Annotated in this window: 46 protein-coding genes, 2 pseudogenes and 1 CRISPR repeat array (1 of these 49 only partly in view); of the genes and pseudogenes, 29 read left to right on the top strand and 19 right to left on the bottom strand. The window is 72.3% G+C overall.

Annotated features, from left to right (window positions below):
- On the top strand, positions 1-270 hold the 3' portion of the coding sequence (locus tag ACZ55U_RS17950) for a DUF6009 family protein (RefSeq protein WP_380698979.1). 135 nt of this gene lie to the left of the window's left edge; 270 of the gene's 405 nt are visible here — the last part of the coding sequence; its start codon lies beyond the left edge, outside the window; it ends in the stop codon at positions 268-270.
- A gap of 153 nt (positions 271-423) precedes the next feature.
- Here the strand turns inward: ACZ55U_RS17950 and ACZ55U_RS17945 are convergent, their stop codons facing one another.
- On the bottom strand, positions 424-975 hold the full coding sequence (locus tag ACZ55U_RS17945) for an HAD domain-containing protein (protein ID WP_465527091.1): 552 nt from the start codon (positions 973-975) through the stop codon (positions 424-426).
- Positions 976-2,524: 1,549 nt separating this feature from the next.
- A complete protein-coding gene (locus ACZ55U_RS17940; RefSeq protein WP_465527090.1) occupies positions 2,525-2,671 on the bottom strand; it encodes a hypothetical protein in 147 nt (48 codons plus the stop codon).
- A 471-nt stretch (positions 2,672-3,142) separates the two neighbouring features.
- On the opposite strand from ACZ55U_RS17940, the gene ACZ55U_RS17935 reads away from it, so the two are divergent.
- Positions 3,143-3,430, top strand: coding sequence for a hypothetical protein (locus ACZ55U_RS17935; RefSeq protein WP_465527089.1), 288 nt, complete (start codon positions 3,143-3,145; stop codon positions 3,428-3,430).
- A 226-nt stretch (positions 3,431-3,656) separates the two neighbouring features.
- Complete coding sequence (locus ACZ55U_RS17930) at positions 3,657-3,779, top strand: Imm32 family immunity protein (RefSeq protein ID WP_465527088.1); 123 nt, start codon at positions 3,657-3,659, stop codon at positions 3,777-3,779.
- 677 nt (positions 3,780-4,456) lie between these two features.
- Here the strand turns inward: ACZ55U_RS17930 and ACZ55U_RS17925 are convergent.
- Both ACZ55U_RS17925 and ACZ55U_RS17920 read right to left on the bottom strand, forming a co-directional pair.
- Positions 4,457-4,591 (bottom strand): hypothetical protein, encoded by a 135-nt coding sequence (locus ACZ55U_RS17925; RefSeq protein ID WP_465527087.1) that lies wholly within the window; start codon positions 4,589-4,591, stop codon positions 4,457-4,459.
- 480 nt (positions 4,592-5,071) lie between these two features.
- The gene (locus tag ACZ55U_RS17920) at positions 5,072-6,292 is read right to left on the bottom strand and encodes an IS256 family transposase (RefSeq protein WP_465527086.1); all 1,221 of its coding nucleotides are present in this window, start codon (positions 6,290-6,292) and stop codon (positions 5,072-5,074) included.
- A gap of 269 nt (positions 6,293-6,561) precedes the next feature.
- On the opposite strand from ACZ55U_RS17920, the gene ACZ55U_RS17915 reads away from it, so the two are divergent.
- A complete protein-coding gene (locus ACZ55U_RS17915; RefSeq protein ID WP_465527085.1) occupies positions 6,562-7,149 on the top strand; it encodes a DUF6939 family protein in 588 nt (195 codons plus the stop codon).
- Between the two features lie 547 nt (positions 7,150-7,696).
- On the top strand, positions 7,697-8,278 hold the full coding sequence (locus ACZ55U_RS17910; protein WP_465527084.1) for a 3'-5' exonuclease: 582 nt from the start codon (positions 7,697-7,699) through the stop codon (positions 8,276-8,278).
- Between the two features lie 377 nt (positions 8,279-8,655).
- On the opposite strand, the gene ACZ55U_RS17905 is transcribed toward ACZ55U_RS17910, so the two are convergent.
- Entirely contained in the window at positions 8,656-8,781 is a 126-nt protein-coding gene (locus ACZ55U_RS17905; RefSeq protein ID WP_465527083.1) for a hypothetical protein, read from the bottom strand.
- A gap of 1,601 nt (positions 8,782-10,382) precedes the next feature.
- Here ACZ55U_RS17905 and cas3 point away from each other — a divergent pair.
- The 9 genes from cas3 (at position 10,383) to ACZ55U_RS17860 (ending at position 21,593) form a co-directional block, all read left to right on the top strand.
- Positions 10,383-13,208 (top strand): CRISPR-associated helicase Cas3', encoded by a 2,826-nt coding sequence (gene cas3, locus ACZ55U_RS17900; protein ID WP_465527082.1) that lies wholly within the window; start codon positions 10,383-10,385, stop codon positions 13,206-13,208.
- A gap of 215 nt (positions 13,209-13,423) precedes the next feature.
- On the top strand, positions 13,424-15,019 hold the full coding sequence (casA, locus tag ACZ55U_RS17895; RefSeq protein WP_465527081.1) for a type I-E CRISPR-associated protein Cse1/CasA: 1,596 nt from the start codon (positions 13,424-13,426) through the stop codon (positions 15,017-15,019).
- The gene (casB, locus tag ACZ55U_RS17890; RefSeq protein ID WP_465527080.1) at positions 15,016-15,951 is read left to right on the top strand and encodes a type I-E CRISPR-associated protein Cse2/CasB; all 936 of its coding nucleotides are present in this window, start codon (positions 15,016-15,018) and stop codon (positions 15,949-15,951) included. Before casA ends, casB begins: the two co-directional genes overlap by 4 nt.
- A gap of 149 nt (positions 15,952-16,100) precedes the next feature.
- Positions 16,101-17,273 (top strand): type I-E CRISPR-associated protein Cas7/Cse4/CasC, encoded by a 1,173-nt coding sequence (gene cas7e / locus ACZ55U_RS17885; protein ID WP_465527079.1) that lies wholly within the window; start codon positions 16,101-16,103, stop codon positions 17,271-17,273.
- Complete coding sequence (gene cas5e, locus ACZ55U_RS17880; protein WP_465527078.1) at positions 17,270-18,097, top strand: type I-E CRISPR-associated protein Cas5/CasD; 828 nt, start codon at positions 17,270-17,272, stop codon at positions 18,095-18,097. Before cas7e ends, cas5e begins: the two co-directional genes overlap by 4 nt.
- Positions 18,094-18,750 carry a type I-E CRISPR-associated protein Cas6/Cse3/CasE gene (gene cas6e, locus ACZ55U_RS17875; RefSeq protein WP_465527077.1) on the top strand — a complete coding sequence of 219 codons (657 nt, stop codon included), beginning with the start codon at positions 18,094-18,096 and terminating at the stop codon, positions 18,748-18,750. The genes cas5e and cas6e overlap by 4 nt, the downstream gene beginning before the upstream one ends.
- Before the next feature lie 71 nt (positions 18,751-18,821).
- Positions 18,822-19,745, top strand: coding sequence for a type I-E CRISPR-associated endonuclease Cas1e (gene cas1e / locus ACZ55U_RS17870; protein WP_465527129.1), 924 nt, complete (start codon positions 18,822-18,824; stop codon positions 19,743-19,745).
- Positions 19,746-19,788: 43 nt separating this feature from the next.
- On the top strand, positions 19,789-20,109 hold the full coding sequence (gene cas2e, locus ACZ55U_RS17865; RefSeq protein ID WP_465527076.1) for a type I-E CRISPR-associated endoribonuclease Cas2e: 321 nt from the start codon (positions 19,789-19,791) through the stop codon (positions 20,107-20,109).
- A gap of 21 nt (positions 20,110-20,130) precedes the next feature.
- A CRISPR array of direct repeats spans positions 20,131-20,524; the repeat unit is 29 nt; unit sequence GTCCGCCCCGCGCCAGCGGGGGTCAGCCG.
- 457 nt (positions 20,525-20,981) lie between these two features.
- Entirely contained in the window at positions 20,982-21,593 is a 612-nt protein-coding gene (locus ACZ55U_RS17860) for an SMI1/KNR4 family protein (protein ID WP_465527075.1), read from the top strand.
- A gap of 66 nt (positions 21,594-21,659) precedes the next feature.
- On the opposite strand, the gene ACZ55U_RS17855 is transcribed toward ACZ55U_RS17860, so the two are convergent.
- Entirely contained in the window at positions 21,660-21,926 is a 267-nt protein-coding gene (locus ACZ55U_RS17855; RefSeq protein WP_465527132.1) for a hypothetical protein, read from the bottom strand.
- Between ACZ55U_RS17855 and ACZ55U_RS17850 the strand changes: the two are divergent.
- Positions 21,876-22,358: pseudogene (locus tag ACZ55U_RS17850) on the top strand (sigma factor); the annotation flags it as partial. The gene ACZ55U_RS17855 and the pseudogene ACZ55U_RS17850 overlap by 51 nt on opposite strands.
- 227 nt (positions 22,359-22,585) lie before the next feature.
- On the opposite strand, the gene ACZ55U_RS17845 reads toward ACZ55U_RS17850, so the two are convergent.
- From ACZ55U_RS17845 to ACZ55U_RS17835, 3 genes are all read right to left on the bottom strand, one after another.
- Positions 22,586-23,062: a hypothetical protein gene (locus ACZ55U_RS17845; RefSeq protein WP_465527131.1), complete on the bottom strand. Its 477-nt coding sequence runs from the start codon at positions 23,060-23,062 to the stop codon at positions 22,586-22,588.
- 258 nt (positions 23,063-23,320) lie between these two features.
- Positions 23,321-23,584 (bottom strand): GlsB/YeaQ/YmgE family stress response membrane protein, encoded by a 264-nt coding sequence (locus ACZ55U_RS17840; protein ID WP_465527074.1) that lies wholly within the window; start codon positions 23,582-23,584, stop codon positions 23,321-23,323.
- Positions 23,585-23,812: 228 nt separating this feature from the next.
- Positions 23,813-25,138, bottom strand: a complete 1,326-nt coding sequence (locus tag ACZ55U_RS17835; protein ID WP_465527073.1) for a helix-turn-helix transcriptional regulator — start codon at positions 25,136-25,138, stop codon at positions 23,813-23,815.
- A gap of 154 nt (positions 25,139-25,292) precedes the next feature.
- Between ACZ55U_RS17835 and ACZ55U_RS17830 the strand changes: the two genes are divergently transcribed.
- The 4 genes from ACZ55U_RS17830 to ACZ55U_RS17815 all read left to right on the top strand — a co-directional run bounded on the left by ACZ55U_RS17830 (position 25,293) and on the right by ACZ55U_RS17815 (position 28,772).
- Positions 25,293-26,285: a Gfo/Idh/MocA family protein gene (locus tag ACZ55U_RS17830; protein WP_465527072.1), complete on the top strand. Its 993-nt coding sequence runs from the start codon at positions 25,293-25,295 to the stop codon at positions 26,283-26,285.
- A complete protein-coding gene (locus ACZ55U_RS17825) occupies positions 26,282-27,532 on the top strand; it encodes a DegT/DnrJ/EryC1/StrS family aminotransferase (RefSeq protein WP_465527071.1) in 1,251 nt (416 codons plus the stop codon). Before ACZ55U_RS17830 ends, ACZ55U_RS17825 begins: the two co-directional genes overlap by 4 nt.
- Entirely contained in the window at positions 27,529-27,963 is a 435-nt protein-coding gene (locus ACZ55U_RS17820) for an NUDIX hydrolase (RefSeq protein WP_465527070.1), read from the top strand. The genes ACZ55U_RS17825 and ACZ55U_RS17820 overlap by 4 nt, the downstream gene beginning before the upstream one ends.
- Before the next feature lie 305 nt (positions 27,964-28,268).
- Positions 28,269-28,772, top strand: coding sequence for a P-loop nucleotide/nucleoside kinase family protein (locus tag ACZ55U_RS17815; RefSeq protein WP_465527069.1), 504 nt, complete (start codon positions 28,269-28,271; stop codon positions 28,770-28,772).
- A gap of 46 nt (positions 28,773-28,818) precedes the next feature.
- Here the strand turns inward: ACZ55U_RS17815 and ACZ55U_RS17810 are convergent, their stop codons facing one another.
- A complete protein-coding gene (locus tag ACZ55U_RS17810; RefSeq protein WP_465527068.1) occupies positions 28,819-29,448 on the bottom strand; it encodes a TetR/AcrR family transcriptional regulator in 630 nt (209 codons plus the stop codon).
- Positions 29,445-29,876: a hypothetical protein gene (locus tag ACZ55U_RS17805; RefSeq protein ID WP_465527067.1), complete on the bottom strand. Its 432-nt coding sequence runs from the start codon at positions 29,874-29,876 to the stop codon at positions 29,445-29,447. The genes ACZ55U_RS17810 and ACZ55U_RS17805 overlap by 4 nt, the downstream gene beginning before the upstream one ends.
- 248 nt (positions 29,877-30,124) lie before the next feature.
- Here ACZ55U_RS17805 and ACZ55U_RS17800 point away from each other — a divergent pair, with 248 nt between their 5' ends.
- The 3 genes from ACZ55U_RS17800 to ACZ55U_RS17790 all read left to right on the top strand — a co-directional run bounded on the left by ACZ55U_RS17800 (position 30,125) and on the right by ACZ55U_RS17790 (position 31,942).
- The gene (locus tag ACZ55U_RS17800) at positions 30,125-30,733 is read left to right on the top strand and encodes a GNAT family N-acetyltransferase (protein ID WP_465527066.1); all 609 of its coding nucleotides are present in this window, start codon (positions 30,125-30,127) and stop codon (positions 30,731-30,733) included.
- 319 nt (positions 30,734-31,052) lie between these two features.
- Positions 31,053-31,430, top strand: a complete 378-nt coding sequence (locus ACZ55U_RS17795; protein WP_465527065.1) for a hypothetical protein — start codon at positions 31,053-31,055, stop codon at positions 31,428-31,430.
- A gap of 56 nt (positions 31,431-31,486) precedes the next feature.
- Complete coding sequence (locus ACZ55U_RS17790; RefSeq protein ID WP_465527064.1) at positions 31,487-31,942, top strand: hypothetical protein; 456 nt, start codon at positions 31,487-31,489, stop codon at positions 31,940-31,942.
- Between the two features lie 115 nt (positions 31,943-32,057).
- Here the strand turns inward: ACZ55U_RS17790 and ACZ55U_RS17785 are convergent, their stop codons facing one another.
- On the bottom strand, positions 32,058-32,744 hold the full coding sequence (locus ACZ55U_RS17785; RefSeq protein ID WP_465527063.1) for a cytidylate kinase family protein: 687 nt from the start codon (positions 32,742-32,744) through the stop codon (positions 32,058-32,060).
- 274 nt (positions 32,745-33,018) lie between these two features.
- Here ACZ55U_RS17785 and ACZ55U_RS17780 point away from each other — a divergent pair, with 274 nt between their 5' ends.
- Complete coding sequence (locus tag ACZ55U_RS17780; protein ID WP_465527062.1) at positions 33,019-33,318, top strand: hypothetical protein; 300 nt, start codon at positions 33,019-33,021, stop codon at positions 33,316-33,318.
- 106 nt (positions 33,319-33,424) lie between these two features.
- Here ACZ55U_RS17780 and ACZ55U_RS17775 read toward each other — a convergent pair whose 3' ends face one another.
- On the bottom strand, positions 33,425-34,954 hold the full coding sequence (locus ACZ55U_RS17775) for an FAD-dependent monooxygenase (protein WP_465527061.1): 1,530 nt from the start codon (positions 34,952-34,954) through the stop codon (positions 33,425-33,427).
- 58 nt (positions 34,955-35,012) lie between these two features.
- On the opposite strand from ACZ55U_RS17775, the gene ACZ55U_RS17770 reads away from it, so the two are divergent.
- From ACZ55U_RS17770 to ACZ55U_RS17755, 4 genes and pseudogenes are all read left to right on the top strand, one after another.
- Complete coding sequence (locus ACZ55U_RS17770; protein ID WP_465527060.1) at positions 35,013-35,654, top strand: TetR/AcrR family transcriptional regulator C-terminal domain-containing protein; 642 nt, start codon at positions 35,013-35,015, stop codon at positions 35,652-35,654.
- Between the two features lie 10 nt (positions 35,655-35,664).
- Positions 35,665-35,865, top strand: a pseudogene (locus ACZ55U_RS17765) (Scr1 family TA system antitoxin-like transcriptional regulator); the annotation flags it as partial.
- 2 nt (positions 35,866-35,867) lie between these two features.
- The gene (locus tag ACZ55U_RS17760; RefSeq protein WP_465527059.1) at positions 35,868-36,110 is read left to right on the top strand and encodes a DUF397 domain-containing protein; all 243 of its coding nucleotides are present in this window, start codon (positions 35,868-35,870) and stop codon (positions 36,108-36,110) included.
- A gap of 303 nt (positions 36,111-36,413) precedes the next feature.
- Positions 36,414-42,113, top strand: coding sequence for a beta-ketoacyl synthase N-terminal-like domain-containing protein (locus ACZ55U_RS17755; RefSeq protein WP_465527058.1), 5,700 nt, complete (start codon positions 36,414-36,416; stop codon positions 42,111-42,113).
- Between the two features lie 19 nt (positions 42,114-42,132).
- Here the strand turns inward: ACZ55U_RS17755 and ACZ55U_RS17750 are convergent, their stop codons facing one another.
- The 5 genes from ACZ55U_RS17750 to ACZ55U_RS17730 are packed head-to-tail and all read right to left on the bottom strand — an operon-like array spanning position 42,133 to position 54,582.
- Positions 42,133-43,521, bottom strand: coding sequence for a hypothetical protein (locus ACZ55U_RS17750; RefSeq protein WP_465527057.1), 1,389 nt, complete (start codon positions 43,519-43,521; stop codon positions 42,133-42,135).
- Between the two features lie 45 nt (positions 43,522-43,566).
- Complete coding sequence (locus ACZ55U_RS17745) at positions 43,567-47,454, bottom strand: serine/threonine-protein kinase (RefSeq protein ID WP_465527056.1); 3,888 nt, start codon at positions 47,452-47,454, stop codon at positions 43,567-43,569.
- Positions 47,451-49,823 (bottom strand): hypothetical protein, encoded by a 2,373-nt coding sequence (locus ACZ55U_RS17740; RefSeq protein ID WP_465527055.1) that lies wholly within the window; start codon positions 49,821-49,823, stop codon positions 47,451-47,453. The genes ACZ55U_RS17745 and ACZ55U_RS17740 overlap by 4 nt, the downstream gene beginning before the upstream one ends.
- 13 nt (positions 49,824-49,836) lie before the next feature.
- Positions 49,837-53,883, bottom strand: coding sequence for a DUF6603 domain-containing protein (locus tag ACZ55U_RS17735; RefSeq protein WP_465527054.1), 4,047 nt, complete (start codon positions 53,881-53,883; stop codon positions 49,837-49,839).
- A 36-nt stretch (positions 53,884-53,919) separates the two neighbouring features.
- Positions 53,920-54,582 carry a hypothetical protein gene (locus ACZ55U_RS17730; RefSeq protein ID WP_465527053.1) on the bottom strand — a complete coding sequence of 221 codons (663 nt, stop codon included), beginning with the start codon at positions 54,580-54,582 and terminating at the stop codon, positions 53,920-53,922.
- Between the two features lie 540 nt (positions 54,583-55,122).
- On the opposite strand from ACZ55U_RS17730, the gene ACZ55U_RS17725 reads away from it, so the two are divergent.
- Positions 55,123-55,785, top strand: coding sequence for a ferredoxin (locus tag ACZ55U_RS17725; protein ID WP_465527052.1), 663 nt, complete (start codon positions 55,123-55,125; stop codon positions 55,783-55,785).
- A gap of 101 nt (positions 55,786-55,886) precedes the next feature.
- On the opposite strand, the gene ACZ55U_RS17720 is transcribed toward ACZ55U_RS17725, so the two are convergent.
- Positions 55,887-56,798, bottom strand: a complete 912-nt coding sequence (locus tag ACZ55U_RS17720) for a S41 family peptidase (RefSeq protein WP_465527051.1) — start codon at positions 56,796-56,798, stop codon at positions 55,887-55,889.
- Positions 56,799-56,854: 56 nt separating this feature from the next.
- Here ACZ55U_RS17720 and ACZ55U_RS17715 point away from each other — a divergent pair, with 56 nt between their 5' ends.
- Positions 56,855-57,361 carry an ArsR/SmtB family transcription factor gene (locus tag ACZ55U_RS17715; protein ID WP_465527050.1) on the top strand — a complete coding sequence of 169 codons (507 nt, stop codon included), beginning with the start codon at positions 56,855-56,857 and terminating at the stop codon, positions 57,359-57,361.
- Positions 57,362-57,543: the final 182 nt, after the last annotated feature.

Genomic DNA, 57,543 nt, shown 5'->3' with positions numbered 1-57,543 from the left:
CGCGACGGCCGGATGGTCGGCTACGCGATCCTCGGCCCCGACGCCAAGTCGTCCCGGGCCTCCGGCACCTTCCGGCGCCGAGTCTTCTGGCTCCTGCCGCACGACCGCGACCAGGACCCGCAGGGCCTGTACTCCACCGGCGCCCCCTCCGAGGCGGTCGATCCGCGCACCGTCGCCCCGGGCGTGAAGGGCTACAAGACCGAACGCTCCGAGGGCGGCCCGGCCTCGCCGGCGATGCTGGAACTGGGGATAACCCTCCCGAAGGCCTGACGGCCCCGGGCAGGGGCGCGGGCTCTGACGTGGGGGCGGTCCGATTCTCGGGCCGCCCCCACGTTGCTGTGTCCGGGGCCGTTCGGCGTCGCAGCCCTGGCGTGCCTGCCGCGTGAACGGCTCGCCCCCGGCCGCCCGCCGGTGGGACGGCCGTCAGAGCGCCAGGTGCCGCGCCCAGTCCGCCAGGAGCGCGAAGTCGTCCGGCGTCAGTCCGGTCCTCGGATCGACGTGGTGGAGGAGCGCCGGGCCGGGGTGGTGGGCCCTGACCCAGATGCGGTCCGCGTCCGTGAGCTGGTCGTCGACCCAGGCGAACGGGCGGCCCTGCGCCCAGGCCACGATCTCCGGGGTCTTCCAGAACACGCCGTCGTCGGGCTGGGGTCGCGGATCGGACCAGGTGATGAACGGCAGTGTGGGCAGTCCCAGGAGGGGCGAGAGGAAGGTGTTGGCCTCCCCCTCCCAGGTGGTCGCCCACACCAGGTCGAACGGCAGGGCGGCGAGGGCCGGCCCGTGAGCCGGATTGAGCCAGACCCGCAGGGGCTTCGCCGGCTTGCCGGGCAGCCCCCACTCGCTGAGCCGCCGACGCTCGGCCGCCTCCCAGCGCGGGGTCATCAGCCGGTGCGTACCGTAGCCCTCGGGGCGGCGGTACGGCTTCGCGGCGAACGGATTCAGCGGCCCGTCGACGTCCACCAACAGCGCTGGTCGCATCAGGCAACCCCCTCCCCCGAGATCGTGCCCGTACGGTACTGGGCGAGGGAGGGGCCGCCCAGTGAATTTCCGGTGGGGTTGCTAATCCACCGTGGTTGCCGGGGCGCGCTCCCCCGGGCTTCTGTTCCAAGGTCACTCCCCTGGCTGGTTTTCCAGAGCCTCTCCCCCGCTGACTGCCGGAGTCGTTCCGCAGAGGTGGCCGGACGATTTTCCGCGGAAAATTTCGTACCTCCGGGAGACGGCATGCCCGCTGCCGAGCCGTCGACCTGACGCGCGGCCTCCGCCCGGCGGCGATCGGTCAGCGCCTGTCAGGCTGCACCTGTGCGTCATGAGTGGCGTGGGCGGTGGCGATGTCGGTCCGGTGGCGTTCGGCCCAGCCGACCACCCCGCCCGGCGAGGTAGCGTGGAGTGCGCGGGCCACGGGGGTGAGGCTGTACTCCCCCTTGGGCGGCACCGTCGGGTAGCCGGGCCGGACGAGCTAGCCGTCGCGTTCCAGATTGCGCCGGTTGAGGGTGCGCATGCGCGCTGACCACGGCTGGGCCCCGCGCACACGCTGGGCTTCGGCGGGGCGGTGCTGGTCCTGCTCCTCGCGTTCGTCGCCCGCCAGGCGGAGGCTCCCCACCCACTGCTGCCGTTGCGGGTGATCCGCTCCCACATCGGCTCCGGGGCACTGGGCATCCAGACCCTTCTGGTGGCCGGGATGTTCAGCTTCCAGTTCCTGTGCGTTCCCTGCCTACAGAAGGTCATCGACTTCGACGAGATCCACACCAGGCTCGGCAGCACCATTCCGGTCTCCGTCGCGACCGGTGCACTGTCCCTCGGCCTCTCCCCCATGGCCATCGCGCCTATCGGCCCCGTGCCGTACCTCCTCCTCGGACTTGCGCTGATCGCGGCCGGTCCCGCCGCGCACCGCCGCGTTCCGGCCGACGGGCACAATGCAGTGGACGTTCTGCATGCGCTGCTGTCGCTCGGCATCGGCTTCGGCCGCACAGCACGCCGCTCACTGAGCAGGTGGCGACGCCGTCCCTCGGCTTGGGGTTGGGAGCGGCTGTACTGCGGGTGCGTTGGACCCTGGCGAAGGGCTTCCGATTTTCTGCGGAAAATTCCGTGCGGGATGGAGTCTCCGTCATCCGTCACTCGTCACCTGGTGGCCCCAGTTGTCCGATGGGTGCTATCGGAGGTAGGGGCCGGCTTCAGCAGGCCCGGAATTTTCCGCGGAAAATTCCGGGCCGCTCAGTGCAGGAGCCGGTGGCCGACGGCCCGCCGAGGCCGCACAGGCCTCTGCAAACCTTCCACGTGTTCCAGCGGACCTGTGCCGGACGCTGCCGAATCTTCAACAGCTTGATGTTGTCGAGGAGGCTGCCCAGGTGCCTCGATGTTCGCGCCACGCGGTCCTGAGGGCTTCGAGTTCGGTGCGGGGGAAGCGCTCACCCCACTTGCTGCGGTACGCGCTCTCGCTGTACTCCCGCACCACTTCGTCGAAGCAATCGATCACTGCTTGGGCAACGATGTCGATGCTCTGCTGGGTGAACCAGATCTTGCTCCCCGTCTAGTCGTGGGCAGTGGCGTGTGCTAGCAGCTTCAGCAGACGAATCCATACGTTGGTGCCTTCACGGCAGAAGATCCATCGGAAGGCGGTGGGCTCGGCCTCGAACTGCGCTCGGCACTCGGCCTCGCCGATGACCAGTCGGGTCACGGCGGTCAGGAGATCTTCGGGGGCGGCGGTGATGTAGGACGCCGTGAGCTCGGCCCCCCGCCTGCTGGTCGCTGACGAAACAGTCGGCCCAACCACGGCCGGACAAGATCCAGGTGAGCCGCAGGTGAGTCATCCACGATTCCTCCCCCAGCCAGGGCTTCGCCTGCTGATCACTCAGGGCCCGTCCCTGCACGCATCCGAGTGTGGGGTGGGGATGGCGAGGGGGTTGACCAGCAGATTCTCTGGACGCTGGCTGCCCTCGACGGATGGGCGCACCCGGGTCAGTCGAGGGGCATCGGTGGAACGCGACGACAAGCCGGGCTCCGTCTCCAGTGCGCCCTGAATTTTCCGCGGAAAATTCTGCGTGCCAGCAACGGGTGAGACGAGGACCACGGGCAGGGAGCGAAAGCGGTCACTTCGCGATCTCTTGATCACCCTGACTTCACTGGTACGGGAGCCAGGAGGAAAGAGGTGATTGGGGTCGAGGACTGGGCTGAGAGCCGTCGGCTGCATCGGGCGGAGGAATTGTCTGCCTGGACGGTGGCCCGGCAGCTGGAGATCTCCCGGGGCACGGTGGCCTGGGCCTCGGCCTCGGACCGGCCTCCGGTCTTCCTGCAGGTGTTGAAGGGCTCGGCGGTGGACGTTGTGGAGTCGGCGGTTCGTGAGTTGCTGCGGCAGATGCCGAGCATGCCGGCCACGGTGATCGCCGAGCGGATCGGCTGGAAGCGCGCTATCGATCCAGCGGGATCGGGTGCGTGACCTGCGTCCGGCCTATCTGCCTCTGGCTGCCTCTGGCGAGCACGGTGGCCGAGGGCGACGGCTTCATCAGTTCCACGCCACCGCTGGACGGCGGCACCTTGGCAGGGATCGAAGTCAGGATGGATTCCAGCCCCGGGGTTCGGATCGCACTTGACGTCCTGCGGCCGGTCCTTGTGATCAGCGGTGATCACAAGGCCAGGGGAATCCTCGCAGACAACCTGCATGCATGGCCACTGCCGAGGACGGGCGCCACCTCCACGTCGATTACTTCCCCGAGCACCCTTACCTCGTCGAAGGGTCGTTGTCCAAGGTGGTCAACAGCCCCCACGGCGGCATGCCGGTTGGGTGATCGAGAAGTCCGGTGCCGCCCCGAAGCGTGCTCTGAATTTTCTGCGGAAAATCCTTCGGTCGGGTCGAGGCTGTTCCAGGCGGAACGGTAGTGCGGGCGGCCCGGATGAGAGTGGGCGGCCCGCAGGGTGAGGTAGGGAAGTGCGATTCGTCTCCTCAGCACCGAGCATCATCTCGTCAGCCCACCGATTTTCCGCAGAAAATCCGGGGCCACCGCGCGGGTGCAGGGGCAGCTGCCGGCGGTCCGGCACCGTCTGGTCGACGTCCGCTGGGGCCACCTGAAGGCCGTCGTGCCGTCTGGACGCCGTCTCCAGCGGGCTCTGAATTTTCTGCGGAAAATTCTCCGGCGGGATCGAAGCCGCTTGTCCTGTCCCAGCGGACCTGGACCGCGCGCCACCGGAGGTGGACCGACGGGGGTTCGTGCCAGTGAAGATGGGCCCCGCAACTGAGGCGCCTCCCGGCCTGCTGGTGATGTGGACGGCTTCCGAGATCGAGGGCTGATTGATTCGCTCGCCGCTGCAGACTCTCTCCTGGATCGTCAGGGCTGCTGCAGGCCGTCGGCTTGTGACGGCACTGCGGACCGGCGCCGTCGCCGATGCCCTTTACCGACTCTTGCTCGATGGTCAAAACACCGCAGTGACCTCGGAGACGGCTGTGGCCCTCTTGGCACATCGGGACCTACCTGGTCTGCGTGCTGTGCTTGCCGCCCGAGCCAACGCGACCGACCAGGGAACCGTTGACCAGCTCGACGCGGAGCTGGACGGTGACCCACGCGGGATCACCGGCGACGGCGTCGCCAAACTTCGTCGGCAACTCCAGAAGCTGACGTTGGACGCGGATCCAGGAGTTCGTGACGAGGCCCAATGGCGACTTACTCTTCTTCGCCAGGTCGACTGACCTGCGGCACTTTGCCTTCGCTGTCGCAAACCGCCGTTGATTTACCTTCGGTGGCACGGCCCAGGTTCGTTGGCACAGGAACTCTGCTTCCGTCCGAGCCGGAAGTGGCCTTGAGGCGTGGCCTCCAGGCGGATGTCGTTGGGCAGTCCCTGGTCCGGTTGCTGGATGGTAGCGGGGAGTCCGGACGGGACGGATCGACCAGCAGAGTGAGGCAGGGGAGTGCGACCCGCCTTCTCAGCGCCGAGGCATCATCCGGTCTGCCGGCCCATCGATTTTCCGCGGAAAATTCCCGGGCTCTGGCGGCAGCCGCCGCCCGGTCAAAGGAGGTTGCTTGAAGCAGAGGCACCAGCGCGAGGTCGTGTCCCTTGACGTGGTGTAGTGGTCGTGCACCAACGGTCATGCAATGGGCGGGAGTTCGTCGCGGGTCTGCTCGGTGGGGTAGATCCGGTCCATGCTGCCTTCAGGCAGGTAGCGACGGGGGAAGGCGATCCATTCGTCGTGCATCTCGAAGAGCACGGCGGTGACCAGCCGCAGGAGCGCGTCGTCGTTGGGGAAGACCTGGACCACGTCGGTGCGGCGCTTGATCTCGCGGTTGATCCTCTCCAGCGGATTCGTGGACTGGATCTTCTTCCAATGTCGTTCCGGGAAGGCTGCGAAGGCGGTCAGATCGTCCTTGGCCTCCAGCAGCATCTGGCTGACTTTGGGGAACTGCTTGCCGAGCATCTCGGCGACGGTGTCGAGCTGGGACCGGACCGCGGCTTCGGCCGGCTGGGCGAAGATCGTGCGGATCGTCGCGGCGACCATCTCGGCCGCTTCCTTCGGGATGATCGAGAAGGCGTTCCGCAGGAAGTGAACGCGGCAGCGCTGGTAGGCGGCGCCGAGCATGACCTTGCGGATCGCTTTGACCAGGCCGCTGTGGTGGTCGCCGATGACGAGGCGGACGCCGGTCAGTCCGCGCTCGCGCAGGGAGCGCAGGAACTCGGACCAGAACACCTCGGTCTCGCTGTCGCCGACCATCAGGCCGAGGACCTCGCGGCCGCCGTCCTCGGTGATGCCGGTCGCGACGACCACGGCCCGGGAGACGATCTGGTGGTTCACCCGGGCCTTGCAGTAGGTCGCGTCCAGGTAGACGTAGGGGAAGCGGGTGTGGCCGAGCGGCCGGTCCCGGAACGCGGTGAGCTGTTCGTCCAGGTCCGCGCAGATGCGGGAGACCTCGCTCTTGGAGACGCCGGTGTCCGCGCCGAGGGCCTTGACCAGGTCGTCGACCGACCGGGTGGACACGCCCAGGACGTAGGCCTCCATGATGACCGCGTAGAGGGCTTGGTCGATGCGGCGCCGGCGCTCCAGCAGGCTGGGGAAGAAGCTGCCGGTGCGGACCTTGGGGATGGCAAGCTCCAGGTCGCCGGCCTGCGTGGTCAGCGTCTTGTCGCGGTGGCCGTTGCGCCAGGTCGTGCGGGCATCGGTCCGCTCACCGGGCTCTGCGCCGATCCGGGCGGTGGCCTCGGCCTCGATCAGCTCCTGCAGCATCCGCTGGGCCAGGGCCCTGATCAACTCGATTCCGTCTGCCGTACGCAGTGACTCCATGAGGCGGAGTAGGTCAGACTGGGACAAGGCCATCGCGTGCCTCCCTGGGTGAACTCGCCGTTCTACACAGAGAGTTGCGCGATGGCTCCTTCATGAACAGGGGTTACTCCAAGATCCCTGCTACACCACTCCACGGGACGCCATCCAGCGCGACCGGTTGCCCCCGTGGGCGGCTCTCAGCGGGTACGGAATTTTCTGCGGAAAATTCCTAGGCGACGCCGACTGGTCGTGGGGGAGCGGCGGGATGTCACTGGCATCGGGGATGCTCGGTGGTTGATGTCATCGAGTCAGGGAGCCTTCAGATGCCGATCCATGTTGCCAGCCGTCGCCGTGCGATGGCGTCGCTGACCCCCGCGTTCCCCGGTGCGGAGATCATCGATGTGACCTCCAGGGCTGCCGAACCATGGGTCCGGCTGAGCCCCTTCTACCCGCACGGCGGCATTCCGGTCCCGTACAGCGAGGGCACGACCGGCCAGTCGGTGGAAGGGATCTGGCAGGCCCTCAAGGTCTTTCGCGACGTGGATGTCGATGCTTCGAAGCTCGCGGTCACCACCATGAAAGGGCTGAAGCGGACGGTGCGTCGGTACGGCCCCGTCAGGGGCCACCGAGCCGGTCTGCACGGAGAGCAGTTGTTGTCGTACGAGGCGGCCCGCCGCCGGATCTACCTGCCGACCTACCGATGGGTCCTCGAACACCGCGTCGCCGACCTGGTCGAGCTGCTGCGGGGCAAGGAGAGCGCCGTACTCCTGGACTACACCACCAACGGCGACGTCACTGACCCCGCCAGCCCGCTCTCCCACGCCGCGCTCATCCAGCTGCACATCGAAGGGCGCTGGCCCAGCGAAGACGACACCCAGGCATCTGATGGCGCCGGCGATCCGATGCCGTGAGTGATCCGGGCACGGGAAGCCGGATCGTGGTGGGTGGGCTGCGGCTGTCCGCAGCCCACCGAGCGGTGTGATCGACACCCGGTCTTCCTGGTGTGTCAGTTCTCGCTGAGCCCTTCCGATTTTCTGCGGAAAATCGGAAGGAGCCCGAGGCCGCAGCCACCTCGGGTCGGATCGCGCCTCTACTCCGAGGCGGGCGCGGGTCTCGAAGGGCAGTGGGGGAGTGGCGCGCCTGGACTGGTACTGGTGTCTCGCAGTGCCTTCGCCTGCCTCCAGCAGCCTCCGATTTTCCACAGAAAATTCCCCAATGCATCGCACTGAGAAGGCGGGCTGCCAAGTCCACGGCCCGGGGTACCGAACCGCAGCACACCGATCGCACCTGTGCCGAGCTGAGCGTCTGATCAGCCGTGGCATCCTTCCGAAGCCGAGCCTCAGCCCGCCTGTGATTGTCGGTGAGCTGGTGGAGTCCGACGCGGCTGAGGAGGGGCGGGGCCGGGGCGGCTCCGAAAACCAGGTGCCCGAGCCGCTGGCCCTCCTTACGCTTCCCGTCATGGACAGCACTCGGACCGCGCGCCTCGTCAACGTCGTGGATGTCGAAGCGACCTGCTGGGCAGGTTCTCCGCCGCCTGGCGCGGTCAGCGAGATCATCGAGATCGGACTGACCGTCACCGATCTGAACGCCGGCGAGCGTCTGGCCCGGCACCGGATTCTGGTGAGGCCTGCCCGGTCCACGGTCAGTGAGTTCTGCACGGAGCTGACCGGCCTCACCCAGGACGAGGTCGACCAGGGGGTCGGCTTCGCCGAGGCGTGCCGCCTGCTGGCGGCCGAGCACCGCGCGGGCACCCGGCCGTGGGTCAGTTGGGGCGACTACGACCGTCACCAGTTCACCCGGCAGTGTCAGGCCACCCGGACGCCCTACCCCTTCGGCCGCCACCACACCAACGCCAAGGCGGTCTTCACCGAGGCGTACGGTCTGCCCAAGCGTCCCGGCATGGCACAGGCCCTGGAGATCGCTGGGCTGCGGCTCGAAGGCCGTCACCACCGGGGCGAGGACGACGCCTGGAACATCGCCGCCCTGGTGCTCCACCTGTCCGAACGGGGAGCGTGGCCGGCCACCGTCGACCCCGCCTGACGTACTCGCGCGGCCTGATCCAGCCTCGTCGCCCAGGCCCCGGTCCGCCCCGGTGGTGGAGCATCTGGTGCGCTTCGGCGACTCAGAGTGGGCAGGGGTACAGGCCGTGTCCGCCGGGATTCCCGGTGTACCTCGCCGCCGACGGAGTCTCCTGGACGCGCGACTGTCTGGGAACCGGGGGCCTCGAAGGGCGAACTTCGAGCGTGGTTCGGGGGTACCTCTTCGGCAAGGCCGAATGCCCGCGCTGGGCCGACCGGTTCAACACCGAGGACGACTACATGCCTTGCCAACTGCCCTGCTTCGTAACACCAGCTTGCGAAGACGCGAGGCCTTCACAGGCATCACAGCCGCATGGGCGCTGACTTCCAGTCCGACATCTACCAGGTGGTGGGGACGGCTCCCTCCAGCACTGAGACACTGGCCTCCAGCAGTTCGACGGGATGCGAGCGCTGGGAGTTGACGAGCAGGAGATCCTCACGCTTGATCAGTTCAGGACCGCGCACCTGACACTGCGAAAAGTGGAGACCCGGCCCTCATCCCGCTGCTGACCCAAAGTCTCGTGGGCCAGCTCGTTCAGGACGGTTGCTCATGAGGTTGGCGAGAGGTCTTCGGCCCACCACAGGAGTTGCGGCTTGAGTGAAGGTGGATGTCATGGAACGGCTTCTCGCTCGGATCAGGTCCCGAGACGAAGCCGACCACTTCAGTCACCACGACATGCTTGCCAGACCGGAGGGTGTCGGACGGGTCTGCCAGGGAGTGGGGCGGAGGCTTCTTGCGGGCTCGCCCGGCTCGTGACGTCAGGGGATTGCGGAATTTTGCGTCGAACTGTTTCTGCGGTCAATGAAGAGAACATAAAAGACGCAGTAAACATCAGTTAGACATGCCAGGTCAAAGTGTGGCCTTACCCGTGCTCGGCACGGTCGAGTGGACGGCCGTTCGGATTTCCAGCGTTTGGTTGAGGTGGCCGGGGGAGCCCGAGGCCACCGCTACTGATGGTCACTCTGGTGACTGCCCGGCACCTATGGCGCGAGCCGCCAGGTCGGGAGTGGCGTCGTCCCGCATGTGCCGGATGGAGACTCGCTACCCCGTGCTCTCGTTGTCGAGACCGGCTGACCTCTGCTGGCACGGTGAGAAGCTGGTCGACGCGGCGGGTCGCGGTCGGCTGCCCCCCGCCGGCGCGAGGAGGAGGACTGGGTCAGCTGGTACGGCGGCCTGGACACGCCGGCTGACCCCCGCTCGCGCGGGGAAGGAGATTACCGGGTAATAGCCCTAGGCTCGTGCGGCCGGCTGACCCCGCTCGCGCGGGGAGGAGTGAGCCGTCGGGAAGTTCGGCTTCTTCCAGTCCGGCTGACCCCCGCTCGCGCGGGGAGGAGGCAGCTGGCGGCCCGCCAGCTGGACGACGAGCGGGCTGACCCCCGCTCGCGCGGGGAGGAGGGACGGCAATCCGTGGGGATCAGTCCGGAGGGCGGCTGACCCCCGCTCGCGCGGGGAGGAGCCCACGGCCGGCACTGTCCCCGGCCAAGGGGCCGGCTGACCCCCGCTCGCGCGGGGAGGAGGCTTCGTGACCTGCGGCGCAGCGGCGGCTTTGCTGTTTCTTGACCATTTCGGTGAGACAACCGCATTCCCATGCCGACGTGCCAGCAGTGTCGAGGTGTGTGCCCAGGATCGTTCACATGATGCCACGGCCCGGTGGGCACCCGGACTCAGTCGATGGCGCCGGCGACATGGCCGAAGATGCCCACTGACTGCCTGCCGCTGGACCCTCCACGAGAGCCCTGACTGCATGACAGACGCCCGCCGGCCTCTCCACTCACCCGACCCGCGCGCGTAGCCGCTGCGGCCTCGTACGGCGTGACGTGGGTTCGGGCAGGGACGCCCGCGCCCCTCCGCCGAGTCGGCGGCGGTGGCCAAAAGGTCCAACCTACGGCACGGGCGGGCCCGCCCGCAGGTGCCGGAATCGTTACGCGGACGGCCCGCGCGTGCCCGCGTACGCCTATGACCTCGGGCGATGCTCGGCTCCCCGGCCTCCTCGGCTGCTCGGACGCCGTCGAACGGGAGACGGCGGCAGCCTGGCCTGTCAGTGGGATTTGATACTCCTTCAGACATGACTGACAGCAAGCCCCTTGGCGATTCCGGAGCCTTCGATCCGGACTCCCGCCTGTGGGGCAAGAGTGACGGACTGCCCGGTCCGTACCCCGTGATCTGCCACCTCCTGGACACCGCTGCCGTCGCGGGTGCCCTGTGGGACACGGTCCTCAGCGAGCGCGTGCGGGAGCGGGTCGCCTGTGCCACGGGCGTCACCGAGGCCGAGGCTCGGCGGATGGTGATGCTGTGGGCCGGCTTGCACGACATCGGGAAGATCTCGCTGCACTTCCAGCAGCAGGTCGCCGAGGAGTTCGCGAAGCTGATGGGGGATCCGGCGTACGCCGAGGACAATCCGGCGGCGAAGCGCAGCGGGTACTTGAGGCACGAGACGGCGACGCACTGGGGGCTGGTCGAGTTCTTCGAGCAGTGCGGCTATCCGCTCAGCGCGAGGATCTGGAAGTCGCCGGCCCACCAGATCGCCCAGCTGCTGGGCGGGCACCACGGGTGCTTCGCCCCCGCGCTCCAGGCGAAGGAGGTCAACAATCCGTCCGGCTACCAGCCCGGACTCGGGACCGCGCGTGGCTGGCGCGGCCAGCGGCTGGCCCATGCGCACGCCGTCCGGCGGACGGTCGGGGCCGAGAAGCCGCTGGAGGCCGTGCTGCCCGGTGAGTTGGCCGTGGTGGTCGCGGGACTGGTGGTGGTGGCCGACTGGCTCGCCAGCCAGGCCGACGTCATCGAGCCGCGGATGCCCAAGGAGGGTTGGAAGGCCGGGGACGCGGAGCTCGCCGAGCACTTCGGGGTGGCGGCCGGTGCCGCGCCGGGGTGGATGCGCGAGGCCGGCCTCGGACGCGCGGACTTCCCGGCGAAGCGGTTCTCTCAACAGTTCCGGTTCCCCCCGAACAAGCTCCAGACCGATGTCGCGGAGCACCTGCCCGAGTTGGTGCACGGGCCGGGGCTGCTGCTGGTCACCGCACCGACCGGGGACGGCAAGACGGAGACCGCCCTGCATGCGGCGTCCGTGCTGGCGAGGGCCTCGGGCGCCTCCGGGATCTACTTCGCGCTGCCGACGATGGCCACGGCGGACGCGATGTTCACCCGGGTCCGTGAGTTCGCGGAGCTGAACATCGAAGGGGAGCGCGCGCTCACCCTGCTGCACGGCATGGCCTGGCTGAGCCCGGACTACGCACCAGGGGAGGGGGCGACGGACGGGACGGCCGTGCTCGCGGACACCGAGGCCGGCCAATGGCTGCGGACCGGTCGGCGGGGCCTGCTCGCGCCGCTCGCCAACGGCACCATCGACCAGGCGCTCACGGGGGTGCTCCCGGTCCGCTACAACTTCCTGCGGCTGTTCGGGCTCTCGAACAAGGTGCTGGTGGTGGACGAGGCGCACGCCTACGGCCCGTGGATGCACAGCCTGTTGGTGCGGATGCTGGAGTGGCTCGGGGCGTTCGGGGCTCCGGTCGTGCTGCTGTCGGCGACCCTGACGGGCAAGGCGGCCTCCTCGCTCGTCGACGCCTACCGGCGCGGCGCGGGCTTCCGCGAGCCCGCCACCGTGGAGCCCTGTTACCCGGGGTGGCTCTTCGTGGACGCGGGCAGCGGTACCGTGTCCGAGCCGCGCGATGTCGGCAGCAGCCGGGCCCGCACCCTGCGCGTGGAGACCCGCCGGGTGGAGTGGGACGTCCGGGACGAGGACGCCGCGAAGAAGCCCGGACGGCAGGGGCTCCGCGACGCCCTGCGCGAGATCCTCGCGCCGGTCGCCACCGAGGGCGGCTGTGTCCTCGTCTGCTGCACCACCGTGGACGAGGCCCAACGCACCTACCGTCACCTGCGGTCCGTCCTACCCTCACTCGCCGAGCGCGAGGGGGGCCTGCGACTGCTCCACTCCCGCTTTCCCGCCCACGAGCGGCAGCGCATCACCGCCGAGTGTGAGGCCGCCTACGGAAAGCCCGCGAACGACACGGCGGCGGCGACCCCGCGCGCGGGCTCGATCCTGGTGGCCACCCAGATCGTCGAGCAGTCCCTGGACCTCGACTTCGACCTGGTCGTTTCGGACCTCGCCCCTCTCGCCCAGCTCCTGCAACGGGCCGGCCGTGGCAAGCGCCACCAACGCGCCGGCCGACCGGCGTGGACGGGCCCGGTCGGCGAGCCGCGCATGATCGTGCTGGAGCCGCTCGACGACAAGGGGCGCGTGGCCGCGCCCCGTTCCTGGGGCACCGTCTACGACGCCTCCCTGTTGCGCCGTACCAGTCTGCTGCTCCAACGGCAGTCCGGCAGCGTGGTCGAGATCCCGGGGGACGTCCAGCGTCTTGTCGACGAGGTCTACGCGGACGACTTCGCGGACGGTTTGGAGAAGGCCGCGGCGGCGGAGCTCCAGCGGATGGACGCCGAGCGCATCGCCTCGGCCGCGGCCGAGGAGCAGACGGCGGAGATCACCGTGATCCATGCGCCGTACGACGTGGCCGGTGACCTCTGCCCGATCAGCGAGCGCGACTTCGTCGTCTCGGAGGACCTGCTGACCACCCGCCTCGGGGCGGACAGTGGCCGTGCCGTGTGCGTCTTCGAACGGGAGGACGGATGGAGCCTCGTTCCCGACCGGCACGTGCCGCTGCCCGCGGCCGCGGCGAACCGGGAGGAGATCGCGCTGATCATGCGGCACACCGTGCCGCTGCCCGGCCGCTGGCTCGCCGGAGGCACCGAGGAGAACGCCGCACCGAAGTCCTGGAGCCGCCGCCCCTTGCTCGCCGACCTCGCGCTGTTGCGGATGCGGCAGGACGGTGGCCAGTGGGCGGGCCGGCTGGGGGAGCGGCGGCTCGTGTACTCGAACGTGGGAATTTCCGAGAACTGACGCCCTAAGTACCGCACTTGGCGCTACGTTGAGGGGTGCTGGCCCCGGACGGGAGTCGCCACCGCCCGGGACCAGCGTGACCCCCGCTTGCGCGGGGACGGGTCCGCCCCACGGCTGTTCCCTAAGTGCCGCACGGCTCACCCCCGCTCGCTCGCGGGGACCTGGCAGAGCCTACCCACCCTCCGATCACCCGCACTCGCCTCGCCGGAGGCCGCATGTCACCCGCACCACCCAGCTACGACCTCCTCGACGAGGTATGGATCCCCGTCCGCTGGATCCCCCGAAGGGAAGGGGGCGACGAGACGGGCTCCACCGCCGCCCACCCGCCCGCGGTCGGCCTGCGCGAACTCCTGCTGCGCGCACACGAGATCGAGCGGATCGCGATCGCCAACCCGCCGGCGCTCTCCGCGCTGTACCGCGTCCTGTACGCGATCACCGCCCGCGCCACGGGGCTGGACGAGGCCGGTCCGGGAGACTGGTCGGACCGCCGCTTCGACCTGCTCGACCAGGGCCGCTTCGACCGGGAGCAGGTCGCCGGGTTCGTCGAGCGCAACCGCGGCCGCTTCGACCTCTTCGACGCCGAGCGCCCCTTCCTCCAGGACCCGAGGCTCGCCGAGCAGTGCGACCCGGCGAACACCGCCGGTGTCGACAAGCTCATCACCACCCGCCCCTCGGGCAACAACCACTCCTGGTTCCAGCACGTCAACAGCGCCGCCCCCGACCTGCCCGCGCCCGACCAGGCCGTCCTGCACCTGCTCGTCTGGCACTACTACGGCCCCTCCGGACGCTGCTCCAGCCGCACCGTCGGAGCCACCAAGGCCGCGAACAGCGCGGCCGGCCCGCTGCGCAGCACCCTCTCCTACCACCCGGAGGGCGAGACGCTCTTCGAGACGCTCCTGGCCGGACTGCCGAAACCCGGTCGGGACGACCGCCGTGAGAGCGACCTCTGCCCGTGGGAACGCGGCGAACTGCCCGACCCCGTCGCCGCACCGCCGCCGCTGAAGGGCCCCTGCTCCCGGCTCACCGCCCGGTCCCAGCACGCGCTGCTGCTCGTGCCCGACGCGGCCGGCGACCGCGTCGAGGACGCGTTCATCACCTGGGCCTACCGCGACAAGATCCCGCGTGAGGGCGACCCGTACCTGATCTGGCAGACCAGCAAGGAGGGCAACCCCTACCCGCGTCCCGCCGACTCGCACCGGGCGCTGTGGCGAGACCTGGACGCGCTGCTGCTGAAGAACCCCGCTGGAAGCGCCAAGCCCCGGCGCCCCACCGTCTTCTCCACCGCGGTCGAGGTCTCGGAGGAGCTGAGCGTCCACGCACTCGGATTCGAACAGGACGGCCAGGCCAAGGACATCCAGTTCGTCGACGCCCTCACCCCGCCGGTGCTCGGCCTCGCGGAGAACCGGGAACCCGTCGTCGCCGTCGAGATCGGCCGCCTGCGGGTGCTGGGGGAGCGGTACGGCAGCCGGCTCGACCGGGCCGTCAAGAAGGCCTGGGCCGGTTTCACCACCGCCCCCAAGATCCGTGACTGCACCTGGGCCGTCGACGCCGCCGCCCGGTACTGGCCCGCAGCCGAGGCCGAGTTCTGGAGGCGCTTCGACGAACGCGACTTCGACGGCGCAGCCGCGGCCTTCCGCACCCTCGCCGAACGGGCCTACGACACCGTCACCTACGGCGCACTGGGCACCATGCGCGGTGCCAAGGCCTGCACCACGGCCCGCATCGAGCTCTACGGCGGGCCGGTGAAGCGCCCCGTCAGGACCGGCGGCACCGGCACCGCAGGCCGCACCACCAGCACGGAGGACACGTGAGCAAGAGCACCATCCCGGGCCCCGCCAAACCGGCGGACGGAACCGTCCGCGCGCGGAAGGAGCCCGCCCTGATCCCCTCCCTGGGGCGGGCGCGGGCCTTCACCGCCAGGATCGACCAGCGCAGCCACGACGATCCGGGCGTACGCGCGGCCCTGCGCCGCGGTGTGGGCAAGGACCTGGATGCCGTTCCCTTCATGCACCGCTTCGTGGCCCCGTGGCTCACCGACGAGCAGATCCGCAGCCGAGACGTCCAGCGCGCGTTCTACACCGTCGCGTCGCTGATCGCGGCGCAGCGCCGTGACCAGTACGCCGCCGCGAGGTCCGCTGCCTCGAAGTCCGCTGCCTCGAAGCAGGACCAGACCGCGAAGAAGGACCAGGCCGCAGAGCAGGACCAGGCGCCGACGGACGGGCCGACGGACGCACCGGCGGGCGAGGGGCCGGTCAGCGTCGGCGCCGTGCCGGACGTGCCCGGCGACGTGACCGGGCGCGTGGAGGGCACGGACGCCGCCACCGTCAAGCGGGTCCCGCCGAGGAGCCTCGGCCACGCCTTCGCCGACGGCGTGATCAAGGGCGGCCAGGGGGCCGGTCTGCGCGAGACCTCGGCCGAGACCCGTCTCAACCTGCTGACCCGTCAGAGTGTCGACGGGCTGCACCGCCACCTGCCCGGTGCCGTCCGTCAGCTGCGCGGCAGCGACGTGGAGATCGACTGGGCGCAACTGCTCATCGACCTCTGCCAGTGGCGGCGTCGCTCCGGGACCATCAAGCGGATCTGGCTCCAGGACTACCACCGGGCCCTGCGGAAGGACGACGAGCGACGGGCCCGCGAGCAGGACGACGTCGGGGAGGCTTCGGAGGTCGGGGAGGCTGCGGACGTCGCAGACGTTGCGGACGCCGATGGCACGGACGGCGCCGAGCCCGAGCCCGGGTCCTGACCGAACTCGACCCGCACGACCCACAGCCCGTACAACCCACGGCCTACGCGCGCCGGCCCGCGCACACCAGCCCGCACAGCCCACGGCCCGCGCACACCGGTTCCGGTTCGCGTACACCAGCCCGCGCACACCAGCCCAAGGAGCAGAGCATGCCCGGCCCCGACCGCACCACCGCCCGCTTCCTCGACCTCCACGTCGTCCAGAGCGTCCCGTTCGCCAACCTCAACCGCGACGACAACAACTCCGTCAAGACCGTCCGCTACGGCGACACCGAGCGCACCCGCGTCAGCAGCCAGTCCTGGAAGCGCGCCGTCCGCGAGTACTTCCAGGACAGCTTCGGCGAGCAGGCCCTGCGCACCCGCCGCATCGGCGCCCGCGTCACCCGCCTCCTGGAGGAGGAGCACGGCTGGCCCGCCGGACTCGCCCAGCGCGCCGGCCAGCACGTCGCCGCCGGCAGCAGCATCAAGTTCGAGACCGCCAAGGACTCGCCCGTCGTCACCACCAACGCCATGGTGTACGTGCCCGAGACCGCCGTCGCCGAACTCGCCGCCCTGGCCGAGGAGTACCGAGCCGAGCTGGAGAGCGCGAAGGACATCAAGAAGGCCAGCGACAAGAGCGTCCTGCCCAAGGAGGCCATCGACGCGATCCTGCGCAGCCGCAACGGCATCATCAACCTCTTCGGCCGCATGCTCGCCGAGGTCGACGACGCGGGCGTGGACGGCGCGGTCCAGGTCGCCCACGCCCTGACCACCCACGGCACCGACGTCGAACTGGACTACTTCTCCGCCGTCGACGACGTCACCTCCGCCTGGGGCGACACCACCGGCAGCGCCCACATGGGCCACGCCGAGTTCAGCGCCGGCGTCTTCTACCGCTACGCCACCGTCGACCTCGCCGACCTCGCGGCCAACCTCGGCGGCGACCGCGACGCCGCCCGCGAACTCGCCGCGGGGTTCGCCGAAGCCTTCATCCTCTCCCTCCCGCGCGCCAAGAAGACCGCCACCGCCCCCCACACCATCCCCGACCTCGTCCACATCGCCGTGCGCAGCGACCGCCCGCTCTCCTTCGCGGCCGCCTTCGAACAGCCCGTCGTCTCCCACGAGAGCGGCGGCTACGGGCCCGCCTCCCGCACGGCCCTCGCCCGCTACGCCACCGCCGCCAACCGGCTCCTCGGCAACCGCGGCACCGTCGCGACCGCCTGGGCCGGCCTTGAGGACAAGGACCTCGACGGCCTCGGCACCCGCGTCGACTCCTTCCCCCAACTCATCGACACCGCCATCGCCGCCGCCTTCACCGCCGCTCCCGCGGGGGCGGGCGTATGAGCCCCGCCGCGACGGACACCCGGGGACTGCTGCTGCGCTTCGCCGCGCCGTTGCAGTCCTGGGGCGAGACGGGCCAGTTCAACGAGCGCGACACCGCGCCCTTCCCCACCCGCTCGGGCGTCGTCGGCCTGCTCGCCGCCGCCCTGGGCAGGAAGCGGGGCGCCGACATCCGCGACCTCGCCACCCTTTCGCTGACCGTCCGCACGGACCGCGCGGGCGTCGTCCTGCGCGACCTGCACACCGTCGGCGGCGGGCTGCCCGCCGCCCGTACGGTCACCACCGCCGAGGGGAAGAAGCGCACCGGTCCCACGGCGACCCTGCTGTCCCACCGGTACTACCTCGCCGACGCCGTCTTCACCGCCGCCGTCACCGCGGCCCCCGAGGACCTCGACGTGTGGGCGCGGGCACTGCGCGACCCGCACTGGCCCCCCTACCTCGGGCGCCGCTCCTGCCCGCCGGAAGGGCCGCTGCTGCTGGGACTGGTCGACGACCCCCTGCACCACCTCGTCCACCTGCCGATCGCCCGCAGGGCCCGCGCGGGCAGGAGGACCGTCGACGTCGTGTTCCACGGCGACCGGCCGCTCGACCGCCTCGGCGACCACCCCCAGCCCGGGGGCGACGACGGCAGCACCCCCGCCGGAGAGGTCACCGACGATCCCGTCACCTTCCACCCCCGGTGGCGGGCCCACCGCACCCGCCCCCGCTACCAGCGCACCCTCACCCTGCCCGCAGACCGCTGCGAGGGCCTCGCCGTCGGCTACCTGAACGCCCTCGGCGACTACCTCGACCGGCACATCACCCGCCCGGAGAGCATCCCCGCATGACCCTGTGGCTGACCCGCATCATCCCCGACCCGCGCAGCCGCGACGCCCGCCGCGACACCGGTGGCGCCGTCGACCTGCACCACCGCGTGATGTCGCTCTTCCCCGACCACGTCGCCGACGACGAACCGCGCCGCCGCCTCGGCGTCCTCTTCCGAAGAGAGTCCACGCCCGCGGGCGACCAGATCCTCCTGCAGAGCGCCCGGCGGCCCGACCTCGACCGCCTTCCCGCCGGGTACGGCCAGGCCGTGACCAAACCGCTCACCCCGCTCCTGGACGCCCTGCGGCCCGGCCTGCACCTGCGCTACCGCATCGCCGCCAACCCCATCCGCCGGCCCAGCCGGGCCACCCGCGAGCTGTACCGGCTCAAGGCCGTCGTCCCCCTCCAGGGCGCCGCCGCCGACAACTGGTGGGTCCGCCAGGCGGAGCTGTCGGGCCTGGACCTCGGCACCGTCCGCTCCAGCCCCCTCGAAGCCGCCAAGGGGCACCGGCGCAGCGACCGGCAGCCCGTCAGGCACGACCGGGTCCTCTTCGAGGGGACCGCCGTCATCACCGACGCGGACCGCCTGCGCACCCGCCTCACTGAGGGCATCGGCAAGGGCAAGGCCTACGGCTGCGGCCTCCTCAGCATCGCCCCGTACCGGGGGCCGCAGTGACCGGCCGCCGCCCCGGCTCCGCTACCGACCCCGCGGCCGCCCGGCGCAAGCTGGCCGCTCCCACCGTCGCCATGCTGCCCCGGGTCGCGGACTCCCTGTCCTTCCTCTACCTCGACATCGTCCGCATCGTCCAGGACGACACCGGCGTCTGCGCCGAGGTCACCAGCCCCCACCGCGGCACCGAGACCGTCTACCTCCCCACTGCCGCGCTCGGTTGCGTCCTCCTCGGCCCCGGCGCCTCCATCACGGCCCGGGCCCTGTCCACCCTCGCCCGCCACGGCACCACCGTCGTCATCGCCGGATCCGGCGGCGTCCGCTGCTACGCCGCCACCGTCCCCGAGTCGCTCAGCACGACCTGGCTCGAACGCCAGGCCCGGGCCTGGGCGGACGACACCACCCGCCTGGCCGTCGCCACCGCCATGTACGAGCAGCGCTTCGGCCGCGGTACCGCACCGGCGGGCAGCGGCCTCAACCAGCTCCGCGGCCTCGAAGGGCGGCGGATCAAGGCCCACTACCGGCTCCTCGCCCAGCAACACCGCATCGGGCGCTTCCGCCGCAACTACGACCCCGACTCCTGGGACACCCAGGACCCGGTCAACCTGGCCCTCTCCTCCGCCAACACCTGCCTCTACGGCATCGTCCACGCGGCCGTCCTCGCCCTGGGCTGCTCGCCGGCCCTCGGCTTCGTCCACAGCGGCAACCAGCAGGCGTTCGTCTATGACATCGCCGACCTGTACAAGGCCGAGCTCACCATCCCGCTCGCCTTCTCCCTGCACGCCTCGCCACAGCCGGAAGCCGACGCCCGCCGAGGCTTCCGCGACGGCCTGCGGCTGTTCCGCCTGCTGCCGCGCATCGTCACCGACATCCAGCGCCTGCTCGCCCCGGACCAGGACATCGCCCTCCCGGATCCGGACGAACAGCTCGTCGACCTGTGGGATCCGGTGTCCGGCCCCATCCCGGGAGGGGTCAACTACGCGGGGGAGGAGCTCCTGTGAGGACTTGCCGGCCTGTGTGCTCCGGTTCGGTCGGGGGTCATCCATGGCAACGATGACCGTCCTGTCCGCCACCGCCGTCCCCGACCACGTCCGCGGCGCCCTCACCCGCTGGCTCATCGAGGTCACGCCGCAGCTGTACGTGGGCACCATCTCCGCCAAGGTGCGCGAGGAGCTCTGGCGGGCCGTCAGCGGATGCGTGGGGGACGGTGTGGCGGTCCTGCTCCACCCGGCGGCGAACGAACAGGGCTTCGAACTCCGGACGGCGGGCGAGCAGCGGCGGAAGCCGGTGGACTTCGACGGGCTGACGCTGGTCGCGATGGCGGGGGTGCGGGCTGTGGGCGGTCCAGAAACGGCAAAGGGGTAGGAGTGTCGCAGGTCGGGAAGGGTCCGCCCCGCGCCAGCGGGGGTCAGCCTTCACGGGTGCCGGCGTCGACCAACGAGGTGACGTCCGCCCCGCGCCAGCGGGGGTCAGCCGGTCTTGGACGCGGACACGGTCAGCCAGAGCAGGTCCGCCCCGCGCCAGCGGGGGTCAGCCGACCGAGCAGGAGCGCGCGGAGTACGAGCGCCGGTCCGCCCCGCGCCAGCGGGGGTCAGCCGGCCCAGACGACCAGGAAGATCGCGATCATTCGTCCGCCCCGCGCCAGCGAGGGTCAGCCGTTCCAGCGCGAGCGCCGCGCTTCCGCCCGCGCGTCCGCCCCGCGCCAGCGGGGGTCAGCCGAACTGGCAGAGCTCCAAGTCCCGGCTGCGGATGTCCGCCCCGCGCCAGCGAGGGTCAGCCGCTGGCCCTGGAGCTCAAGCTGAGCGGATCCGCGTCCGTGCCGCGCCAGCACGGGTCAGGCTTTGGCCGGGTTCGTCTGACGGTTCGCCGAGCATGCGGGCGGTCCCCTGCTCCGGCACTGGAGCGGGGACCTCACGGCTGCACTGACCCCGGGGTCAGTGCGTGGGCGGCAGCAGCGTGCTGTTGTGGTAGGCGGCGATGTGCCATGAGCCGTGCTTCTTCTCCAGGACCCAGGTGGCGTTGACCTTGCGGTCGGCGGGGACCTCGCTTTCGCCGGGGAGCAGGATGCCGGACTCGGTGACATCGATCGCGGCGCTGTCGTGGGCTGTGCTTCCCAGTCGATTCGAGCTTGCCCAGCTGAGTCGATGTCGCAGGTCCCGGTTAACCTCACGGCAGGCCAGGCGTTCGTGGTGACGATGACGCGGCGTCCTGACGCCTGAACCCGATGAGGAGAGCCGGTGCGCGACTATCTCGATGAGGTCTTCGCCATGCTCGGCCCTGGCGAACAGCGTTTCACCAGCCCCGGTGCATGGGCCGAGTTGGAAGCCGAGATCGGCACGGAGTTCCCCGAGGACTACAAGGCGGTCGTTGACGCCTACGCCCCGATGCAGATCAACGGGCACCTGTATCTCTCGCATCCGGCGACCGAGCGCTGGAATCTCGGGAAGAAGATCCGCGAGACCTCCCGGGCCTGGTTCCGGGCTCGACTGGGACCGGGAGGACTGGCTGGAGCCGGAGGAGAATATCCGCGTCGTCCTCAACCTGCAGGAGGTGAGGTTGGGACAAAGGACGGCCTGATCCCGATCACCAGCACCGATCGCGGCGAATACATCTTTCTGGCCCCGCTGTCCGACCGCACGGGACACCGGATCTGTGCGGTGGAGCACGACGGATCCTGGTACGAGTATCGAATGAGCTTCTCCGAGTGGCTCTACCGCTATCTGGTCGGCGAGGACATGGTCGGCCCGAACAGCTCCACCTTCTACCCCGGCCCGGTGCTGCTGGAACCGCTGCCGATGTCACCCGATGACCGGCCCGCGCCGATGTACGGCCCAAAGCGCGGCATGTGACTGACACAGGCGCTTCGTCCTGACGACGAAGGCTCGATGAAGCGCTCGTTCGCAATGCTGGGGGCGTCACTTCGGTGCCGGGAACAGGGATTCCTGGGTGGTCTGGAAGCGGTAGGACTCGGATGAGGGTGCAGCGGAAGGTGATCCGGTCGGCGATGGCCGCGCAGAGGCGGGCGTCCCCGAAGGGCCGGGGAGGATGGCGGTCGTGTCCTCGTTGTAGTGGGCGACGAAGGCGCCGGCGTTGTTGGCCTCCCAGGCCTGGTAGGTCGAGGCCAGTAAGGCGTGGATCGCGGCTTCGTCCTCGGTGCGGGTGACAGTACGGGTGGCGGCCATCGGATTCCCCTTCGGGGTGGTCCGCCCGGCTGTTCCGGCGGACTCGCCACTTCGTACCGACCACCGCCGCCGGAACTCATCGGGTCGGCGGCGAAACTTGTCCGGGGCCGGCCCGGCGCGGCAGGGGGCCGGGCGGCGGGGAGCGTCGGTGCAACGCCCCTGGTGTGCTGCCGAGTTGCCCTACGATGGCGGCTCTCGGGCGGGCCGGAGGGGCACGCGGTGAGCACAGGGGACGACTTCGGCCGACGCATCGCACCGTACCGGCCGGAGCTGCCGGCCTACTGCTACCGGATGCTCGGCACCGTCCAGGACGCCGAGGACCTGGTCCAGGACACCTACCCGCGGGCCTGGCAGGCGCGTGAGCGGTACGACGAGACCCGTGCGTCGCTGCGCACCTGGCTGTACCGGATCGCCACCAACGCCTATCCGACCGCCCTGAAGGGCTCGGGCCGGCGGCCGCTGCCGTCCGGGCTGGTGGCGGAGGCGGATCCGCTCGGGCCGCTGGTGGGCGGCGACGACGTTCCCTGGTTGCAGCCGTTCCCCGACGCGTTGCTCGACGCCGGCGACCCGGCCGGCGTCGTGATCGACCGCAGCAGCCTGCGGCTGGCCGTCCGGCGCCTCCCGAGACGGTCAACGTGCTTCCCTGCGCAAAATCCCTATCAGGCAGGCTTCTCCAGCCGCACCGCCACGATCCCGTGCAGGACGCGGCCCGCCCGCTGCTCCTGGTCGAACCGCCGGGTGAACGCCTCCAGACGTTCCTCGGGCCCCAGCTCCATCAGACCCGGCGGCCACGTGTCCGGCGGCACGATGGTCACCACGGCGGCATTCCGGCGCTCGGCTGCCGCGAGCCAGCCGGGCGACACCTCGACACGTGTGTCCGGCGCCCACACCTGGCGCCCGCCCACCAGCTCCAGGCGCTCCACCCGACCGTCGCCGACCTCGACCGCTCCGCTCGTGTCCGGAGGCGTACCGGCCGCGAGCAGGAAGCCGCTGTCGAGAGCGGCTTCCACCAGGTCGGGGTAGAGGTCCGCGCCGACCTCCACGATCAGCTCCGCGAGCGGCGGCCCCTGCGCCGCCTCGCGCACCGCCAGCGCCCACACCATCGGGGCCCGGTCGTCGTCCGTTTCGTCAGCCATACCTGTTCAACGAGCCAGGGGCACCGGCCACTCCGGTCCCGCCTTGTTCAGGTGCGCACCACGGGCCGTCGCGCGGGCCCGCCACCCGTCCCGTACGACCACCGGACGGGGGCGCTGCCCTGGAGAAAGCGGAACCCACGGCGGAGGGCGGCCGGTCAGCGGGCGGCAGCCTCGACCGGTTCGACCTCCGGACCCGACCGGGCCCGCGTCCGGTGGGGACGCGGGCCCGGGGCCTGGCGGCGTCTATCAGGGCTGCCGTCAAGAGCGGCGGCCCACCGCGACCCGGTAGACGGTCAGGATGATCAGCGAACCGACGATCGCCGCGATCCAGGTCGAGAGGTGGAAGAAACCGTTGATCGAGTGCACCCCGAAGATCACCTTGCCGAGCCAACCACCCAGCAGACCTCCGACGATGCCGATCAGCATCGTGACGATGACGCCGCCCGGGTCGCGACCCGGCATGATGGCCTTGGCGATCGCTCCCGCGAGCAGGCCTATGAGGATCCACGCGATGACGCCCATGGGGCCGCCCTTCCGTTGCAGTGCCGATTTCGTGCCATCCGCTTACTCGCATCGGCGATTTCCAAACATCCCGTGCGAGAGCACCGTGAGCCGAGCGGCTCCGGCCTACCGGCCCGGTCCTGCACCGAGGCGGAGTGCACGACCGCCCGCAGCACGAAGGCCGCAGGTGTCCACGAGCAGGTGCCGCTTGCGGCCCCTCGGGTCGGGCCCCCCGGTCCGGCTCGCCGCTCAGCTGGCCCTGAGCCGGTCCATGAGGTCGGCGACGCCATCGACCTGCCGGTAAGGCTCGAACGACGGGGCCAGTTCGCGCACCAGGGTGACGCACCGTTCAGCGCCGATGCGCGTCGCGAGGTCGAGGGACTGGTTCGTCACCGCGAGGGCCTGTTCCACGTCACGGGCCTGGAGAAGGCTGCAGGCCTCGTAGGTCATGAAGATGCCGCGCGTCTTGTCGCGGGAGCGCGGCAGCAGGCTCATACCCTCGCCGATCCGGGCGTGCGCCTCGTCGATGCGGCCGAGGTCGAGCATGCACTGGCCGGAGTCGACGGCCAGGTCCGCCGTGCTCATCCACCGGCACCAGGCCGGGGCCGGGTCTGGGCTGTCGGTCAGCAGGGCGGCTTCGGCGGCGGCCAGGTCACGGTGGCAGTCGGAGGCAGCGCCAAGGGCGGCGTGCGCGCGAGCCCGGCGAAGGTGGAGAAGGGAACGGGCAGTGGGGTGCCGGGTGTGGATGAGGGCCTGGCTGAGCGGTTCGACGGCGGCGCCGGGCTCGGTGAGCCAGATCGACTGGTAGGCGAAGTCGGAGAGGATGCCGGCGCCGAGGTCGCGGTCGCGTGCGGCGTGCGCGTTGGCCAGGGCCGCGTTCCAGAGCTTGCCTGCCGCGAAGTGCTGGCCCTGGTCGAAGCGGTGCCAGCCGCAGGTGCTGGCCAGGGAGGCGGCGAGCAGGTGCAAGCGCTGGCCGATGGGTTCGGTGTAGCGGCCGTGTTCCAGCAGGTCGGTGACCGTATCCAGGTGTGCGTCCATCAGCTTGGCGGTGTGCTGGCGCTGTTCGGTGGGCAGGGCGGTCAGCTTGGCACTGGTGTCTTCCAGCCAGTCGACCAGTTCGCCGTCGACGTGCTTGCCATTCAGCGCGATGGTGAGCCGGTCGGGTTCGATGGCGGCCCACTGGGTGGCGAGTCCGGCCAGCGCGAGCGCGCTGAAGGTCATGAAGGTGCGGCGGCGATGGTCCATTGCGGCTCTCTGTGCGTCTCGAAGGGCGTGGACAGTGAACACCACACCGAGCGGCACCGGTTGCTCCTGGCCGGGCAGCCAGTGAGGCCACTCGAAGGTCTCCAGGTCGGCGACCGGGACGTCGAAGGCTTCGGCGATCAGTAGCTGGGACTCGATGCTGGGCGTCTTGCGCCAGTTCTCCCACTTGCTGACAGCGGCCTTGTCAGTGCCGGAACGAAGGCCCTCGGGCCTGTTCCTGGCGGCGTGGTGGATGCGGACCGCGAGGTCGGTCTGGGACCAGCCGCGAAGCGCGCGGGCGTACGCGAGGGGGTGCCGGATCTGGTCGTCCACGGGCCAATCCCATCATCGACGGTGACCGTGAGCCTACTGCGCGTGTGGGTGGGACTACCTCGGGACTACAGACAAGGCCTGGTTGGTGACTGCGAGCTGAGCTCTACTCGTCGTGCACCGACAAGTTCCTTCACGAAGCGGAAGGAGTCCGCGCATGAAACGACGCGCTGCGGTCATCGGCCTCGGCCACCAGGCAATCGGAGACCACCTTCCCGGCCTGCTCGCCTCCAACAGGGCCGACCTCGTCGCCGTCTGCGACAGCGACCCCGCCACCCTGCGGCAGCGGCAGGAACAGCTCCAGGTCCCCGGATTCACCCGCGCCGGTGAGTTGCTGGACGCGGTGGCCCCGGACTTCGTGGTCGTCGCCGTCCCGCACCACGCCGGCCGCGAGGTCGTCCGGGAGTGCGCCGCCCGGGGCGTCCACGTTCTCAAGGAGAAGCCGTTCGCTACCTCTGTGTCGGAGGCTCAGGATCTCGCCGAGATCTGCCGAGCCGGGCAGATCGAGCTGATGATCACCCTCCAGCGGCGCTTCAACCCGATCTACACCAGCGTTGCCGGGCTGCTGGACCAGATCGGCATCCCGTTCCTGATCGACGGCCAGTACACCTTCCACACCGACGACCCCGGCGGCGGCTGGCGCGGAGACATCCGCCAGGCCGGCGGCGGCTGCATCATCGACATGGGCTACCACCTGATCGACCTGCTGCTGTGGTACTTCGGCCTGCCCAGCCGGGTGATCGCCGAGTTCTCCACCACCGCCGTCCCCGGCGGCGGCTACGACGCGGAGGACACCGCCGTCATCCAGCTCGGCTACGACACCGGCCTGTACGGCTCGGTGCTGCTGTCGCGGTGGGTGGCACCGAAGACCGAGCGGCTGCACGTTGTCGGCACCCGCGGCTCGGTACTGCTGACCACGGGCCAGGTCCAGCGGCTCGACCTGGGCGGCGCGGTGGTGGAGGAGCTGATCCGCCCGCACGCGCCGGCCTCGGCGTCGGCCGCGCAGATCGATTACTTCTGCCGGGTCCTGGACGGCGAGCGGCCCAACACCTCCGGCCCGGACCAGCACCTCGCGCACGCCGCGTTCATCACCTCCTGCTACTGGTCCAAGGCGGCGGGGCGCTACATCGACCCGAAGGAGATGCTGTGACCAGCGCACTTGCCCTGTTCGGCGGTGAGCGAGCCGTCACCGTCGGCGGCCCGCATTTCACCTGGCCGCCGATCGACGACACCACCCGCGCCAGTGTCGCCGCCCAGCTGGAGGAGTCGATCTCCATCCCCGGCCGGGCCGGAATCGTCGCCGAGTTGGAGGACGGCCTCCAGGAGTACTTCGGCGTCCGGCACGCGGTCACCACCAGCTCCGGCACCGCCGCCCTGCACGCCACCTACTGGGCCGCACGGATCAAGCCTGGCGACGAGGTGATCGTCCCGGCCTGGACGTTTCACGCCACCGCCTCCCCGCTGTTCCACCTGCGCGCGGTGCCGGTGCTGTGCGAGACCGGGCCGGACGGCAATATCGACCCGAACCGGATCGAGGAACTGATCACTCCGCGGACCCGAGCGGTGATGGACACCCACCTGTGGGGCAAGCCCGCCGACATGGCCGACATCGTCGCCGTCGCCAACGCGCACGGCCTGGCGGTGCTGGAGGACGGCTCACACGCGCACGGTGCGAGCATCGCCGGGCAGAAGGTCGGCACCTTCGGCCTTGCCTCGGCCTTCTCCCTCAACGGCCCCAAGCCGCTGTCCGGCGGCGAGGGCGGCTTCGTCCTCACGGACGACGACACCTACCACCGCGTCATCGCCTTCGCGCACTACAACAAACGCGCCAAGGCCGAGATCCCGGAAGGCCATCCGCTCGCGCGGTACGCGGTCACCGGGGCCGGTCTCAAGCTCCGCATCCATCCCCTGGCCGCCGCCATCGCCCACGACCAGCTCGCCCGCCTCGACGGCTACCTCGCCGGACGGGCCGAGATCGCCCGCCACCTCACCGGCCGGCTCGCCGGGATACCCGGGCTGGAAGTCACCGGTGTGCCCGAAGGGGTGGCCCCGTCCTGGTACGGGTTGACGCTCACCTACCGGCCCGACGAGCTCGGCGGCCTGCCGATCGAGCGTTTCCACCAGGCGCTGATCGCCGAGGGCGCCACCGAGTTCGACCGGCCCGGTTCCACCTGCCCGATGAACCAGCTGCCGCTGTACCAGCAGCCCACCCCGCTGTTTCCCGGCCATCCGCACTCCCACCGCCGGTACGAGCCGGGAGACTTCCCCGTCGCCGAACACGCCCACGCCCACACGATCAAGCTGCCCGTCTGGCATCGTGAGCGGGATCTCGAACTGGCCGAGCAGTACGTCCGCGCGGCCATCAAGATCAGCGACCATCACAAGGAGCTGCAATGACCGTCACCTCCCCCGAGTTCGTGGCCGGCCTGGCGGCCGATGCGGAAGCCGCCGGAATCACCGGCTTCGTCGCCGCCGCCGTGATCAACCACGACGGCCGCACCCTGCTCGTCCGTCGCAACCCCGACGACTACATGGGCGGGATGTGGGAGATCCCCTCCGGAACGGTCGAGCCTGGGGAGACGATCCTGGACGCCCTCTACCGGGAGACCGCCGAGGAGACCGGCCTGACCGTCAGCCAGGTCACCGGCTACATCGGGCACTTCGACTACCAGAACAGCCGCGGTGGCACTACCCGCCAGTTCAACTTCGCGGTCACCGTGGAGAAGACCGAACCCGTCGTCCTCACCGAGCACGACGCCCACCAGTGGGCCCTCCCCGGCGAGCTGCCCGAGGTGAGTGACGCTGTACGCGGCCTGCTGAGCTGCTGACGCCGAGCACCGAAGGCCTGTCTGACTCGTCCGGGCCTGTGGCCGGCCCCGCTGCGGTCGGGCACCGTGCCGGGTGGCCGACCGCGCGGTCTCAGCGAGCATTCGGACCGTAGGGGCGCCCCGACGGCGGTCTGCGGATCGGGCTGGGTCGCGTTCGCCGGACGTAGGCCCCCAGCGGACGGGCGGGGGCGGAGGCGGACACGCGCGTACTCCTTCAGGTGACGGAGGGCGTAGAACGCCGTTCCCGGGGCCGGCCCTGGTGGCAGACCTGTCGGTGAACGCTGGTGACAGTGAAGGGAGTGTCGGTGGCCGAGAGTGGTCCGGTGGTGTTCCTGCTGGTGGGGCTCACCGGTTCGGGGAAGACGACCTACGCCCAGCGGGAGCTGGAGCCTCGGGGTGCGGTGCGGCTGTCGGTGGACGAGGTGGTCCACGAGCGGCACGGTCGGTACGGCGTCGACTACCCGGAGAACACCTACTTCGAGAAGGAGGCCCCGGTCGTCGCCGAGCTGCGCTCCCGGCTGGTCGAGCTGGTCTCCGAGGGCCGGGACGTGGTGTGGGACCACGGGCTGTGGCCGCGCAAGGACCGCGACGCGATGAAGGAGCTGGTGGAGTCGGCCGGTGGTCGGTGGCGGCTGCTGTACTTCCCCGTCGAGCGGGACGAGCTGCTGCGCAGGCTGGCCGAGCGCAACCGGCGGGGGGACGCGAACGCGCTGATCGTGACCCCTGAGGCTCTGGACGACTTCTTCGAGCGGTTCGAGGCGCCTCAGGACGAGGGCGAGGAGATCGTGGAGCCTCGCCCTCGGCACTGAGCTGAGGCGCTGACCAGCGCGTTGCCCCCACGGTGGCGTCGAAGGGTCAGGAGCCCGCCCAGGACTTCTCGAAGCCGGCGATGAGGGCTTGCAGGCCGGTGTCGAACCACCGCTGGTAGTAGTCCAGAGTGGCGGCGTCCCGTGGCGCCTCGCTCTCGGCGCCGGGTGGCGCGCCCACCTGCGCGAGGGCGTGGCCCAGCGTGAAGACCCCGACGGACTGGATGCCGATCAGCGCCTCGTCCTGGCCGATGCCGGCGGCGGCGAAGTGGTCGAGCAGGACGGCCAGGAGCGGGAGGGCGGTGTCCGGGGCGACCGGATGGGTGGCGAGAAGGGGAGCGGCATGCGGATGGTCCAACAGCATGCGGCGGTAGGCCGTGGCGAAGGCGGTCAGGGCCTCCGCCCAGGTCGCCCCGGCGTCCAGGTCCGTCAGCGCGGTCGCGAACAGGTGGTCCACGACCTTGGACAGCACGGCGTCACGGCCGGGGACGTGGCGGTACAGCGACATGGCGGCCACTCCGAGGCTCGCGCCGAGCCGTCGCATGGTCAGCGCGTCCAGCCCCTCGCGGTCGAGGAGGTCGACGGCCGCGGCCGTGATCTGCTCCACGCTGAGCTGGGCGGGTCGGCCGCCCCGGCCGGCCCGCGCGGTCCCGGGCAGGCGATCGGTTGGCGGATTCACGTAGTCAGTGTGACAGCCAGGGTGGTACCGGCCATCGCCAGGGTGAGGACGCCGACCACCAGGTGCTGGACGTCGGGGACGACGGTGCGGCCCCGGGTGGGCAGGACCTTCAGCGTACGGGCGTAGTCCCGGGCGTAGGACTCCCGCTGCGCCGCCGTGCTGATCCCGAAGTACGGCAGCCACCAACTGACGACGTGCCCGACCAGGACCAGCAGGCACAGCACCAGGGCCGCCATCAGGGAAAAGCGGTGTCCGAGGGCGATGCCGCCGGAGATCAGCAGCGGCACCGGGTAGTTGACGGCCGCGTCGCCGAGCCGTTCCCGACGGTTGTCGGCCCTGAGGTCGTTGAGCGGGAACATCGGCACCCACTCGGTGAGGACCAGCCAGGCCAGCCACAGCAGCGGCACGACGACGGCGATCGTTCGCACGGAAGCACTCCTTTGGTCGCAGGCGTTTGCGTACATCGTAAGCTTACATTGTACGCAAAGCCGGTCGGTCGGGAACGGGCAGCACGGGCCCCCGAGCAGAGCCAGGGGCCGGAGCGCCGCTGGGGTGGCCGGTGGATCCGGCGCGGCCGCAGGCTGATGGGCATGCCCTGCTCGATGTGCCGGCGCGGGCTGTCCCGTACGGGCAAAACGCGTTGTCGGGGGAGCGGTCCGGTGACAGGATCGGTGCGATGAACGACGAACAGGCCCACTACACCCCCGCCGTACGTCCCATCGCGGACGCCGACGTTCCCGCCGCGGTCGAGACCCTCGGCCGGGCTTTCGCCGACTACCCCTTCACCCGGCACGTGATCGCCGCCGACGACCACGAGGCGCGCATCAGGCGCTTCCAGGAGATCTGCCTCACCCGCATCGGCATGGCCTACGGTCGGGTGTGGGTCGCCGAGGGCGGCCTGGGCGTGGCCGCCTGGTCCGTTCCGGACCGGGACCCCTCGCCCGCCTTCGCCGAGCTCGGCCCGGTGTTCGGCGAGCTCGCCGGGGATCGGCAGGCCGCGTTCGAGGTCGCGGAGAAGGCCCTGGAGCCGTACCGGCCGCAGGAGCCGGTGTGGTTCCTCAGCACCGTCGGGGTCGCGCCCGAAGCGCAGGGGCGAGGCCTCGGCCGGGCCGTGCTGCTGCCCGGCGTCGAGGAGGCCGAGCGCACCGGCTACCCGGCGTTCCTGGAGACCGCCACGGAGGCCAACGTCCGCTTCTACCAGCGGCTCGGCTTCCGGGTGACGGCTGAGGTGCAGCTGCCCGACGGCGGCCCCCGCGTGTGGTGCATGCGCAGGGATCCGAGCTGAGCTGCCGGCGCCGCTGACCGGGACGGCAACTCGGGTCGGCCGGGCGGCCTGAGCGGCCGGGTCGGCTGGGTCGGCCGGCAGGTCAAGATCACTGGCTGCCTAGACTGGCCTGATGTCCCGTTCTGAGTTCAGCATGCGAACCATGCCGAAGGCGGCGGCGGTCGGCGCCGTGGCACTGCTCCTCGCCGTGGCCACGGCTTGCGGTCCTGGCGACGCGTCGGGCGCGTCCGGTACGGCTTCCTCTCCGGCGCCGGTTTCCGCCGGGGCGTCGGCGAGTTCGGCCGTACCGTCCACGCCGTCGGCCGAGCCGGTCCCACCGGTGCCGGTCCCGTCGGCCGAGCCGACCCCGCCGCCCGCACCACGGACGGAGAGCACCGAACCGGCTCCGCCCGCGGCAGCCGCCGCACCGAGCGGGCGAGCCGGAAGCGGGACGGAGCCCGGCGCCGGCACGACGGGCGGCGACTCTCCCGGACGGCACGACGGGAGCAACTACGACAACCTCTCGGCCGCCGGGAAGGAGGCGCACGACACCGAGAACTGCGCCCAGATCCCCGGGAAGAAGAAGGGCAGCTGCAACGAGCCGCACCGCAAGTGCCGGGAAGCCGGCGCCACCGCGACCTCCTCGGCGGGCATCGCCCTGACCTGCCGGACGTACGCCAAGGACGGTCGACTGCGCTGGCTCGCCGCCGGGGAGTGATCCGGGGCCCGAGGCCGGCGCGCTGCCGGTGGCGTCGGTCAGAAGGGGGGATGGACATGCGGAAGAAGCGCACTTCCTGGGCGCTCGGCTACTTCCTGATGGGCAGTGTGTGCCTGCTGGTCGCCGTGGTGATGGCGGCGGGCACCGTGAAGGCGGCGGCCGCGGGCGAGGCGGTCCACCTGCTCCTGGGCCTGGTCCCGGTCGTGATCCTGGGCGTACCGGGTGCGCTGCTGACGTTCCGCGCACCGACGTTCGGCGTCTCCTACGGGCCGGCCGGCCTGAGGTATTCCGGGTTGCTCGGGGCGCGCTCCCACGCGTGGGCGGACGTCCGGGAGGTGCGGGTGGCCGTCCTGCCGGGCAAGGTCCACTCGTCCGACGTCCCGGAGCTGGTGCTGGCCTCCGGTGGGACGGAGCAGCTGCTGATGCTGTCCGGCCACGGCTCGGGCCGCACCAACAAGCGGGTCGTGCGGCTGGTGGCCGAGTCGGAGGCGGCGCGCGCGGCGGCGTCCTGAGTGCCGGCAGGTTCCCGTGTCGGTCGGCGCGGGGCCGGGCCTGTCTGCGGCCGGCCGGCCGGCGCTGTGGTGGTCCGTGCCGTAGCCGGGCGATGGTCGAAGCCTGTGGATCCGATCAGCGCGATCGGATCTCCCAGGACGGCCGCTGGAGCTCGTCGTTGTGGACGACGATGTCGGCACGGTCCGTTGGGCGGGCCGTGGCGAAGTAGAGCCGCTGGGAGGGGATGTAGCGGCTGCGCCAGGCCCGCTCGATCTCGGTGGCGTCGGCCGCGGACCCGGCCAGCGCCTCACCTCTGGTCCGGGCGCGATCCAGCGTCCGTTCGAACGTGACGGACACGAAGATGCTGAGGTCCCAACGACTGGCCAGTTCGGGCCGCAGGAGGAAGACGCCGTCGAAGAGCAGCACGGCGTCCGCAGACGCTTCGGTGACGGGGAGGCGCAGCTGGGTGTCGGTGCGCCGGTCGTAGACCGCCTGCCGGAACTGCCGGTCACCGGTCGGGCCCAGCGGGTCGAGCAGCACCCGGCACATCGCGTCGTGATCGTGGCTGTCGAAGTAGCAGCCCTCGGGCGAGTACTCGCCGCGCCGGTAGCGTCGCGCCTTGGGAAAGAGGAAGCCCTCGATCGTCGCGCGGATGACGTCGCGGCCCTGCGCGCGCAGGACGACGGCGAGTTCGTCGGCCAGTGTCGTCTTGCCGGCGGCGGGCGGGCCGTCGATGGCGACGCGCACCGGGTGCCCGACCCTGACGGATGAGATCGTTTCGGCCAGGCGGCTCAGGAGTTCGCCGCGGGTGCCGTGGTCCATGGTCTGCCACCGTTCCTGTCCGGTGATACGAGCGCCCTGTTCGGTATGGCTTGTCCGGACAGGGCTTGAGGGCGGTTCATGGGTTCCCTGTACCAGAGTCGGGCAGCGGTCCGGAACAGGGGCGGTACCCCTCCGGACTGTGATGAGGGACTACGGGCTGCCGATCTGAGCGGAGGGTAGCGGTTGTGGTGGCTCGCTGTGGCTGGGCGCCGCGGCGGCGCGGCTCGTCCTGAAGCCGCATGTCCTGCCGGAGGGCTTTCTCCTGGTCGCGGCCGTGGCCGTCGGCAGTCTGGGCGTCGGTGTGCTGGCCGGCGTGACCACAGGTGTGGCCCTGGCGTTGTCGCCCGGCTGGCTGGGCCGGCGTGCGCCGCTGCGGGGACTGCTCGCCGGGGCCGTCACCGGGATGGTGTACCTCGGCGAGACCGTCGTCGTGGCGGTGGCGACCGGTGTCGTGGCGGTGGCGACCGATGTCGGATACGGGCCGGTGCTGCTCACGCTCCTCTCCACTCCGGTGGTCGATGGCGTGGCGGCGGTGCGCAGCGGGGACGTACTGGGGTGCCGCGCGAAGAGGTGAGGAGCCGGAACTGCCAGGCGGCCGACGGCCGGTGGGGCCTCCCCGGTCCTGCGGCTGGTCTGCGCAGCCGCCGGGGCCGGGGAGGCCGGGCTCGTCCTTCCCGCGCCTACCGGTGGGCGAGCGTCGCCGCGACCGCGGTGCGGGCGGGCTCGTGGGGGTCGGCGTCGGTGGAGAGCCAGGCGAGGTGGCCGTCGGGGCGGACGAGGGCGGCGGTGACCCCGGACCAGGCGGGGCGGGTGGCGGCGGGAGGGGCGGTGTGGACGTCGAGGCCGGGCGTCACGTCGTGCGCCAGCGCCGCGAGCGGTGACGGGGTGCCGGGGGCGGTGGTCAGGTCGAGCAGGACGTAGCGGCCGTGGCGCAGCAGGGGCAGCAGGGTGCCGCCGCCGTGGACGGGGAGGTCGGGGGCGCGGGTTCCGGTGAGCGGGTGGGCGTCGGAGGGCTCGCCGGATGTCGCGATTGGTGGGTAGCCGACCGTGAGCCCGGCGGCGCGCAGGGCCAGGGCGTCGGAGAACTCCGGTACCTCGCCGATGAGTTCGCCCAACAGGTCGCGCAGGGCCAGGTTCTCCGGGGTGTAGCTGGTCATCAGGCCGGCCTGGGCGCTGGTGCTGCGCAGCAGCTCGGCGCCGACGGGGTGGCGTTCGGCGTGGTAGCTGTCGAGCAGGCCCTCGGGGGCGGTGCCGGCAATGGTCTGGGCGAGCTTCCAGCCGAGGTTGCCGGCGTCCTGGAGGCCGACGTTGAGGCCGGGGCCGCCGGCGGGGAAGTGGGTGTGGGCGGCGTCGCCGGCGAGCAGGACCCGGCCGTGGCGGTAGTGCTCGGCCTGGCGGGCGGCGTTGCCGAAGACGGAGATCCAGCGCGGGTCGCGCATGCCGAAGTCGGTGCCGGCGATCCGGCGTACCCGGGTGCGGAGTTCCTGGAGGGTGGGGGTTCCGGGCGGCTCCTGGACGCTGTCGGGGTCGTTGCCGACCACCCGGTGCAGGCCGCCGGGCAGCGGGAAGAGCATGACGGCGCCGTGCTCGTTGGAGGTGGAGTGCGCGGTGGGCGGTGTGTCGAGCGTGACGTCGGCCATCCAGGCCCACCGGGTGGCGGCCGTGCCGGGGAAGCCGATGCCGGCGGCGGTGCGTACGGTGCTGCGGCTGCCGTCGCAGCCGACCAGGTAGGCGGCGCGCAGTCGCCGGTGCCCGCTGGGGGTGTCGGCCTCGACGGTCACCGCGTCGTCGTGCTGGGTCAGGCCGGTCACCCGGTGCTCGCGCAGCAGTCGGACGCCGACGGCCTCGGCGTGGGCGGCGATGAGTTCCTCGGTGCGGACCTGCGGCAGGACGAGGGTGAACGGGTAGGGCGTGTCCAGCCGGGAGAAGTCCATCCGGGTGGTGAGGGCGGCGAAGTGCCCGCTGGGCACCCGCAGCCCTTCGGCGAGGAAGGGCGCCACGATTCCCCGGGCGGCGAACAGTTCGAGGGTGCGCGGGTGGAGGGTGAGGGCGCGGGAGTGGGGGTCGGGCTCGGCGCGGGTCTCCAGCACGGTCACGTCGACGCCGTGAAGGCGCAGTTCGCAGGCGAGCCAGAGTCCGACCGGTCCGCCTCCGGCGATGACGACGCTGTGAGAGGTGTCCGGTGCGGTGGTGTGCGTTCGTGCGGGCATGGCGAAGCTCCCCTTCTTGGTCACTGACCAATAGTGATGCCTTCAGTAGACTAGGTCAGTGACCAAGAAGCAATCCCCGGCCGCCCCTCGGGCCCGGCTCGACCCGGCCGCCGTCGTGCGCGCGGCGCTCGAACTGCTCGACGAGAAGGGCGTCGACGCCGTTTCCCTGCGCGGTACCGCCGAACGCCTCGGCGTGCGGATGAACACCGTGCTGTGGCACGCCAAGACCAAGGCCCGGCTGCTGGAGCTGATGGCCGAGGCGATCGTCGCCGGGGTCCCGCTCACCGGACTGCCGGCCGCCCCGGACGAGCGCGTGCGCGAACTGGCCCGCCGCTACCGCCGCGGCCTGCTCGCCCACCGCGACGGCGCGGCCGTCGTCGCCGGCACCTACGCCGCCGAGCCCGCCACCCTCGCCTTCGCCGAACACGTCGTGGCGGCCCTGCTCGACACCGGACTCGACGAGCGCCGGGCCGCCTGGACGTTCTGGAGCATCCAGTACCTGGTGCTCGGCCTGACGCAGGAGGAGCAGGCCCTCACCGCCTCCGGCGAGGAGCACACCCTCGGGCCCGCGCTCGCCGCCGGGAGCTACCCCGCGCTCGACCGGGTGCTGCCGCACCTGGAGGACACGGCGTTCGACGAGCGCTTCGAGTTCGGCCTCGACCAGCTGCTGCGACCCCTCGGGCCGACCGGAGGGGCCTGAGGGGGCGGGCGGGAACGTCACGATCCTCGACTTTCCCGCTCCGAACGACCCCGGTGTCGCCACCATGGATACCGGAACGGGCGTCGCCATCCTGGACGACCCGAAGGAGGTCCGGGCACGGCGACGTAGGTTCGACTACCTGTGCGGGAAGGCGTTCAGTGTCACTGAATCGCTAGAGCTGATCAGATCCGCGAGTAAGGAGCGCCACTGACCATGGAAAAGCAGGAACTGTACGACGTCACGCCGCCCGTGGAAGACCGCTTCAAGTCGCCGTTCAGCGAGACGAACGGTGCGTGCGCGACGTTCGCGCCGATCGCGGGTGCGGACGGACAGCTCGCGGGGGTCTTCGTGGGTGACAGCCAGAACCCCGACATCCTCGGCGTTCGCCTCACCCCGGAGGAGTTCATCGCGATGGCTGACGGCATGGCCGCCATCCGCGCCCGACTCGGCCTGTAGCGGCTCCTCGTGATCCGCCCCCCCTCGCGGGCGCCCCTGCTTCCCTCGGAAGCAGGGGCGCCCGCGTTTCGAGGCCTCGTCATCAGTCGCGACGTGGTGGGGCCTGGCGCCGGTGTGCTGAGAGGTGAAGCAGCAGTTCTTCCGGATCCCGTCTGCCTTCCGCCGCGAAGTCGCGGGTGGTCGACGCCCGTTGCGCGGGGATCTCGGCTGCCGCACGTGAACACCTGGCTGCCGCAGCCTCGCGGGGCTCGCTGTCAGAGGTGTGTGTTAAGACTTCGTCTACCGACTCAGAGGGGGTGCGAGATGCACGAGCTGATTCTCCGTCACGCGGCCGACACCGAAGGCAAGATCGCCTATTCCGATGCCGGCGGCGCGGTGAGCTACGGCGAACTCGCCCGCCGTACCGCCCGGGTGGCGGGCAACCTCCCGGTCGAGCGCGGGAGCCGGGTGGCGCTGTTCCTGCCGAGTGGGGTGCCGGCCGTCACGGCCACCCTCGGGGTCTGCCGCGCGGCCGCCGTCGGGGTCCCGCTCGATCCGCGCGGTACCGACGACGATCTCCGGTTCCGGCTGGAGGACAGCGGCGCCGCGCTGGTGGTCACCGACCGCGAGCACCTGGCCCGGGTCCGGCGGGTGGCCGGGGCCCGTGCGGTGACCGTGGACGAGCTGCTCGCGCCGTCCAGCGCGCGGCCACGGGACGACCTCGCGCCCGACGAGGACGCCTGGATCCACTACACCTCGGGGACCAGCGGGGACCCGAAGGGCGTGCTGTCCGCACCGGAGGCGTGGCTTCGGTCGGCTGATCAGGCCTACCGGGGGCTGCTGGGCATGTCCGGCCGCGACCACCTGCTCTGGCCGCTGCCGCTGTTCCACGCCTTCGGGCACTCGATGTGCGTGGTGGGCGTCCTGGCCCTGGGCGCGAGCGCCCATGTGATGGAGGGCTTCACCGCCGACCGGGCGGCCGCCCTGCTGCGCCGCACACCGTTCACCGCGCTGGGCGGCGTGCCGACGGTCTTCACCCAGCTCCTGGACGCCGGGGCGCCGCTGCCGCCGCTGTGCCTGTCCGCCGGGGCCCCGCTGCCGGAGGAGCTGCGGGCGCGGTTCCGCCGCGCCGTCGGCCGTGAGCTGCACGACGGCTACGGCAGCACGGAGGTGTCCGGGAAGATCGCCGTCGACGGCGTCGTCCTGCCGGGGATCGACACCCGGTTCGTGCGCGGGGAGATCCAGCTGCGGATGCCCGGCTCCGAGCGCTGGCACGCCACCGGGGACCTCGGCCACGAGGAGAACAGCCGGCTGGTGGTGACCGGCCGGGTCGGCGAGGTGATCATCCGGGGCGGGGAGAACATCCACCCGACCGAGATCGAACAGGTGCTGGCCGGCCGCCCGGGCGTCCGGGAGGTGGCGGTGGCGGGCGAGGGCGACGCGCTGCTCGGCGAGGTGCCGGTCGCCTACGTCGTCGGGGACGCGGACCCGGCGGCGCTGCTGGTCTTCTGCCGCCGCCGGCTGCCGGCACACCGGATGCCGGCGGACATCCGCCCGATCAGCCGGATCCCGCAGACCTCCTCGGGCAAGCCGGTCCGGCGGCGCCTGCGTGCCCAGTACCTGCTCGACCTGGTCCGGCGGGCGACCGAGGGGATCACCGGACGGCCGACCGAGGCGGACCAGCCGTTCGCCGACGCCGGTCTGGACTCGCTCGGCGCCGTACGGCTGGGGGAGCGGCTGGGCGCGGACCTGGGCGTCACGCTGCCGCCGTCCCTGGTGTACGACCACCCCACGCCCCAGGCGGTGGCCGACCACCTCGCGGGCGGGGCCGCCACCGCGCCGCCGCCCGCCCGCAGGGCCACCGAGCCGGTCGCGATCGTCGCCATGGCCTGCCGCTACCCCGGCGGGATCGACGGCCCCGAGGACCTCTGGCGGGTCGTCGCCGCCGGCCAGGACACCATCACCGGATTCCCCACGGACCGGGGCTGGCCGCTGGACGAGCTGTACCACCCCGACCCGGACCACGTCGGCACCAGCTACGTGACGCGCGGCGGCTTCCTCACCGGCGCGGCCGACTTCGACGCGGCGTTCTTCCGGATGTCGCCGCGCGAGGCCCTGGCCACCGACCCGCAGCAGCGGCTGCTGCTGGAGACGGCCTGGGAGGCGGCCGAGCGGGCGGGCATCGCGCCCGAATCACTGCGGGGCAGCAACACCGGAGTGTTCGTCGGCCTGATGTACGACGACTACGGCGGCCGCTTCCGGGGCAGGGCGCACCCGCTGGAGGCCCAGATCGCCCTGGGGTCGGCCGGGAGCGTGGCCTCGGGGCGGATCGCCCACAGCCTGGGGCTGCACGGGCCGGCGCTCACCCTGGACACGGCCTGTTCCTCCTCGCTGGTCGCCCTGCACCTCGCGGCGGACGCCCTGCGGGCGGGCCAATGCGACCTGGCCCTGGCCGGAGGGGCGACGGTCATGGCCACGCCGGACAGCTTCGTCGCCTTCAGCCGACAGCGCGGCCTGGCCCCGGACGGGCGGGTGAAGCCGTTCTCCGCCGCCGCCGACGGCACCGTCTGGTCGGAGGGGGTGGGGCTGCTGGTCCTGGAGCGGGTGTCCGACGCGCTGCGCAACGGCCATCCGGTCCTGGCCCTGCTGCGCGGTTCCGCGGTCAGCCAGGACGGCGCGTCCAACGGCCTGACGGCGCCCAGCGGCCCCGCACAGGCGGCCGTGATCCAGCGGGCGCTGGCCGACGCCGGGCTGACGGGCGCCGACGTGGACGTGGTCGAGGCCCACGGGACGGGTACCGCCCTGGGGGATCCGATCGAGGCGGCCGCCCTGCTCGCCACGTACGGCCAGGACCGTTCGGACCCTGTCCTGGTCGGCACCGTCAAGTCCAACCTCGGGCACACCCAGGCGGCGGCCGGGGTCGCGGGGGTGATCAAGGCCGTGATGGCGATGCGGCACCGCACCGTGCCCGCCACGCTGCACGTCGGCGAGCCCAGCCCGCACGTCGACTGGTCCGCCGGCGCGCTGCGCCTGGTCACCGAGCCGACGCCGTGGCCCGCGCACTCCTCGGAGCCCCACCGCCCGCGCCGGGCCGGGGTGTCGGCCTTCGGGATCTCCGGGACCAACGCGCACGTGATCGTCGAGGAGTACGGGGAGCCCGGGGGGTACGAGGAACCCGGGAAGCACGAGGAAGACGGGGAGTCCGGCGAGCCCGGGGAGCGGGAGGGGTCGGCCGCGGCGCCCCGGCCGCGCGGCACCCGGGCCTTCCGGCGGCGGCGCTACTGGCTTGACCGTGCCGCCGAGCACCCGCTGATCGAGTCGACCGCCGTGGTGCCCGGCTCCGGGGAGGTGGTGTGCACCGCCGACCTCACCCCGGCCTGGCTGCTCGACCACGTCGTCGACGGCGCGGCGGTCGTGCCCGCGACGGCGATCCTGGAGCTGGTCCTGTACGCGGGGGAGCGGGCCGGCTGCGACACCGTCGACGAACTGCTCCTGTACGCGCCGATGCACCTGCCGGGGACGCGGCGCGCCGAGATCGTGGTGCGCCAGGAAGCCGACGGCGTCCGGCCGTTCGAGGTGCACGCCGACGGGGTCCTGTGCGCCGGTGGCCGGCTGGGCTCCGGCCCCGCGCCCAGGGTGGACACCGGCGCGTGGCCCCCGCCGGACGCCGAGGAGGTCGAGGTCGAGCACGCCGACTACGGGCCGGCGTTCCGCGGGCTCACCAGGATGTGGCGCCGCGGCGAGGAGCTCTTCGGCGAGGTGCGCGGGGACTTCCCGGACGCGGGGCGGTTCGCGCTCCACCCCGCCCTGTTCGACGCGGCGCTGCACCCGGCGCGGCTGCTCGGCGGCGGAGTGCCGTTCGCTCTGCGCGGGGTGCGCGTGCTGGAGCGGGGCGCCACCGGGCTGAGGGTGCGCATCGGGGCGGGGCGGGTCGCCGTCACCGACCAGGCGGGCCGGCCGGTGGCGTACGTCGAATCACTGACGGTGCGCCCGATGGGCGGCGGCCGGGGTGTGCTGTTGCGCCCGCGGTGGCAGCGGACTCCGGGGCGACCACGCGGCCGGGTCCACGAGGTGCTGCCGGGAGAGGCGCCCGCCGCACTGGCGCTCGCGCTGCGGGAGTTGCAGGCCGGGCACGAGCACCTCACCGTCCTGGTGCGGCCGGGGGACCTGGCCGGAGCGGCGGTGTCCGGGCTGGTCAGGGTCGCGCAGCGGGAGCACCCCGGTCGGTTCACCCTGGCCGAAGCCGGCGACGGGCGGACGGAGATCGTCTCCGAGCACGCGGACCTCGTCCCGGTGCCGGGCGGACCGGGCGGACCGGGCGCACCGGGCGGCGCCTTCCGATGGCGCGGCACGGTGCTGATCACCGGCGGCGGCGCCCTGGGCCGGGCGGTCGCCGACCACCTGCGGGCCAAGGGCGTGCGCGTCGTGGTCGCCAGCCGCAGCGGTGAGACGCGGCTGGACGTCACCGACCGGGAGGCGCTGGCCGCGCTGGTCGACTCGATCGAGGACCTGCGGGCCGTCGTGCACACCGCCGGGGTGCTCGACGACGGAGTCCTGGCGTCGATGACCCCGGAGCGCTTGGAGGCGGTGTGGCGCCCCAAGGCCGAAGCCGCCTGGCAGCTGCACGAGTTGACGGTGCACCGGGAACTGGACGCCTTCGTGCTGTTCTCCTCGGCGGCCGGGGTGCTCGGCCACGCCGGCCAGGCCAACTACGCGGCGGCCAACAGCTACCTGGACGAACTCGCCCGCCACCGGCGGCGATCGGGGCTCCCCGCGCTCTCCCTGGCCTGGGGCCCCTGGACGGTCGGGATGATGGCCGGCCGGACGGTCACCGACGGCCTGGCGGCCCTCACGCCCGCCGAGGGCGTGGCCCTGCTGGAGGCGGCGCTGGGCACGGACGAGCCGGTCCTGGTGCCGATCGCGTTCGACGACCGGCGGCGGCCGGAGCAACCGAAGCGGCCAGAACCGAAGCGGCCAGAACCGAAGCGGCCGGAAGCGCACCGCACGCCGGAACCGACCGCGCCGGAACCGACCGCACCGCAACCGACCGCGCCGGCCGACACGCTGGAGATGGTGTGCGCCGAGGTCGCCGCCGTGCTGAGCTACCCGGACGTGCACCCGGACACCCCGATTCTCGACCTCGGTTTCGACTCGCTGACCTCGATCGAGCTGCGCAACCGGCTGGAGGCGCGGATGGGCCTGCGGCTGCCCGCCACGGTGGTGTTCGACGCCGCCACCCCCAGGGAGCTCGCCGAACAGCTGCGCCCGGCGCCCGCCCCGGGGACGCTCGCGTTCCTCTACCGCCGACTGTGTGAGCTGGGCCGGCACCGGGAGGCCATGCACCTGCTCGTTTCCGCTTCCTGGGCGCTGCCGTCGGCGACCACGTTCCCGCCGGCCACCCCGCAGAGACTCAGCGGCGAACGACGAAGCGGCGAACGGCGAAGCGGCGAGGGGCCTGGCGGCGGGGGCCCGGCCGTCGTCTGCTTCCCCGCCTTCGCCTCACCTCCCGGCGAGTACGGTCCGCTCGCCCGGCACCTGCCGGACCTGTGGGTGCTCCCGCACCCGGGCTACGACGGCGGTCCCGTCCCGGAGGACGTGGAGGCCCTGGTCCGGGCCCACGCCGCCTCGGTCCGGTGGCTCGGCCGGCCGGTGGTGCTGCTGGGCCGCTCCAGCGGCGGCCTGGTCGCGCAGGCCGCCGCGGAACGCGTCGGCGCCGAGGCGGTGGTGCTGGTGGACACCCACCCCGTCCGGGACGAGGAGTGGCTCACCGAACTGGCGGTCCGCAGCGCGCTTCGCCTCGACGAACCCGGACTCGCGGCGATGGGGGCGTACGTCCGCCTCTTCCTGGACCGGCAGGACGACACGGCCGTCCCCACCCTGCACCTGAGGGCCGGCGAGGTGCCGGGCGACCACCACTCGATCCTCGACGAACACGTGGCCACGACGGCGGAGGCGATCCGGGAGTGGCTCTCCCGGACGCTGCCCCCGCCGTCCGCACCGCCCACGCCGCCCTCGCCCCGATGAGCGCGGCCCTGCGGCGCCGTCAGCCGCGAGAGATCTTCCAGTACGACTGCGCCACCCGGTCGCCCGGCACCCACACGAACGGGATCCGGCGGTCGCCGTCGTGCTTGTAGTCGCTGGCGTAGAGGTAGCCGCCGTAGTACTCGTTGTTGAGCCCGATGGTGTCCTGGTCGGAGAGGACTCCGTAGCCCTTGATCTTGATGTCCCCCGACACGTCCAGGTGGACACCGGAGATCAGCTCGGTGTTGCTGTTGACGGTGAGCTTCTCGCCGTACGGGCCGCGCAGTTCGCGGATCCGGACGTAGTTGTCGCTGACCGCGAGGAGCTGACCGTAGGCGTTCAAAGTGCTGTTGGCGTTCAGGGTGCCGTTCGCGTTCAGGTCGCCGTCGACGTTCAGGGGGCCGCTGACCCGCAGGTCGCTGTTGGCGTACACGGTGCTCGCGACGCTCAGGTAGCTGTTCGTGGTGATGCTGCTGCCCACGGAGGCGCTGCCGCTGACCGTCAGGCTGCTCCTGACCTCGGCCGAGCCGTTCACCGTCAGGTAGTTCACCGTCGCGCTCCCGGCCACGTCCAGCCCGGACTGGCCGGAGATCTCGCCCTGGACGGTCAGCGCGGCCAGGACCGGGTCCGTCACGCTGAGGGCGAGGGTGGCGTACTGGTAGACCGGCTTGAAGGAGTCGCCCTCGGGCGTCGACGACATCGACGCCTCCACGGTGAAGGTGGTGTCCATGGTGAGGTGGTCGGCGCTGGGCGAGCAGAACGTGTCGGAGCCGTGGTAGGCGATGTTGCCCTCGCCGTCGTACACCCGGAAGTAGGCGCCGTTGCTCTCCCAGGAGAGGTAGACGGGTTCGTTCCGGGCGAACTTGGTCTTCGGGGCGGTGGCACTGGCGCTGCCCCGGGCGAGGAAGGTGTGCAGGTAGAAGACGGGGCCGGTGACGGGCAGGGGCAGGATGAACGTCTCGTGGCTGTAGTTCCTGCGGCCTGGCGTGGTGGCGGAGTACTCCGTGACGTAGCAGTTCATCGTGCCCGCGCCGGTGCCGAGTTCGCCGGTGATGCCGAAGTCGAGGGTGCCGTCGACCAGGTCGTAGTCCTCGCCCGCGGACTTGAGGGTGGCCCGCCAGTACTCGGCTTTGCCCTTCCCGCCGATCTCCTCCGCGGTCACGGCCGCCAGGGACGCCACGGTCCATCGGTCGGAAGCGGTGGAGATGTGCGGCTTGGAAGCGAAGTACGCGCCGCCGCTCTCCGCGTCCTTCGGGATGCTCAGCAGGATCTGATCGCAGTACACGGTGGCCTTGCCGGCGCTGACGGCCAGGTTGATCCGGCCCTGGGCCGCGGTTCCGGGGGTGCTCGCCTGGAGCGGGGCCGGGCTGGTGGAGGGGCGGTAGGTGAGCAGCGGGGGCTGGTCGGGCACGGCGGGGCCTCCTGGGGGTGCGTGCGGGTGGCTGCCCGAGCCGGGTCAGGACTCGGGCCGGTACTGGTGCTCGGGCTGGGACCGGGACCGGGACTGGTGCTCGGACACGGGATCGGACCCGGGCTCGGGCTCGATGAGGAGTCGCAGCAGGCCGTCCCCGAGCGCCGGAGGACGGTCGGGGAACTGCGCGTTCGTCGGCGCCGGGGTCAGGTCGTGCGACGTCCAGTGGCCGCCCGGCGGCGGCCCCGGGCGCAGCCAGGACCAGGTGCCCTGTCGGGTGCCGGGCCGGGGGAACGGGATGGGCCCCTCCTGCCCGCCGCCCAGGACGGGGCCGAACCTGAACTGGGCCTGGAGGTGGCGCAACGCCCCGTCGACGTGCGGTGGTTGGACGGTCACGGCGGCCGTGGGGGTGATGCCGCTGACGGCGTGGACGCTCGCGCGCGGGTCGACGAGCAGGAGCAGCCGGGTGGGCGCGGGATCGCCGAAGGTCAGGTTCAGGTAGTTGGCGCCGCCCGCCGGCTCCGGGAGGGCGCCGGGCGGACCGGGCGGACCGAGAGGGCCGATCGGCACGATCAGGTCCTGGCCGTCGTCGGGAGCGGTGACGCTGTCGAAGCGCTCGTAGTCGTAGCCTCCGCCGGGCGCGGTCCGGAAGAACCCGACGAGGCCGTCGTCCCGGGCGAGTTGGTCACCCAGCCGGACGGCGAACGGGTCGCGGGTGAAGGCGGGGGCCGGCGGGTCGAGGGTGGCCGCCCAGCCGGTGTCGGTCAGCGGCGGCCCGTCCAGGGTCAGCCGCAGCTGTGCCCGGACCAGGGCCAGCGGCCGTCCGACGAGGGCGGACAGCGTCTGGTCGGTGCGGCGCCCGAGCGGGTCGGTGGTCCACAGCGTCGAGTCGATGACGTCCAGGAACGCGGTGAGGTTGGCCTCGGTGGCCAGGCGCCGGGAGCGCAGCAGGCCGGCGAGGTCCGGGGCGAGCGCCTCCACCTGGGCGAGCGAGGTGAGCGTGCCGTCGGGCGGGGGCTCCCACTGGCCGGTGCGGGTGCCGGAGCCGTCGGTGAGCAGCCGGTAGGTGCCCAGGAAGCGGCCCGACGGGTCGTACAGCAGCAGGCTGCGGTCGAGGTGGTCGGGCAGCAGCCAGCCGGTGACGGGGCTGGGGTCGGCGGCCGTGTCCACGACCCGGGTGCCGGTGGCGGCGTCCAGGAGGTCGAAGTCGAGCCGGGCGGGCTGGAGCGGGCGCGGGGGCAGCTGGGCGACGGCGGCGACGGTCGGGGTGAGCGAGGACCGCGTGGTCAGGGCGGTGTCGACGATCAGCGGGAAGCTGCGGTACTCGTGCAGGCCGCCCTGCCGGAGGTCGGGGCTGACGACGTCGAGGACGCGGCCGAACTTGTCGTAGAGGAAGAGTTCCCGCACGTGGATCTGGCCCTGGCGGGTCTCGTGGAAGTCCGCGCTCTCGCCGCCGGGCAGGTAGGGGGCGCTGGTGACCTTGCCCCGGTAGCGGGCGGGCAGCGCGTCCTCGGTGTCGGCGTCGGGGTAGCCGACCAGGCCGGCGATGTGGGGGAAGTCGTCGTCCCGGGGGGTGGGGCGGCGGAAGGCGCGGGTGTCGCGGGCGGCGAGGCGGTCGTTGAAGCCGGTCAGTTCCTGGGCGAGGACGCCCCAGTCGCCGATGGCGGCGAGCCAGGCGGCGAGCTGCCCGCGTTGGGCGGTGGAGCCGTGCCGCGAGACGAACTCCCGGAGCCGGGAGGCGAACAGGGTGCGCGGGTGCGGGCCGAGGGCGGAGATGCCCGTGACGTCGACCGGGTCCCCGTCGAGGCGGGCGCCCGGGATGTAGCGGTAGTCGGTGCCGTCGAAGGCCCAGCAGCTGTGGCCGTCGACGGAGTGCGGGATGTGCCGGTAGGAGACGTTCCACTCCATGAACAGCGGCTCCCAGGGCTGGCTCCAGGGGGCCAGGCCCAGGGCGGGCAGGGTGCCGGTGTAGTCGGCCGGGCGGTGGGCGGTGAGCGCTTCGGCGAGCTCGGCCGCGGCCAGGCCGGTGGCGGCGGCGAGGGCGGGCGCGTTGCCCGGGTCCAGCAGGTAGTACTCGGTGAGGAGCGCGGCGACCTCCCCCGGCAGCGCGCCGGGCTGCGGCAGCGGCGCGCCGAGCCCCGGCAGGGTGGGCAGTGCGCCCTGCCCCGGGGCCGCGGTGACGGTCCGGCCTCCGACGGAGACGGCGCTGACTGGCGGGGCCGGGGTGTGGTCGGCGAGCGGGCGCACGGGCACCGGCTCGTCGGGGACGACGGCGTCGGCCGGGGGCCGGACGCCCGAGACGCTCACCACCGGGTCGGCGCCGCGCCAGAACGCGGGCCGGGGCACGGCCTTGAGGGTGGCGCCGCCGGTTAGCCCCTTGGCCCGAGCGAAGGCGCTGATCCCGGCCTGGAGCGCCTCCTGGGCGGTGGCGTGCCGCGCGGACGGGTCCGGCTGGGGGACCAGGGCGGCGAGCGCGCGTGCCCGGGCGCTCTTCTCGCGCAGGGTGTGGGCGAGGGAGCCGGGCCGGGCGGGGTCCAGTTCCGCCTGGATGTCGGCCTGGTCCGGGGCGTCGCCGGGTGGTGGAGGCGGGATGAACTCCAGGATGCCGTTCTTCAGCCACAGGGAGTTGAGCCGCCACTGGAGCGCGTGGACCTCGCCGAGCAGCGCGTCCAGTCGGCTCTGGTCGTCGTTGAGGGTGGTGAGCCAGGCGGGCGGGGTGAAGGGCGCCGCGGGTGTGCCGTCGGTCGCCGGGTCGGCCGGTGACGGGGTCACCGTCCACCGGTAGCCGCCGGAGGACGGCCCGAAGGAGGCGGCGTGGACGGCGCGCCGCACCCGTTCGTCGCCGCCCTTCTCGTCGGCGACGGCGAGCAGGTCGTGCAGGAACGCCCGGAGCAGTTGCAGGTCCGCGGGGGAGGGGGTGGCGCCGGTGGCCTGGAGCGCGTGTCCGGCGAGCGCGGTGAAGGCGTCCTCGGTGGTGGTGCCGAGGGCGACGTTGAGGGTCCGGTTGTCCCGTACGGTCTGGAGCGGGTCGGGGGAGGGCAGGGGGGCGTCGTCGGCCGGGTTCCAGGGCACGGTCAGGGCCAGCCCCTGGTAGAGGCTGCGCACGGCGGGCGGGACGGCCGCGTCCTGGGCGGCCTCGCCGGTGAGCCTCGGGTCCCGCCAGTCCAGCCGGGCGAGCAGGTCGGCGTAGGAGGTGCCGGGCGGGAGGGTGGCGAGGACGTCGGCGGCCGGGTCGGAGTACCAGCCGATGACCTGGTAGCCCAGCGTGTCCGCCGAGGGGACGTCGGAGAGGTCGTCGATGAAGGAGAAGACGTTGGTGTTGTGCGGCACGTAGGTGGTGAAGTGCTGGTCGCCCGCGCTCATGGCGGTCAGGAACAGCGGGTCGTTCGCGGCCCGTTCCGTCCAGGGCGTGTCGTCGGTGAGGGGGAAGGCGAGCCCGAGCAGGACCTGCGGGGAGGGGTCGGTGCGGGCGGCGCGGTACGGATCCCGGCTGGCCCGCCAGGCGTTCAGCGTGGCGTCGGTGACCAGGTGGGGACTGGAGTGTTCGAGGGGGTGGCCCTGCCGCAGGGCGTAGGCGGTGAGGGGGCAGTCGCTCTCGATCACCCAGGCCCGGACGCGCCGGGTGCCGGCGCCGCTGAAGCGGGTGACGAGCCAGCGGTTGGGCACCAGCGGGTAGTGGACCTCGCCGGTCGCCGGGTCCTGGACGCCGTGGCGCAGGCCCCGGGGGAGCGTCCAGTGGAGGTGGACGCCGGTCTGCCGGAACAGGGGGTCGTCGCTCTGCCGGTCCCCCTCGTCGGGTTCGGGGCTGATGAAGTCGTCCAGGGCCAGGTAGTTCTGCCGCCAGGTCCGGAAGCCGTCCCGGCGCAGCAGGGCCGGGTTGACGACGAGCGCGTCGAGCGCGACCGGCACGACGAGGGCGGGGCGGGGGCTCATCGCCGGTCTCCCGCGGTCGTCGGGAAGCGGTCCCCGTCCGGGCCGTCGAAGCGGATGGCCTCCGGCACCTTGACCAGTTGCAGGGCGAGGTCGGCGGGGCCGACCCCGCCGACGCCGGTGCCGTGCGCGGTGTCCAGGGCGGCGGCCAGCGCGGGCACGAGCGAGGTGAGGTCCAGGACCCGTATGGCGGGGTCGGCGCACGGGCGCAGGTGGCGCAGCACGTCGAAGGTGGCGTCCGGGCCGAGTTGTTCGCCCAGCGGCCGCCGTGGTCCGGCGTCCGGCAGCAGGCTGCGCAGCGGTATCAGTCCGTCGTCCTCGATGCCGAAGCGGAACCCCTCCTGGGGTTCGGCGAGTTCGACGGTGGCGGGCACTCCGTTGAACAGGCACAGCAGCACGGTCGGGGAGAGGTGGTCCATCCGCAGCACCCGCAGTGGGGCACCGGCCGCGTCGACGGCCCGGACGGCGAGGTGGGGCCAGCCGGAGACCAGGGCGGAGCGCAGCAGCAGTCCGCAGACCGGGCCGAGGGCGGCGTCCGGGTCGCCGGGTCCGGCGTCGCGCTGCCGGTCGCGGTGGCGGGCCGCCGACTTGGCGGCCCCGGCGCGGACGGCGGCGGCCACCAGCGCGTCCTGGAGCGTGTCCCGGCTCGACTGGGCGCCGATCCCCAGGGCCCCGCCGATCAGCGCGTCCAGCCAGTTGGGGTCGGTGTGGAAGAACCGCAGGGACTCGGGCGGCAGCATCCGCGCGTCCGGGACGAGGTGGGTGAACGGCACCGGGGTGAGCAGCAGCAACTGCCCCAGCCAGTCCGCGACCGGTGCGAGCCGCGTCTTGAGGCCGTCGTCCGTCTCCAGGGCCTCGGTGACGGCCGTGCGGGCGGCGTCGGAGCGCAGGAAGGCGTCCAGGTCGGCGCTCGGGTCGCTCGGCGCGGGGGCGGGCGCGGGCGGCGACCAGGGGTCGTCGGAGTGCGCCGGGGGCGTGCCGAGGGCGGCGAGCAGCGGCCCGTCCAGCAGCGCGCCGAAGGCCGCCCGGGCGGTGCGCGGCCCGGTCTGCGCGTCGCCGGGGAGGTGGGTGCTGGTGTGTCGGTGGTAGAGGGTGTCCGCCAGTTCGTGGGTGGCGCGCTTGAACGCCGTCAGCTGCCGCACGTACGCCGGGTCGGCGAGCGCGAGCGCCCGTCCGGTCTCGAAGGCGGTGGCCAGCGACACGTCGAAGCTGCCCCAGGCGGGGTCGTAGCCGAGCAGGGCGTCCGCACTGGTGGCCGTGGCGACCCGGTCGACGGGCCGGGGCCGGGTGGGGGTGAGCGGGCCCCGGTACCAGCCGAAGGAGCGTTCGCCGGAGCGGGTCAGGTACGGCAGCGGCACGTGGCCGTCGCCGATCCGCCGGGCGACCTGCCGCCGGGCGGGCGCGGTGGCGTCGGTGTCCTGGTAGGGGGAGGGCAGCCGCAGCCACATCTCCTCGCGGGTGGCCGCCCGAGAGCCGTCCGGTGTCCGGGTGAGTCCTTCGGCGAGGTCGCGGAAGTGCGCCTTGCCGTCCGGCTCCGCCCAGAACGACCAGCCGCGCAGCGACAGCAGGGCGACGCTGGTGCGGCCCCGGAAGTCCGGGTCGGGGCCGAGGAGCGGCTCGTGGCCCTCCAGGGACACCAGGTGGACGATGTTCTTGGTGCGGGTGCCCGGTGGTGAGCCGGGCGGGCCGGCGGCGGGGAAGCGGTTGGCGACGACGACGGAGAACAGCCCGTCCTCCTGGAGGCCGAGGAGGGGCCGGTCCCCGGTGTTGGCGGCGCGGCAGTGCGCGAGGTGGGGCAGCTCCGCGAGCCGGGGGACGACCGCCTGGAACACGGACGTGGGGACGCGGATGATGTCGCAGGGGTCGTCGTGCCCGGTGTCGGACTCCCGGCGCAGCGCGGGTTTGAGCACGGCGGGATCGTCGGCGAGGAAGTCGCCCACGGTGGTCGGCTCGGTCCGGTTCGGCGAGGTGTCGCCCCCGAGGAGCTGGTCGTCGGTCAGGACGAGCAGTGCCAGCCACGGGGTGCCGCGCCCGGCCCCGCGCAGTGGCCGCTCCCACGGCAGCAGCGGGTCACCGAGCACCAGGTGGGGCAGGACGTCGGCGAAGCGTCCGGCGCAGGTGTCGGGCGGCTGCTCGGCGACCACGGCGGTGGTGGCGTCGATCGCCACCTGGGGTGCGCGTACGGTGAACCGCTGCACGGCCCGGAACGGCCCGCCGACGGTCCGGGCGCCCGCGTCCGCTCCGGTGCGCAGGGTGTGGGTGGCCTCGATCCGGTAGTCCCCGGCGGGCAGGGCGGGCAGGTAGTGGTCGTGCAGTTCGAGGTCCCCGACGGGGATGGTGTCGCGGGCGGGGTGCGGCGGGCTCGCGCTCACGTGGTCTGCTCCCTCATGTCCGGTCCGGGTTCTGCACCATCGGGGCCTGGCCGAAGAAGTGGCCGGCGCCGGCGGCCAGGGCGGTCAGCGCGTCGCTCGGGCCGTCGAACAGCCCGGCGTCGACGAGCGCCGCGCACACCTGGTCGCGTCCGGCGCGGGCCGCTCCCCGGTCGGTCCGGGCGATCAGCCGCACGCAGGTGTCGTCGGGGACGAAGGCGTGGTCGCCGTCGGCGGCGGGGGAGGAGGGCAGTGGGGCGAGGCCGGGCGGGATCTCGTCGGCGGAGTACTCGCTGAGCGGGAACACCCCTCGGGACGGGGCCAGTCGGGGCCGGGGTGCCCGTACGTCCCAGCCGACGGGGCGGTCCGCGAGGACCTCGGCGCCGGGGGCGTCCGGGGTGTGGCTGAAGGGCGCCGGCGGGGCGCCCCACAGGGCGGCGGGCAGGTGGTGGGTGCGCGGGGTCGCCGTCCAGCCGTCCATCGGGGCGGGCGCGTCCGCGTAGAAGAGCGTCAGCCGGTGCTCGCCGACCAGCCCGGAGAGGTCCATGGGCCGGACGTCGACGCCGGGGCCGTCGTCGGCGCGGGGCGTGGACAGCGGGTCGGCGCCGATCCGCAGGTGGCTGGCGGGCACCGCGGACTGGGTGAAGAACCGCAGGTCACGGGCGCGGGCGTACCAGGTCCTGCCGCTGTTGCCCCGGTCGTGGCCGGAGGTGTCCTCGACGGCGCCGTCGACGCCGCCCACCGGACCGACGGTGACGACGTCGGCGGGTTTCGGCAGCAGGTCGGCGAACTCGCTCCAGCCCAGCGGCTTGGTGGCGGTGGCGGATCGGGCGGGGCCGAAGCCGATGGTCTTGGAGATGCCGATGAAGTGCGCGGTGACCGAGCCGCCCGTCGGCGGCCCCCACAGCTCCAGCTCGGCACCGACGGAGGCGCTGATCGTCTTGTGGATCGGCCCGACGTTGACGGTGTAGGAAGCGCCGATGCTCACCGAGATCCGGGCGGTGAAGGCGAACGGCCGCCAGGAGAGCAGCAGATCGGCCTGGGCGGTGAACCACGCCCGGAAGTCTCCGGCGTGGAAGGTGACGCTCAGCCGGCCCCCGGCCATCGCGCAGGACGGGGTCACGGCGAGGTAGGCCTGCGCGGTGATCGTCAGGTTGCCGCTGACGGCCCAGTCGATGCCGAGCCGCGGCACGTCGGGGTAGCAGGCGGGCTTCTCGAAGGCGGGGTGGTAGCCGCCGAGGGTGACCACGAACTGCCCGGCGTCCGGGTGCGGTCCGAACCACAGGGCGGCGGCGAACCCGCCGGTGAGGTGGCAGTCCGGGGTGAGCACGTACGACACGGGGGCGAGTTGCGCGGCCAGCTCGAAGCTCCCGGTGAGCGGCCGGACCTCGGCCTCCAGGCCCAGTTCGGCGTACACGTAGGTGCGGGTCGCGGACTCGGCCGGCACCGGCAGCTGGAGGGTGGCGATGCCGAGGACGGCCAGCGCCAGCTCCCGGCCGAACTCGGCGGCCAGCAGCACCTTGGAGTTGACGATCTCGGCGACGGTGAACTCGATCCCGAGCGCCAGCCAGGAGGAGCCCTCCTTCGGGGCGATCCAGGTGCGCGACGGCCCGCCCGGCACGGCGGGTTCGCGGCCCTCCAGGATGTCCAGCACCTCGGAGGGCCGCTTGGCGGCGTCGGGGCCCTGCTTGTTCAGGGTCAGCAGCGGGAAGCCGGTCACCTCCCGGGCGGTCGGCAGGGTAAGTTCCCGGTTGAAGCCGAACCCGGCCATCAGCCCCGTGACCAGCAGGGGCGGCGGGCCCCCGAGCGGCGCCTCCAGCTGGCCGAACAGGAACAGCGACGGCCACCCGTCCGTCAGCTGGGCGTACGAGCCGATGGCGGCCAGCGAGAAGTCGGGCACGGCGATGTCCGCCGTCCCGTCGAACTGGAAGAGCACGCCTTGGCCCAGCCGGTCGGGCGGGATGCGCAGCAGGGCGCCCGTGATCCGCACCGGGGGGGCGGTGTACCCCACGCCGACGCCGTCGAGTTGGAAGACGGGCGCGAAGTGGTCCAGGGCGGAGCCGACCGCGAGACCGTCCAGCGACAGGGACAGCGGCCCCAGCGCGACCCCCGCGTCCAGGGCGAACAGCAGCGCGTTGTTCTGGTAGACCACCCCCACCCGGTTGATCTGCACCACGCCCAGCTGCTTCTGCACCCGCACCCACACGGCGGTGGAGGCCGGGCCGGTGGAGGGCGCGGGGGCGCTCGGTGCGCCGCCCGGTGCCGCCGGCCGTCCGGGCGCTCCCGCCCCGCCGGTCTTCGCCGGGGGCACGCCGAGCGCGACCGGGACGCTCTCCTTCCCGATCCGCAGCTCCGCGAGGGCCGCCACCCCGGCCGTCAGCCCGGCCTCCGGCAGTGGCACCACCTGCGCCCGGCCGAGCAGCGCGTTCACCACGGCGGCCGTCGGCCGGTCGAAGTCGCCGGAGCTGTACAGGACTTGGAGGTCGCGCACCGCCAGGTCGCCGCCGGCCCCCGAGAGGAATCCGCCGACCAGGGGGAGCCGGGTGAGGTCGAAGTCCGCCGAGAGGTCCACGCCGACGCAGAACCGCGCCGGGCCGCCCGGCGGTTCGACCCGGACGAACTTGGCGTCCTTGAGGTCGATCCGCAGGCTGTCGGGCACGTCGTCGGCCAGGTCGGGGGAGAAGTGCGCCACCCAGTCCCGCAGGGCGATCTCGGTGCCCTCACCGGGGCTGCGGTAGGTGGCGGCCAGGACGTGGGTGCCGGACTTCCGGGCGCCGGACTTCCGGGCGCCGGACTCCTGGGTGCCGGACTTCTGGTCGTCGAAGACGACGTCGAAGGTGAAGCCGTCGACGTCGAGGGTGCCGCGGTACCGTGCTCCGGCGTCATCCCGGGTGATCCTCGCCTCCAGCGAGGCCTTCACCCCCTGGGCGACCGTCATCTCACCCCGGCAGTCGAAGTCGACGGTGCCGGTGCCGGTGGTGTGCGACAGCCACAGCGTGGTGAGCTCCATCGACGTGACCGCCCCCGGCGCGTCGGGCAGGTGCAGCGCGTCGAGGAGGTCCTCCACGCGCGGCGTCTCACCCGCCTCCAGACCGCCGCGGAAGGTCCAGCCGCCCTTGTCGCCGGCGGCCTTCACGGCCGAGACCTCGATGCCGAGGGAGGAGCCGATCGTCGCCGTGCCCGCGACGCGGGCCGTGAGCCCCTGGAGAGCGTCCTCGTACAGGTACAGGCTCAGGGAGGTGAGAGTGAAGGGCCCGAGTGACCAGGCACCGGTGGCCTTCACCCCGAGGAGGTACCAGTCCCCGAGACGGGCTCCGAACGACAGCTCGCTGACGTCGGCGGACTCGGGTACCTCTCCGGCGGGGATGCCGAACGACTCCAGCAGCGACCGGACTTTGACCGGCTTGCCGTCACGCAGCCCGCCGGTGACGCCCAGATCGGGAAACCGCAGGGCGACCTCCAGGGGGAGGCCCTTGACGTCGAGGTCGGCGACGAGGGCGACGGAGGTGACCTGGTAGGGGGCCGGCGCGCCCTGTCCCGTCCTGGCCACGCCGTAGTCGAAGCCCGCGACATCCCCCGGATCGAATCCGAACGCGCGCAGCCCCTCCCGGGCGGTCCGCCACAGGTCGCCGCCCGCGAAACGGCTGCCCAGCTCGTCCAGCGCGCGGGCGAACGCGCCCCGCTGCCGCGGTCGCACGGCGGCGGTCAGCCAGCCGACATCGTCCACGGACAGCGTCGACTCCACCTCGACGCTCTCGAACGTGCCGCCCAGCGCCACGGTGACCGCGCCCTGGCTGGTGACGGTCACCGTCACCGTCTTCACCGCCATGGCCACGAGCGCCCCGGCGGGCCAGGCGGTGGACTCCCAGGCGAGGACGAGCGTCAGTTTGATGCCGTCCGCGTCCACTTCGGGCCGCCCGCTGCCGGCTGCGCCGTGGCACGCGCCGTCCGGGAATGCCGCCAGGATGGTGCGCAGCTGCTCGGGAAGCGCGGCGTCCTCGGCGCGCAGCGTCGGCGGGTCCCCCAGACCCGCCAGGTGCCCCTTCAGGGCGTCAAGGTCCACCGAAGTCCCCCCTCCTGGAATCACCGGCGTGCGCCCTCACGCTGATTTTATTTTGAACATCGGCTTCGGGTTCTTCGGCTGCCCCTTCTTCCCCGAAGCCGCCGGAGGAGCCTTTTCCCAATGGGCTTCGTTGAATCTCACATAGTGGACACTCCTGGCTACCTTGGCCAATTCCTCGTAGGCTGCTTCGGTCAAATTTTCGCTGATATTTTTGTTGATGAGTTTAAGTCTGTTGAAGAGGGTTTGCGGGGATTTGACCGACGTGAATATTGGCCCGGCTCCTTCCTCGAAAGCGTCTCCGGGGTCGTCGGTGCGGTCTTTGGGGCCGATGAAGAGGTTCCCGGGAAGCCAGGCGTAGACCTCGCAGAAGTTGTCCCAGCCGTCGGGTCGGTATGGGCTTTGGGCGTCGTGGCTGACCGAACCGTCCATGATGTCCGCGCAGAGCTGGCGGACCTGTTGGATGTCTTCCTGGCAGAACAGCAAGTCATGCTGGCTGTAAAAAACAAGATAGTCTTTGACTGCGTTCAGCAGTTTTCTCGCTTTTTTGCCGTGATCGCTGTTCCACAGGCCCGTGAGTCGGGTGTAGGGCACGACGTGATGGCGCGCCATATCGGCGTTCTCGCAGATCCCCGTTCCGCGAGGAAGGCTCCCGTACGGAGGGTCTGGTCTGTCCTCCATCTCCAGGTTGTAACCGTCCACTGCCCAAGCACCTCCCTTTCCGGACGGATGCGTCCGCCTTGGTCGGGCCCTGCCGCGTCGTCACAGGCTCACGGCCGCGAGGCGGCCCGCGCAACCATGCCTCGCGGGCGCGGAGACCTTTTCGGACAGCCGTCGCGTGGACCTGCGGGCGCCTTCCTCGGGTCCGGTGAACCGCCCCGTGTCGAACGCTCGTTCGTCCAGCAGGGGCCCGCGATGTGACTACGCGCCCCGGGCCCTCATCACCCCTCCGGGCCGCAGCCGGGGTCGTGTCCCGCGTGCGATCCCGAGGAGGAGCCCGAAGCGGCACGGGTCGGCGGCACGGCCGAGGAAGGGCAGGTGGTCGCGGGAGTGGCGTCGGCGGCGGTGGCGGGGCCTTCGGAGGCCGGCCGGCCCGGACGTGCCGCGCTCGATGACCTGATCTCGCCGGGTCGCGCGGGTCGCCAACCGCCATGGGTGAACCGGTCACCGAACAGTGGCCCTCAGGTTGACGGCTGCGGGGCCCCGGCCGCCACGGACCGGACAGCTCATAGGCTGAGCCGCATGGGAAAGACGCGTACGGGCGGGGCGATCGGCCGGTGGGTCCGGTCGCGGGGCCGGGGCCGGGGGCTGTCGCACGAGGCGGGGCTGCGGCAGGCCGCCGCACGGCTGCGCGGGCGGCTGCTCCTCCACCCCGTGGAGGGGCCGTGGCAGCAGCGCGCGTACTGGGACCCGCTGCCGACGGCCCGGGAGATGACCGACTCCGTGGGCGGCGGCCGCTGGGAGCAGCGCAGCCGGCTGAACGTGCCCGGCCCGTTCTACGCAGGAGAGACCGACAGCGGCCTGAACGGACCGTACTACCTCCCCGAGCACGTGCTCTCCGGCGACGGGTACTGCGAGTTCATCCACCGCCAGCCCGCCAACCCGCGTGAGGTGGCCGCCCTGGTGGAGATCGCCCACGGGGAGCCGATGGGCGGCTACGCGTGGGACGGCGACCTGCACTGGACTCCGGGTGAGGTGCGTGACTGGTGGTCACGCCGGGGCGAGGTCCGGGCCTGGATCACGAGCGAACTGCGGCTGGGTGACGACAGCCGCAACGACCCCGAATCCCTGCACCGGTACGCCGCCTACCTGGACGACGGGCTGGAGGCCTACCTGCGGGGCTACCTGTTCTGGCTCACCGAGCGCCGGGAGCCGCGCGCCGGCGAGGCACTTCCGGAGCTCTGACCCGAGGCGGCGCGCAGGAGGCGCCGGACGGGCCGGATTCCGGCGGCCCGGACGTCCTCGGGAGCCGGCCGGCCGCAGGTGACTGCCGTCGGTCCAAGGGCTCAGGCCAGGCGCGCCACGGCCAGGGACAGCGCGCGGTCGAGCGCCGACCCGGCGTCGCACGGCACGTCGGGCCGGACGCCGGTGCCCTCCCAGTTGGTGCCCGAGACCGGGTTCACCGCGCGGGCGACGGGCACGCTGAGCTCCAGGTGCGGGTGCACCGTCCAGCCGTCGCGCGGGTGGGCGCCGCCCCGGGTGGCCTCCCCGACGACCTCGGCGCGTCCGAGCTGTTGCAGGTCATAGGCGAGCTCCTCGCCGGCGGAGAAGGTGTTCGCGCTCGTCAGCACGTAGAGCGGCTTGTCGGCGCCGAAGCGGGCGCCGGGGACGAACGGGGGCGTCCAGGACTGCTCGGTCACCTCCCCCTGCCGGGAGACCACGGTGTTGAGGTGGGTGCGGCCGTCGAGCAGGTAGCCGCAGACGAAGGCGACCGTGTCCGGATCGCCGCCGGTGTTGCGGCGCAGGTCCAGGACGAGGGCGCGAGCGGGTGCCACCAGGGAGAGCGCCGCCGCCAGCGGCTGCGCCGCCCAGTCCAGCGGGAACATCTTGGGCCCGATCTCCAGGACCGCGACGCCGTGGTCGAGGAGCTCCACGCGCGGCAGACCGCCCAGGGAGGCGTCGAAGTCCCGGCGCATCGCGGCGAGTACCGCCGCGCCCCGCTCCGGCGGCACGGGCACCGCGTGGTGAGTGAGGGCCAGGTGCTGGTCGCCGTTGACGGACCGCAGGTCCACCGTGACGGCCTCGGCCAACTCCTGGGCGGACTCGGCCCGGTAGGAGCCCTCGGCACTCCGGCGCCGCAGCAGGTCCGCCAGGTGCCGGGCGGCGTCGGGGAAGACGTAGTTCTCGCGGACCAGGTCGGCTATCGACTCGACGACGGCGACGGTGTCCAACGCGGGTGACGGTGTGTCGGAGGTCATGGCAGGGAGTAGAGCAGCGGCTTGCCAAAGCGTCAAACGTACTTAACGCTTGATTCGTGAGCCACCACCCGGACGAGCCCGTCCAGCGCGTCAGCACCCCTCGGGAGCACACCGCTCTCGCCCACCCCGTGCGCCAGCGCCTGCTCTTCGCCCTGAGCACGCGGCCGTCGACGATCAGCCGCCTCGCCGCGCAGCTGGGAGTGAACAAGGGCGCCGTCTCCCACCACCTCAAGGTGCTGTGCGAGGCGGGACTGGTCCAGGAGGCGGGAACGCGACGGGTGCGCGGTGGCACCGAGAAGTACTACCGGCGGAGCGCCGGGCGACTGGTCGTCGACGAGCCGCGGGCCGAGGGCACGGCCGCGCTGCTCGGCGCCGTCGCCCAGGAGCTGGACCGCTCACCCGCCGAGCACCTCCTGACGCTGCGCCACCTCCGACTCGGCCCGGCCAAGGCGGCGCGGCTCGCCGAGGCGCTGGCCGCCCTGGTGGAGGAGACGGAGGAGGACCCGGAGGGCGAGCCGGTGCACGGCCTCCTGGTGACGCTCTACCGGCAGGCCGGGGCGTAGCAGCCGCTTCCTTCAGGCGGCGCCTGAAGGCGGCGCCGGGGGGGGGGGGGGGGGGGGGGGGGGGGGGGGGGGGGGCTGGGGGGGGGGGGGGGGGGGGGGGGGGGGGGGGGGGGGGGTGGGGGAGGGGGGGGGGGGGGGGGGGGGGGGGGGGGGGGGGGGGGGGGGGGGGGGGGGGGGGGAGG

This window comes from Kitasatospora sp. NPDC034533, from assembly GCF_055575155.1.
This window is presented reverse-complemented; position numbering and strand designations above follow the sequence as displayed.

Coding starts and splice junctions, on each gene's coding strand:
- ACZ55U_RS17945 (WP_465527091.1), bottom strand. CDS start 975: ATGCGACCAGCGCTGTTGGTGGACGTCGACGGGCCGCTGAATCCGTTC.
- ACZ55U_RS17930 (WP_465527088.1), top strand. CDS start 3,657: ATGGCCACTGCCGAGGACGGGCGCCACCTCCACGTCGATTACTTCCCC.
- ACZ55U_RS17920 (WP_465527086.1), bottom strand. CDS start 6,292: ATGGCCTTGTCCCAGTCTGACCTACTCCGCCTCATGGAGTCACTGCGT.
- ACZ55U_RS17915 (WP_465527085.1), top strand. CDS start 6,562: ATGCCGATCCATGTTGCCAGCCGTCGCCGTGCGATGGCGTCGCTGACC.
- ACZ55U_RS17910 (WP_465527084.1), top strand. CDS start 7,697: ATGGACAGCACTCGGACCGCGCGCCTCGTCAACGTCGTGGATGTCGAA.
- cas3 (WP_465527082.1), top strand. CDS start 10,383: ATGACTGACAGCAAGCCCCTTGGCGATTCCGGAGCCTTCGATCCGGAC.
- casA (WP_465527081.1), top strand. CDS start 13,424: ATGTCACCCGCACCACCCAGCTACGACCTCCTCGACGAGGTATGGATC.
- cas7e (WP_465527079.1), top strand. CDS start 16,101: ATGCCCGGCCCCGACCGCACCACCGCCCGCTTCCTCGACCTCCACGTC.
- cas5e (WP_465527078.1), top strand. CDS start 17,270: ATGAGCCCCGCCGCGACGGACACCCGGGGACTGCTGCTGCGCTTCGCC.
- cas6e (WP_465527077.1), top strand. CDS start 18,094: ATGACCCTGTGGCTGACCCGCATCATCCCCGACCCGCGCAGCCGCGAC.
- cas1e (WP_465527129.1), top strand. CDS start 18,822: ATGCTGCCCCGGGTCGCGGACTCCCTGTCCTTCCTCTACCTCGACATC.
- cas2e (WP_465527076.1), top strand. CDS start 19,789: ATGGCAACGATGACCGTCCTGTCCGCCACCGCCGTCCCCGACCACGTC.
- ACZ55U_RS17855 (WP_465527132.1), bottom strand. CDS start 21,926: ATGGCCGCCACCCGTACTGTCACCCGCACCGAGGACGAAGCCGCGATC.
- ACZ55U_RS17845 (WP_465527131.1), bottom strand. CDS start 23,062: ATGGCTGACGAAACGGACGACGACCGGGCCCCGATGGTGTGGGCGCTG.
- ACZ55U_RS17840 (WP_465527074.1), bottom strand. CDS start 23,584: ATGGGCGTCATCGCGTGGATCCTCATAGGCCTGCTCGCGGGAGCGATC.
- ACZ55U_RS17830 (WP_465527072.1), top strand. CDS start 25,293: ATGAAACGACGCGCTGCGGTCATCGGCCTCGGCCACCAGGCAATCGGA.
- ACZ55U_RS17820 (WP_465527070.1), top strand. CDS start 27,529: ATGACCGTCACCTCCCCCGAGTTCGTGGCCGGCCTGGCGGCCGATGCG.
- ACZ55U_RS17800 (WP_465527066.1), top strand. CDS start 30,125: ATGAACGACGAACAGGCCCACTACACCCCCGCCGTACGTCCCATCGCG.
- ACZ55U_RS17790 (WP_465527064.1), top strand. CDS start 31,487: ATGCGGAAGAAGCGCACTTCCTGGGCGCTCGGCTACTTCCTGATGGGC.
- ACZ55U_RS17785 (WP_465527063.1), bottom strand. CDS start 32,744: ATGGACCACGGCACCCGCGGCGAACTCCTGAGCCGCCTGGCCGAAACG.
- ACZ55U_RS17775 (WP_465527061.1), bottom strand. CDS start 34,954: ATGCCCGCACGAACGCACACCACCGCACCGGACACCTCTCACAGCGTC.
- ACZ55U_RS17760 (WP_465527059.1), top strand. CDS start 35,868: ATGGAAAAGCAGGAACTGTACGACGTCACGCCGCCCGTGGAAGACCGC.
- ACZ55U_RS17755 (WP_465527058.1), top strand. CDS start 36,414: ATGCACGAGCTGATTCTCCGTCACGCGGCCGACACCGAAGGCAAGATC.
- ACZ55U_RS17745 (WP_465527056.1), bottom strand. CDS start 47,454: ATGAGCCCCCGCCCCGCCCTCGTCGTGCCGGTCGCGCTCGACGCGCTC.
- ACZ55U_RS17725 (WP_465527052.1), top strand. CDS start 55,123: ATGGGAAAGACGCGTACGGGCGGGGCGATCGGCCGGTGGGTCCGGTCG.
- ACZ55U_RS17720 (WP_465527051.1), bottom strand. CDS start 56,798: ATGACCTCCGACACACCGTCACCCGCGTTGGACACCGTCGCCGTCGTC.